Annotated in this window: 50 protein-coding genes and 1 pseudogene (2 of these 51 only partly in view); 31 read left to right on the forward strand and 20 right to left on the reverse strand. The window is 67.2% G+C overall.

From position 1 onward, the window contains the following. Positions 1-455: the 3' end of a LysR family transcriptional regulator gene (locus ACEN9G_RS26140; RefSeq protein ID WP_056124866.1), read on the forward strand. Its footprint begins 478 nt before the window's first position; only the last 455 of its 933 coding nucleotides appear in the window; its start codon lies beyond the left edge, outside the window; the stop codon is at positions 453-455. Between the two features lie 31 nt (positions 456-486). Here the strand turns inward: ACEN9G_RS26140 and ACEN9G_RS26145 are convergent. After that, positions 487-579 (reverse strand): annotated as a pseudogene (locus ACEN9G_RS26145) (PEP-CTERM sorting domain-containing protein); the annotation flags it as partial. Between the two features lie 643 nt (positions 580-1,222). On the opposite strand from ACEN9G_RS26145, the gene ACEN9G_RS26150 reads away from it, so the two are divergent. After that, complete coding sequence (locus ACEN9G_RS26150) at positions 1,223-1,432, forward strand: ParD-like family protein (RefSeq protein ID WP_056124858.1); 210 nt, start codon at positions 1,223-1,225, stop codon at positions 1,430-1,432. Next, on the forward strand, positions 1,429-2,196 hold the full coding sequence (gene map / locus ACEN9G_RS26155; protein WP_413339541.1) for a type I methionyl aminopeptidase: 768 nt from the start codon (positions 1,429-1,431) through the stop codon (positions 2,194-2,196). The genes ACEN9G_RS26150 and map overlap by 4 nt, the downstream gene beginning before the upstream one ends. A 12-nt stretch (positions 2,197-2,208) precedes the next feature. Here the strand turns inward: map and ACEN9G_RS26160 are convergent, their stop codons facing one another. After that, positions 2,209-3,792 (reverse strand): methyl-accepting chemotaxis protein, encoded by a 1,584-nt coding sequence (locus ACEN9G_RS26160; RefSeq protein WP_413339542.1) that lies wholly within the window; start codon positions 3,790-3,792, stop codon positions 2,209-2,211. A gap of 235 nt (positions 3,793-4,027) precedes the next feature. Between ACEN9G_RS26160 and ACEN9G_RS26165 the strand changes: the two genes are divergently transcribed. Then, complete coding sequence (locus tag ACEN9G_RS26165) at positions 4,028-6,073, forward strand: GGDEF domain-containing protein (protein ID WP_483127206.1); 2,046 nt, start codon at positions 4,028-4,030, stop codon at positions 6,071-6,073. Between the two features lie 9 nt (positions 6,074-6,082). Here ACEN9G_RS26165 and ACEN9G_RS26170 read toward each other — a convergent pair whose 3' ends face one another. Next, complete coding sequence (locus ACEN9G_RS26170) at positions 6,083-6,988, reverse strand: LysR family transcriptional regulator (protein WP_483127207.1); 906 nt, start codon at positions 6,986-6,988, stop codon at positions 6,083-6,085. A 124-nt stretch (positions 6,989-7,112) separates the two neighbouring features. On the opposite strand from ACEN9G_RS26170, the gene gcl reads away from it, so the two are divergent. From gcl to ACEN9G_RS26200, 6 genes are all read left to right on the forward strand, one after another. After that, positions 7,113-8,882 carry a glyoxylate carboligase gene (gcl, locus tag ACEN9G_RS26175; protein ID WP_413343563.1) on the forward strand — a complete coding sequence of 590 codons (1,770 nt, stop codon included), beginning with the start codon at positions 7,113-7,115 and terminating at the stop codon, positions 8,880-8,882. Between the two features lie 15 nt (positions 8,883-8,897). After that, complete coding sequence (gene hyi, locus ACEN9G_RS26180) at positions 8,898-9,689, forward strand: hydroxypyruvate isomerase (protein WP_413343565.1); 792 nt, start codon at positions 8,898-8,900, stop codon at positions 9,687-9,689. A 24-nt stretch (positions 9,690-9,713) separates the two neighbouring features. Continuing rightward, complete coding sequence (locus ACEN9G_RS26185) at positions 9,714-10,607, forward strand: 2-hydroxy-3-oxopropionate reductase (RefSeq protein ID WP_413343567.1); 894 nt, start codon at positions 9,714-9,716, stop codon at positions 10,605-10,607. Between the two features lie 27 nt (positions 10,608-10,634). After that, on the forward strand, positions 10,635-11,900 hold the full coding sequence (locus tag ACEN9G_RS26190) for a glycerate kinase type-2 family protein (RefSeq protein ID WP_483127208.1): 1,266 nt from the start codon (positions 10,635-10,637) through the stop codon (positions 11,898-11,900). A gap of 130 nt (positions 11,901-12,030) precedes the next feature. Beyond that, the gene (gene pyk, locus ACEN9G_RS26195) at positions 12,031-13,461 is read left to right on the forward strand and encodes a pyruvate kinase (RefSeq protein ID WP_413344719.1); all 1,431 of its coding nucleotides are present in this window, start codon (positions 12,031-12,033) and stop codon (positions 13,459-13,461) included. 68 nt (positions 13,462-13,529) lie between these two features. Further along, positions 13,530-14,354, forward strand: coding sequence for an isocitrate lyase/PEP mutase family protein (locus tag ACEN9G_RS26200; protein ID WP_483127209.1), 825 nt, complete (start codon positions 13,530-13,532; stop codon positions 14,352-14,354). 138 nt (positions 14,355-14,492) lie between these two features. Here ACEN9G_RS26200 and ACEN9G_RS26205 read toward each other — a convergent pair whose 3' ends face one another. Continuing rightward, the gene (locus tag ACEN9G_RS26205) at positions 14,493-15,122 is read right to left on the reverse strand and encodes a response regulator transcription factor (protein WP_483127210.1); all 630 of its coding nucleotides are present in this window, start codon (positions 15,120-15,122) and stop codon (positions 14,493-14,495) included. Next, on the reverse strand, positions 15,119-16,408 hold the full coding sequence (locus ACEN9G_RS26210) for a sensor histidine kinase (protein WP_440962641.1): 1,290 nt from the start codon (positions 16,406-16,408) through the stop codon (positions 15,119-15,121). Before ACEN9G_RS26210 ends, ACEN9G_RS26205 begins: the two co-directional genes overlap by 4 nt. A gap of 127 nt (positions 16,409-16,535) precedes the next feature. Here ACEN9G_RS26210 and ACEN9G_RS26215 point away from each other — a divergent pair, with 127 nt between their 5' ends. Further along, positions 16,536-18,749, forward strand: coding sequence for a TonB-dependent receptor (locus ACEN9G_RS26215; protein ID WP_413345024.1), 2,214 nt, complete (start codon positions 16,536-16,538; stop codon positions 18,747-18,749). Positions 18,750-18,764: 15 nt separating this feature from the next. Here the strand turns inward: ACEN9G_RS26215 and ACEN9G_RS26220 are convergent, their stop codons facing one another. Further along, positions 18,765-19,688 carry a helix-turn-helix transcriptional regulator gene (locus tag ACEN9G_RS26220; RefSeq protein WP_483127211.1) on the reverse strand — a complete coding sequence of 308 codons (924 nt, stop codon included), beginning with the start codon at positions 19,686-19,688 and terminating at the stop codon, positions 18,765-18,767. A 70-nt stretch (positions 19,689-19,758) separates the two neighbouring features. Beyond that, a complete protein-coding gene (locus ACEN9G_RS26225) occupies positions 19,759-20,982 on the reverse strand; it encodes a YbfB/YjiJ family MFS transporter (RefSeq protein WP_495605476.1) in 1,224 nt (407 codons plus the stop codon). Between the two features lie 79 nt (positions 20,983-21,061). Between ACEN9G_RS26225 and ACEN9G_RS26230 the strand changes: the two genes are divergently transcribed. Then, a complete protein-coding gene (locus tag ACEN9G_RS26230; RefSeq protein WP_483127213.1) occupies positions 21,062-21,649 on the forward strand; it encodes a TetR/AcrR family transcriptional regulator in 588 nt (195 codons plus the stop codon). Here the strand turns inward: ACEN9G_RS26230 and ACEN9G_RS26235 are convergent, their stop codons facing one another. Both ACEN9G_RS26235 and ACEN9G_RS26240 read right to left on the reverse strand, forming a co-directional pair. After that, on the reverse strand, positions 21,650-22,237 hold the full coding sequence (locus tag ACEN9G_RS26235) for a DUF1349 domain-containing protein (RefSeq protein ID WP_413346536.1): 588 nt from the start codon (positions 22,235-22,237) through the stop codon (positions 21,650-21,652). A 24-nt stretch (positions 22,238-22,261) separates the two neighbouring features. After that, positions 22,262-25,210: a sensor histidine kinase gene (locus tag ACEN9G_RS26240; RefSeq protein WP_483127214.1), complete on the reverse strand. Its 2,949-nt coding sequence runs from the start codon at positions 25,208-25,210 to the stop codon at positions 22,262-22,264. Positions 25,211-25,309: 99 nt separating this feature from the next. Here ACEN9G_RS26240 and ACEN9G_RS26245 point away from each other — a divergent pair, with 99 nt between their 5' ends. After that, a complete protein-coding gene (locus ACEN9G_RS26245) occupies positions 25,310-26,737 on the forward strand; it encodes a cytochrome P450 (protein ID WP_483127215.1) in 1,428 nt (475 codons plus the stop codon). Positions 26,738-26,805: 68 nt separating this feature from the next. Here the strand turns inward: ACEN9G_RS26245 and ACEN9G_RS26250 are convergent, their stop codons facing one another. The 4 genes from ACEN9G_RS26250 to ACEN9G_RS26265 are packed head-to-tail and all read right to left on the reverse strand — an operon-like array spanning position 26,806 to position 31,524. Continuing rightward, positions 26,806-28,050, reverse strand: coding sequence for a M20 family metallopeptidase (locus ACEN9G_RS26250; RefSeq protein WP_413345728.1), 1,245 nt, complete (start codon positions 28,048-28,050; stop codon positions 26,806-26,808). A gap of 1 nt (position 28,051) precedes the next feature. Continuing rightward, positions 28,052-29,824 carry a 2-oxo-4-hydroxy-4-carboxy-5-ureidoimidazoline decarboxylase gene (uraD, locus tag ACEN9G_RS26255; protein WP_483127216.1) on the reverse strand — a complete coding sequence of 591 codons (1,773 nt, stop codon included), beginning with the start codon at positions 29,822-29,824 and terminating at the stop codon, positions 28,052-28,054. A gap of 5 nt (positions 29,825-29,829) precedes the next feature. Next, the gene (gene puuE / locus ACEN9G_RS26260; RefSeq protein ID WP_413343521.1) at positions 29,830-30,774 is read right to left on the reverse strand and encodes an allantoinase PuuE; all 945 of its coding nucleotides are present in this window, start codon (positions 30,772-30,774) and stop codon (positions 29,830-29,832) included. Between the two features lie 15 nt (positions 30,775-30,789). After that, positions 30,790-31,524 (reverse strand): GntR family transcriptional regulator, encoded by a 735-nt coding sequence (locus tag ACEN9G_RS26265; protein WP_413343519.1) that lies wholly within the window; start codon positions 31,522-31,524, stop codon positions 30,790-30,792. Between the two features lie 116 nt (positions 31,525-31,640). Between ACEN9G_RS26265 and uraH the strand changes: the two genes are divergently transcribed. The 5 genes from uraH to ACEN9G_RS26290 all read left to right on the forward strand — a co-directional run bounded on the left by uraH (position 31,641) and on the right by ACEN9G_RS26290 (position 36,393). Continuing rightward, positions 31,641-32,000, forward strand: coding sequence for a hydroxyisourate hydrolase (uraH, locus tag ACEN9G_RS26270; protein ID WP_413343517.1), 360 nt, complete (start codon positions 31,641-31,643; stop codon positions 31,998-32,000). A gap of 203 nt (positions 32,001-32,203) precedes the next feature. Then, entirely contained in the window at positions 32,204-33,448 is a 1,245-nt protein-coding gene (locus ACEN9G_RS26275) for a urate hydroxylase PuuD (protein WP_413343515.1), read from the forward strand. A 129-nt stretch (positions 33,449-33,577) separates the two neighbouring features. Then, positions 33,578-35,104 carry a nucleobase:cation symporter-2 family protein gene (locus ACEN9G_RS26280; RefSeq protein ID WP_483127217.1) on the forward strand — a complete coding sequence of 509 codons (1,527 nt, stop codon included), beginning with the start codon at positions 33,578-33,580 and terminating at the stop codon, positions 35,102-35,104. Beyond that, positions 35,101-35,943 (forward strand): outer envelope protein, encoded by an 843-nt coding sequence (locus ACEN9G_RS26285; RefSeq protein ID WP_413341466.1) that lies wholly within the window; start codon positions 35,101-35,103, stop codon positions 35,941-35,943. The genes ACEN9G_RS26280 and ACEN9G_RS26285 overlap by 4 nt, the downstream gene beginning before the upstream one ends. A 105-nt stretch (positions 35,944-36,048) precedes the next feature. After that, complete coding sequence (locus ACEN9G_RS26290; RefSeq protein ID WP_413341468.1) at positions 36,049-36,393, forward strand: site-specific integrase; 345 nt, start codon at positions 36,049-36,051, stop codon at positions 36,391-36,393. 368 nt (positions 36,394-36,761) lie between these two features. Here ACEN9G_RS26290 and ACEN9G_RS26295 read toward each other — a convergent pair whose 3' ends face one another. Beyond that, complete coding sequence (locus tag ACEN9G_RS26295; protein ID WP_413341470.1) at positions 36,762-36,944, reverse strand: hypothetical protein; 183 nt, start codon at positions 36,942-36,944, stop codon at positions 36,762-36,764. Positions 36,945-37,152: 208 nt separating this feature from the next. Here ACEN9G_RS26295 and ACEN9G_RS26300 point away from each other — a divergent pair, with 208 nt between their 5' ends. The 10 genes from ACEN9G_RS26300 (at position 37,153) to ACEN9G_RS26345 (ending at position 47,526) form a co-directional block, all read left to right on the forward strand. Next, entirely contained in the window at positions 37,153-38,634 is a 1,482-nt protein-coding gene (locus ACEN9G_RS26300; protein ID WP_413341472.1) for a SulP family inorganic anion transporter, read from the forward strand. A gap of 12 nt (positions 38,635-38,646) precedes the next feature. Beyond that, entirely contained in the window at positions 38,647-39,507 is an 861-nt protein-coding gene (locus ACEN9G_RS26305; RefSeq protein ID WP_413341474.1) for a universal stress protein, read from the forward strand. Between the two features lie 8 nt (positions 39,508-39,515). Next, positions 39,516-41,192, forward strand: coding sequence for a phosphoethanolamine transferase (locus ACEN9G_RS26310; protein ID WP_413341475.1), 1,677 nt, complete (start codon positions 39,516-39,518; stop codon positions 41,190-41,192). Between the two features lie 14 nt (positions 41,193-41,206). Beyond that, a complete protein-coding gene (locus ACEN9G_RS26315) occupies positions 41,207-41,713 on the forward strand; it encodes an NUDIX domain-containing protein (protein WP_413341476.1) in 507 nt (168 codons plus the stop codon). 396 nt (positions 41,714-42,109) lie between these two features. After that, positions 42,110-42,361, forward strand: a complete 252-nt coding sequence (locus ACEN9G_RS26320; RefSeq protein WP_413341478.1) for an AbrB/MazE/SpoVT family DNA-binding domain-containing protein — start codon at positions 42,110-42,112, stop codon at positions 42,359-42,361. After that, entirely contained in the window at positions 42,355-42,705 is a 351-nt protein-coding gene (locus tag ACEN9G_RS26325; protein ID WP_413341479.1) for a type II toxin-antitoxin system ChpB family toxin, read from the forward strand. The genes ACEN9G_RS26320 and ACEN9G_RS26325 overlap by 7 nt, the downstream gene beginning before the upstream one ends. A 126-nt stretch (positions 42,706-42,831) precedes the next feature. Beyond that, the gene (locus ACEN9G_RS26330; RefSeq protein WP_413341481.1) at positions 42,832-43,197 is read left to right on the forward strand and encodes a hypothetical protein; all 366 of its coding nucleotides are present in this window, start codon (positions 42,832-42,834) and stop codon (positions 43,195-43,197) included. 48 nt (positions 43,198-43,245) lie between these two features. After that, positions 43,246-44,691 (forward strand): FAD-dependent oxidoreductase, encoded by a 1,446-nt coding sequence (locus ACEN9G_RS26335; protein ID WP_483127218.1) that lies wholly within the window; start codon positions 43,246-43,248, stop codon positions 44,689-44,691. A gap of 249 nt (positions 44,692-44,940) precedes the next feature. Beyond that, complete coding sequence (locus ACEN9G_RS26340) at positions 44,941-45,759, forward strand: formate/nitrite transporter family protein (protein WP_371766803.1); 819 nt, start codon at positions 44,941-44,943, stop codon at positions 45,757-45,759. A 33-nt stretch (positions 45,760-45,792) separates the two neighbouring features. After that, the gene (locus tag ACEN9G_RS26345) at positions 45,793-47,526 is read left to right on the forward strand and encodes a bifunctional protein-serine/threonine kinase/phosphatase (protein ID WP_483127219.1); all 1,734 of its coding nucleotides are present in this window, start codon (positions 45,793-45,795) and stop codon (positions 47,524-47,526) included. Here the strand turns inward: ACEN9G_RS26345 and ACEN9G_RS26350 are convergent. Then, the gene (locus tag ACEN9G_RS26350; protein WP_483127220.1) at positions 47,523-48,140 is read right to left on the reverse strand and encodes a M17 family peptidase N-terminal domain-containing protein; all 618 of its coding nucleotides are present in this window, start codon (positions 48,138-48,140) and stop codon (positions 47,523-47,525) included. The genes ACEN9G_RS26345 and ACEN9G_RS26350 overlap by 4 nt on opposite strands. A 99-nt stretch (positions 48,141-48,239) precedes the next feature. Between ACEN9G_RS26350 and ACEN9G_RS26355 the strand changes: the two genes are divergently transcribed. From ACEN9G_RS26355 to ACEN9G_RS26365, 3 genes are all read left to right on the forward strand, one after another. Beyond that, complete coding sequence (locus ACEN9G_RS26355) at positions 48,240-49,169, forward strand: bile acid:sodium symporter family protein (protein WP_413343893.1); 930 nt, start codon at positions 48,240-48,242, stop codon at positions 49,167-49,169. Between the two features lie 78 nt (positions 49,170-49,247). Further along, positions 49,248-50,495 (forward strand): glycoside hydrolase family protein, encoded by a 1,248-nt coding sequence (locus ACEN9G_RS26360; protein WP_413343891.1) that lies wholly within the window; start codon positions 49,248-49,250, stop codon positions 50,493-50,495. A gap of 193 nt (positions 50,496-50,688) precedes the next feature. Further along, complete coding sequence (locus ACEN9G_RS26365) at positions 50,689-51,471, forward strand: SDR family NAD(P)-dependent oxidoreductase (RefSeq protein ID WP_413343889.1); 783 nt, start codon at positions 50,689-50,691, stop codon at positions 51,469-51,471. 104 nt (positions 51,472-51,575) lie between these two features. Here ACEN9G_RS26365 and ACEN9G_RS26370 read toward each other — a convergent pair whose 3' ends face one another. The 5 genes from ACEN9G_RS26370 to ACEN9G_RS26390 all read right to left on the reverse strand — a co-directional run. Beyond that, the gene (locus ACEN9G_RS26370; RefSeq protein WP_413343887.1) at positions 51,576-52,574 is read right to left on the reverse strand and encodes an aldo/keto reductase; all 999 of its coding nucleotides are present in this window, start codon (positions 52,572-52,574) and stop codon (positions 51,576-51,578) included. Then, positions 52,571-53,734 carry a galactokinase gene (gene galK / locus ACEN9G_RS26375; protein ID WP_483127221.1) on the reverse strand — a complete coding sequence of 388 codons (1,164 nt, stop codon included), beginning with the start codon at positions 53,732-53,734 and terminating at the stop codon, positions 52,571-52,573. The genes ACEN9G_RS26370 and galK overlap by 4 nt, the downstream gene beginning before the upstream one ends. Before the next feature lies 1 nt (position 53,735). Next, on the reverse strand, positions 53,736-54,794 hold the full coding sequence (locus ACEN9G_RS26380; protein ID WP_413345140.1) for a UDP-glucose--hexose-1-phosphate uridylyltransferase: 1,059 nt from the start codon (positions 54,792-54,794) through the stop codon (positions 53,736-53,738). A gap of 238 nt (positions 54,795-55,032) precedes the next feature. Further along, positions 55,033-56,043, reverse strand: a complete 1,011-nt coding sequence (locus tag ACEN9G_RS26385; protein WP_440968062.1) for a transporter — start codon at positions 56,041-56,043, stop codon at positions 55,033-55,035. A gap of 184 nt (positions 56,044-56,227) precedes the next feature. Next, positions 56,228-56,526 carry the end of a glycoside hydrolase family 28 protein gene (locus ACEN9G_RS26390; RefSeq protein ID WP_413343652.1) on the reverse strand. Its footprint extends 1,552 nt past the window's final position, so the window shows 299 of its 1,851 coding nt (coding positions 1,553-1,851); its start codon lies off the right edge, out of view; it ends in the stop codon at positions 56,228-56,230.

The raw sequence follows: 56,526 nt of genomic DNA on the forward strand, positions 1-56,526 counted from the left end.
GCCGCTTCGCGCGCCACCCGATGGCGTTCTTCGTCGCGCCCGGCCACCCGCTGCTGGAGAAGGAGAACGTGACGCTGGCCGACATCGCGGCCCACAACCTGCTCGTGCGCGAACGCGGCTCCGGCACGCGCGCGGCGATCGAGCGGCGCTACGAGGAAGAGGGCGTGGCGCTCGCGATCGGGTCCGAGTTGTCGAGCAACGAGGCGATCAAGCAGATGACGGCGGCGGGCCTCGGCGTCGCCTTCCTGTCCGTCCACGCGTGCACGCTGGAAGTGCGCAACCGGCTGCTGGCCGTGCTGCCGGTGCCCGGCGTCGTCGTGCAGGGCGAATGGCACGTGATGCACAAGGCGGCGCGCGCGATTCCGACGGTGGCCGCGTCGTTCCACGAATTCATGGTGGAGCACGGCCAGCAGGTCATTTCGGACGAGCTGGAAAACATCGCGTGGCGAACCTGAATCCTTTGGCCGCCACGCGCGGCGCCGGCGCTCAGCGCGCCGATTTGCGGCGAGCCGCGGCCAGGCCGGCGAGGCCGAGTCCGAGCAGCGTCAGGCTGGCCGGCTCGGGCACCTGGGCGACGTCGAAGTCGACGTTGTCGATGGCGATATAGCCATTCGAGGGCGCGCCGGAGACGGTGACGGACGTGACGTTTTTCAGATTCGCAAACTGGTAGCCCTGGTAAGCATTGCCGAGCGAGATCGTGTCCGTGCCGTTGACCGTCAGGTCGAACGCGTTCACCGACGTGTACCAGCTCAGCCCCGCGTCGAATCCGTTGAGGGTGAAGGTGCCGCCGCCGGTCCTGGTGATGGTCACCGTGGCGTCGAGACCGTAGATCAGGTTGTTGGTGCCGTTGTCGGCCTTGCCGCCGCCGGGCGTCCAGACGTATGCGAAGCCGCCCGAGGACGTGAACGTCAGCCCGCCGGTGGACACCGGCAGTGTCGGCGTACCCGCCTGGTCGTCGAAGGTGATGACGCTTGCCTGCGCCTGGCTTGCGCCGAACGCCAGGAACAGCATTGCACCGATGAGTTTCAGAGAAGTGGTTTTCATGTCAGTCCTTGAGGTTTATAGATATTGACGGACATAAAGCAATATTGATGCCATTTGATAATAATCAATGAGTTATAGAAATTAATGTTGTCGTGTGTAAGTTTTTTCGACAACGCTTGCGGCGTTGCGCGGCCAGAATATATACTCCGTATATGGAACGTATATGAAAGGTAGGGACATGGGCATCGTGAACATCGAAGACGAGCTGCACGACCAGATCCGCAAGGCGAGCACGGTGTCGTGCCGCTCGATCAACGCGCAGGCCGCGTTCTGGGTCCGCATCGGCATGCTGTGCGAGCTGAATCCGACGCAGAGCTTCAACGAGATCATGGCGCGCGAGCTGAGGGCGGCGGGCGTCGTGCCGCAGGCGCTCAAGGTGGCGTCATGACGAAGCGGCCAGAGGAAGTCGCGCTGATGGCGGCGGCCGGCAAGCTGCTGGCGGATGTCTTCGCGCAGCTCGACCGGCTCGATCTCGCCGGCATGTCGACGATGCAGGTGAACGACCTGGTCGACGACTTCATCGTGAACACGCTGGGCGCGCGCCCGGCCAGCAAGGGCCAGTACGGCTATGCGTTCGCGCTGAATGCGTCACGCAACGACGTCGTGTGCCACGGCGTGCCGTCGCCGGCGGACGTCCTGCAAAGCGGCGACATCGTGAACTTCGACATCACGCTGGAAAAGAACGGCTACATCGCCGACTCCAGCAAGACCTACCTGGTCGGCGCCGTGGCGGCGCCGGCGCAGAAGCTCGTGCGGGTGACGTACGAGGCGATGTGGCAGGGCATCCGCGCCGTGCGTCCCGGCGCGCGGCTGGGCGACGTGGGCCATGCCATCGAGCGGCATGCGCGCCGCCACGGCTATGCGGTCGTGCGCGAGTACTGCGGGCACGGCATCGGGCGCGAGATGCACGAGCCGCCGCAGGTGCTGCACTGGGGCCGCCCGCAGACGGGCCTCGTGCTGCGCGAAGGGATGGTGTTCACGATCGAGCCGATGCTCAACGCGGGCCGCTCCGCCGTGCGCACCGAGGACGACGGCTGGACGGTGCGTACGTGCGATGGGGCCTTGTCGGCGCAGTTCGAGCACACCGTCGCCGTGACGCGCAGCGGCGTGCGCGTGTTGACCTTGCGGGCCGGGGAAACGATGCCCGCCTGACGGGGCCCATGATCACACGGCCAGCCGGCGCTGGCGGTCCGGCGCGGCTTCTTCGATCTGGAAGATGTTCACGACCGCGGAGAGCTCGACCGCCTGCGTGCGCAGCGATTCCGCCGCCGCCGCCGCTTCCTCGACCAGCGACGCGTTCCGCATCGTCATCTCGTCCAGGTGCGAGATCGCGCTGTCCACGCGGCCGATGTCGGCCTGCTGCGAGCGGGTCGCGCCGCTGATGCGGTCCATGATCTCGGTGACGCGCTGGACGCCGTCCACGACCTTGCGGATGGTCTCGCCCGCGTGGCCGACGAGCGAGGTGCCGGCGCCGACCTTCGCCACCGAATCCTCGATCAGGGCCTTGATCTCCTTCGCCGCGGCCGCCGAACGGTGCGCGAGGTTGCGCACTTCGCCCGCGACGACGGCGAAGCCGCGTCCCTGTTCGCCGGCGCGCGCCGCTTCCACCGCTGCATTCAGGGCGAGGATGTTGGTCTGGAACGCGATGCCGTCGATGACCGAGATGATGTCGACGATCTTGCGCGACGATTCCTCGATCAGGTGCATCGTGGTGACGACCTGGTCCACCGCCGCGCCGCCTTCCACGGACACCGACGACGCCGTCGTGGCCAGCGCGCTCGCCTGGCGCGCATCCTCCGCGTTCTGGTGGACCGAGGCGACCAGCTGCGCCATCGCGCCGGTGACCTGCTGCAGCGTCGCCGCCTGCGTCTCCGTGCGGCTGGACAGGTCGTTGTTGCCGCTCGCGATCTGGGACGAGGCCGACGCGATCGTCTCCGTGCCCGACCTGACCTTCGCCACGATGTCCGACAGGCCGTGGCGCATCGCGTTCATCGCATGGATCATGCTCGACGGCCCGGCGCGCGAGACGTCGACGCGGCACGTCAGCTGGCCGCTGGCGATGGCATGCGCCACCTCGGTGGCCTGGGCCGGTTCGCCGCCCAGCTGGCCAATGAGGCTGCGTACGATCACGACGCCGACGGCGGCGCACAGCAGCACGGACACGATGCTGAGACTCGTGATCCAGAAGCGCGCGCCTTTCGCCTCGAGGCTCGCGGCGGCGCTCGTGGCCGCGTTGTCGTGCTGGATGCGCTTGAGGAGCAGGTCCATGTCCGTGACGATCTGCCGGCGCAGCGGGCTGCATTCCTGCACGAGGAACTGGCCGTAGCCCTCCATGTTGCCGGCGCTGCGGTAGGCGCGTGGCCGTTCCAGTTCGGTGGCCATCTTGAGCATGCCCGCCTTGACCTTCGCATACTGCGCGTCGTTGCCCAGCACGGCGTCCAGCTTGCGCAGCGCCGCCAGGTAGTCGGCCTTGAACGTGTCGACGAGGGCCAGTTCGCGCGCGGCCGCCGCGTCGTCCTTGAACACGAAGGCATTGCGGGCCGCGATGCCGGTCTGGGCGAGCGCCTCGCGCGCCGCGTACAACGGTTCGAGTTCGCTGTCGCGCACCGCGTTCGCCTTTTGCAGCGCGCCGTCGATGCTGTTGACCCGGGTGACCGAGAGGACGGACACGATGAGCGTGACCGACAGAATGAGGGCAAACGCGACGTACAGCTGGGTCGCAATGCCGATGCGTTTCAGGAAATTCATCACGTCTCCAGCTGTTCTTGTTGCAGACTTGGCGCTGCGTGTTCAGTGTAAACACATTCGTTGCCCGAAATTTCTCGTAGGTACTAAAAATTTCCGTATGTAAGCAACTTGTTGTATTTGTGAGAATTCGCGTATTTTTGGCGGCCGAATGTGCCAATAAGATACGGCGCACGTTGAATTGTGGAATTTAATATTTCCGGATGTTACTATTCGGATCTTGATTCCTGGAGACAACATGTTCGCGCACCGGTTCCTGTTGGGCCTGCTGTTGCTGTGCCGGGCGGCTCTGGCCCACGCCGGCGACCCGCACGGCGACTTCGAGCGCGACCTTGCCGTCGCGCGCGAAGAGGCGTATGTCACGCCGAAGGCCGCGCTGCGCCGGGTCGACGCGTTGAAGTCAGGCCGGGAAGGGCGCGAACTGGGCGAGGCGCTCGTCGTCGCGAGCCGCGCGCACTGGTGGCTGCGCGACAAGGACCGGGCGCTCGACGCCGCGCTCCAGGCGGAACGGATCGGGCGCGAGACGCACGACGACGTGCTGCTGGCCGGGGCGATGCTTAGCCATGCCTATGCGCTCTCGAAGTTCGTGCACGACCAGCAGGCGGCGCGCCGCCTGATCGACAGCGCGGCGCGGCTCGCGGACAACACGCACGACACCTATCTGCGGACCCAGGCCCTGGTCACGCGCGGCCTGCTCGCCGAAGAAGACGGCAACACGGCGGACGGCCAGGAACTCCTGGCGCGCGCCGAGGCGCTGGCTCGGTCGGGCGATGATCCGGATGCATTGTCGATGGCGCTGCGCGAACGCGCCCGCCTGCTGGCCGCGGTGGGCAGCTACAAGGAGGCGCTGGCGCTTACCGACGAGATGATCAAGTTGGCCCGCGCACGCCAGCTCCCGGCCCAGCTGGCAAATGCGCGGCTGGCCGAATACGCGACGGCCGCGCGGGCCGGACAGCCCCGGCGCGCGGAGACCGCGTTGCAGGCCGCGGTGGACCTGCTCGACAAGCTCGAGGCGAAGGAACGCCTGCCGGTGCCGTTGGCGCACCTGGCGGCGATGTACGTCCAGGCGCGCCGCTACGGCGAGGCCGAACGGGCCGCGCGCAAGGCGCTGCGCATCGCGCACGAGGTCGGCGACGAGGACGCGATCCGGCTCGCGTCGTTCCAGGTCGGGATCGTCGACATTTGCTTCCGCAACATCGCCGCCGGCCGCGCCACGGTCGACAAGGCGCTCGCGGGTCTCGCGAGCGACGACCAGTACGTGCCCATGCTGCTGCAGTACGGCCATGCGCTGAACCAGGTGGGCGAGGGCGACGTCGCGATGACCGTGTACGAAAAGGCGGGCGCCGTGTCGCTGGCCGCGTGGCGCAAGGAAAAGCAGCTGGCGTACGAGACGCTGCAGCGTGCGTATGCCGACCAGAAAAAGCAGAACGACCTGGCCGCGCTGCACCACGAAAGCATCCTGAAGGCGGCGGAGCTGCACAACGTGCGGCGCCTGCGCAGCCTGTGGGCGCTGCTCGCCGCGATCACGCTCGCCGCCGCCGCCGTCATCGCCCTGCTGTACCGGCGCGTGGCGAAGGCGAACAAGTCGCTGCAGCAGAAGAACGACCAGCTGTTCCTGCAAAGTACGCGCGATTCGCTGACGGGGCTCTTCAACCGGCACTACTTCTACGAACAGGTCGTGCCCCATCACCATCGCAAGGCGGGCGCCGCGTCCGAACGGCGCGCCGGCGCGGAAGGGCGCACGGGCGGCGTGTTCCTGCTGATGGACATCGACCGCTTCAAGTCCATCAACGACACGCTGGGCCATGGCGCGGGCGACGTCGTGCTGAAGAACGTGGCCGCGCGCCTGGCTGCCACGCTACGTGAACAGGATGTGCTGGTGCGCTGGGGCGGCGAGGAATTCCTCGCCTACCTGCCGGGCATCGGCACGGACGAAGCGCGCCAGGTGTGCGCGCGCGTGCTGGCCGCCGTGGGCGGCTCGCCGGTCGCGCTGGACGACCGCGCGCTGGACGTGACGATCTCCATCGGCTTCTGCCCCAAGTCCCTGATCCCGGGCGACGTCGATCCGGACTGGGAGCAACTGGTCCATCTCGCCGACCTGTGCCTGTACGCGGCCAAGCAGGGCGGGCGTAACCGGGCGGTGGGGATCCTGGACGCCGCCGTGCTGGCGCCGCACGTGATCGCCGCGGCGGATGCGGACCTGAAGCGGGCGGCGGCAGACGGCGTGCTCGCGCTCGCGACCGTCAAGGGGCCGGCCGCGCCGCCGGTCCGGGCGGCCGCCTGACCGTCGGCGTCAGGATTCCCAGTACCCCGCCGTGTTGTACACCGCCTTCAGGTGATCAATGAAGTGCCGGATCTTCGCCGGCAGGTAGCGCTGCTGCGGGAACACGGCCTGGATCGGATAATTCCCGACGGCGTATTCGTCCAGCACCGTCACGAGCTCTCCCCGTTTCAGCTCGGCCTGGATCTCCCACGTGGAGCGCCAGCCGATGCCCAGTCCCTGTTTCACCCAGTCGAACAGCAGCTCGCCGTCGTTGCAGGCGAGGTCGCCGTCCACGCGCACGGCGAACAGCTTGCCGTCGCGCTGGAACGTCCAGCCGCGCTGCTGGCCGCCCTGCAGGTTGAAGGCGAGGCAGTTGTGGCGCGCGAGATCTTCCGGCGCGCGCGGCACGCCGTTGCGCTCGAAGTAGTCGGGCGTGCCGCACACGACGCGCCGGTTGGGGAAGAGCGGAATCGCCACGTAGTTCGGGTCCGTCACCTCGCCGATGCGGATCGACATGTCGTAGCCCTCGCGCACGAGGTCGACGACGCTGTCCGTGAAGTTGAACGACATCTTGAGTTCCGTGTGGATGGCGCGGAAGGCCGGCGCGTGCGGCGCCACGTGCTTGCGCCCGAACGCCGCCGGCGCCGACACGACCAGGTGGCCGCGCACCGTGCTGCGGCCCGCGCTGATGCTGTTTTCCGTGATGTCGAAATCGCGCAGCAGCTGGCGGCACGGTTCGATGAATTGTTCACCCAGCGCCGTCAACGTGAGGCCGCGCGTCGAGCGGTGCATCAGGCGCACGCCGAGGCGTCGTTCCAGGGCGTCCAGGCGCCGGCCCATGACGACGGGCGTCACGCCTTCCGCCAGCGCGGCGCCGGCGAAGCTGCCCTTTTCGGTGATGAGTACGAAGCTGCGTATTTCGGTGTAGCGATCCATGCCTTTTATCCCATTCAATACTTAAAGTATCGACAGAGCCGATAATAGCAGCAATTCAACTTGCCGTGGGTTATGGCTATGCTGGGTCATCAGTCCAAGACTAACCATAGCAACGGAGGAGAACATGGCCCGAATGAGAGCAATCGACGCAGCGGCGGAAGTGCTGCGCAAGGAAGGTGTGAGTACGGTATTCGGCGTGCCCGGCGCCGCGATCAACCCGTTTTACTCGGCGATGAAGAAGAACGGCGGCTTCGAGCACGTGCTCGCCCGCCACGTGGAAGGCGCCTCGCACATGGCCGAGGGCTATACCCGCGCCAAGGCCGGCAACATCGGCGTGTGCATCGGCACGTCGGGTCCGGCCGGCACCGACATGATCACGGGCCTGTACTCCGCCTGGGCCGATTCGATACCTATCCTATGCATTACGGGCCAGGCACCCCGTGCCCGCCTGTACAAGGAAGACTTCCAGGCCGTCGACATCGAGTCGATCGCCAAGCCGGTCACCAAGTGGGCCGTCACCGTGCGCGAGCCGGACCTGCTGCCGCGCGTCGTCCAGCAGGCCTTCCACCTGATGCGCTCCGGCCGCCCAGGCCCCGTGCTGATCGACCTGCCGTTCGACGTGCAGGTGGCCGAGATCGAATTCGACATCGACACCTACGAACCGCTGCCGGTGTATAAACCCGGCGCGACCCGCGCCCAGGCCGAGAAGGCGCTGGCGATGCTGAACGCCGCCGAGCGTCCGCTGATCGTCTGCGGCGGTGGCGTGATCAATGCCGATGCCGCCGCGCGCCTGCAGGAATTCGCGGAGATCGTCGGCGTCCCGGTGATTCCCACCTTGATGGGCTGGGGCGCGATCCCCGACGACCACCCGCTGATGGCGGGCATGGTCGGCCTGCAGACGTCGCACCGCTACGGCAACGCGACGATGCTCGAATCCGACTTTGTGATCGGCATCGGCAACCGCTGGGCGAACCGCCACACGGGTTCCGTCGACGTCTACAAGAAGGGTCGCAAATTCGTCCACATCGACATCGAACCCACGCAGATCGGCCGCGTGTTCGGGCCGGACCTGGGCATCGTCTCCGACGCGGGCGCCGCGCTGGACCTGCTGATCGACGTGGCCCGCGGCATGGCGTCCATCGGCGGCCTGCCGGACAGGAGCGGCTGGGCGGCGCAGTGCCAGGAACGCAAGCGCACGATGCTGCGCAAGACGCACTTCGAGAACAACCCGATCAAGCCACAGCGCGTGTACGAAGAGATGAACCGCGCCTTCGGCAAGGACACGACGTACGTCAGCACGATCGGCCTGTCGCAGATCGCCGCCGCGCAGTTCCTGCACGTGTACAAGGAGCGCAACTGGATCAACTGCGGCCAGGCGGGTCCTCTGGGCTGGACCGTGCCGGCCGCACTGGGCGTCGTCGCGTCCGGCGCCAAGACGGACGTCGTCGCGATCTCGGGCGACTACGACTTCCAGTTCATGATCGAGGAACTGGCCGTCGGCGCGCAATTCAAGCTGCCGTACCTGCACGTCGTCGTGAACAACGCCTACCTCGGCCTGATCCGCCAGGCGCAGCGCGGCTTCGACATGGATTACTGCGTCCAGCTGGCGTTCGAGAACATCAACGCGCCGGACCTCGGCGCCTACGGTGTCGACCACGTGGCCGTGGCCGAAGGCTTGGGCTGCAAGGCGATCCGCGTGCGCCGGGTCGACGACATCCAGCCGGCGTTCGCCGAGGCGCGCCGCCTGATGAACGAGCACCGCGTGCCGGTGATCGTCGAGATCATCCTGGAGCGCGTGACCAACATCGCGATGGGCCTGGAGATCGACGCCATCAACGAATTCGAAGCGCTGGCCGACCATCCGGGCGATGCCCCGACCGCGATTCGCGTCTGAAGCAAGGAGAAAGACATGCCAAGATTTGCTGCCAACCTGACGATGCTGTTCAACGAACTGCCGTTCCTCGACCGCTTCGAGGCGGCGCGCGACGCGGGGTTCAAGGGCGTCGAATACCTGTTCCCGTACGGGTTCGAAAAGGAAGCGCTGGCGGAACGCCTGCAGGAATTCGGCCTGACGCAGGTCCTGCACAACCTGCCGGCCGGCGACTGGGAAAAAGGTGAACGCGGCATCGCCGTGCTGCCGGGCCGCGAGGCCGAGTTCCGCGAAGGCGTCGCCCGCGCCATCGACTACGCGAAAGCGCTGAACTGCCGCCAGGTGAACTGCCTGGTGGGCATCGCGCCGGCCGGCGTCGACGAAGGCACGCTGCGCCGCACCGTCGTCGAGAACCTGCGCTACGCGGCGACGCAGCTGAAGCAGGCCGGTCTCAAGCTGCTGATCGAACCGATCAACACGTACGACATTCCGGGCTTCTACCTGAACACGACGCGGCAGGCGCTCGACCTGATCGACTCGGTGGGCGCGGACAACCTGTTCGTCCAGTACGACGTCTACCACGCCCAGCGCTCGGAAGGAGAGCTGGCGAAGACGGTCGAGAAGCACCTGGCCCGCATCGCGCACATCCAGGTCGCGGACAACCCCGGCCGCAACGAGCCGGGCACGGGCGAGATCAATTACCCGTTCCTGTTCAGGCACCTCGACCGCATCGGCTACGACGGCTGGATCGGCTGCGAGTACAAGCCGGCCGCCGACACCCGCGCGGGCCTGGACTGGATCGCCGCATTGGGCCCGAAATTGGCTGGTTAATCAATTCAAGCAAGGAGACATATCATGGCAAACATCGGATTCATCGGCCTGGGCATCATGGGTGCCCCGATGGCGGGACACCTCATCAACGACGGCCACACGCTGTTCACCAACACCGTCGGCCCGACCCCGTCGGCGCTCGTCGAAGCGGGCGCCCGCGTGTGCCTGAACGGCGCCGAAGTGGCGGCGCAGGCGGACATCATCTTCATCATGGTCCCGGACACCCCGCAGGTGGACGAGGTCCTGTTCGGCAAGGACGGTGTCGCGTCGGCTCTGTCGGCCGGCAAGATCGTCGTCGACATGAGCTCGATCTCCCCGGTCGCCACGAAGGATTTCGCCAGGCGCATCAACGCGCTGGGCTGCGAATACCTGGATGCGCCGGTGTCGGGCGGCGAAGTGGGCGCCAAGGCCGCGAGCCTGACCATCATGGTCGGCGGCAGCGAGGCGGCGTTCGCGAAGGTCAAGCCGCTGTTCGACAAGATGGGCAAGAACATCACGCTCGTCGGCGGCAACGGCGACGGCCAGATCACCAAGGTCGCCAACCAGATCATCGTCGCGCTGACGATCGAAGCGGTCGGCGAGGCGCTGCTGCTGGCCGCCAAGGCCGGTGCCGATCCGGCCCGCGTCCGCGAGGCGCTGATGGGCGGTTTCGCGAACTCGCGCATCCTCGAAGTGCATGGCGAACGGATGGTCAAGCGCACGTTCGCGCCGGGCTTCCGCATCGACCTGCACCGCAAGGACCTGAACCTGGCGTTGACCACCGGCCGCCAGCTGGGCGTGGCGCTGCCGAACACCGCCACCGCGCAGGAACTGTTCAACACCTGCGCCGCGCACGAGGGCGGCAGCTGGGACCACTCCGCGATGGTGCGCGCGCTGGAGATCATGTCGAACTTCGAGATCGGCCAGAAGCAAGCGTAATCGCCCGGAACCGGACAGGAGACTTTGATGACCACGATGACCCCACGCGAACTGCTGGCCAGCATGTTCACCGCCGCCGTCGACGCGGCCCAGCCCGCGCTGTGCATTCCGCGCAACCTGCCGGTGCCGCCGAAAGGCCGCACGGTGGTGATCGGCGCCGGCAAGGCGTCCGCCGCGATGGCGCAGGCGCTGGAGCGCAGCTGGCCCGGTCCGCTGTCGGGCCTCGTCGTCACGCGCTACGGCTATGCCGTGCCGTGCGAACGCATCGAGATCGTCGAAGCCGCCCATCCGGTCCCCGACGCCGCCGGCCGCGAAGCCGCCCAGCGCATGCTGCGCACGGTGCGCGGCCTGTCGGCAGACGACCTCGTGATCTGCCTGATCTCCGGCGGCGGTTCCGCGCTGCTGCCGCTGCCCGGCGAGGGCGTCACGCTGGAAGACAAGCAGGCGATCAACCGCGCGCTGCTCGCTTCCGGCGCCAGCATTACCGAAATGAACTGCGTGCGCCGCCACCTGTCCGCCATCAAGGGCGGCCGGCTGGCCGCGTCCTGCCACCCGGCGCGCGTGGTCAACCTCCTGATTTCCGACGTCCCGGGCGACAACCCGATGGACATCGCCTCCGGTCCCACCGTGGCCGACCCGACGACCTGCGCGGATGCGCTGGAAGTCGTGCGCCGCTACGGCATCGACCTGCCTGCGGGCGCGCGCCGCCTGCTCGAATCCGGCGACGGCGAGACGATCAAGCCGGGCAACCGGCGCCTGGAACACGTCGAAACGCACATCGTCGCGTCGCCGCAGATGGCGCTGGAAGCCGCGGCGGACGTTGCCCGCAAGGCCGGCGTGACGCCGCTGATCCTCGGTGACAGCATCGAGGGCGAGGCGCGCGACGTGGCCAAGGTCATGGCCGGCATCGCCCTGCAGGCGCGCCGCCACGGCCAGCCGGTGGCGGGGCCGTGCGTGCTGCTGTCCGGTGGCGAGACGACGGTCACCCTCCGCGGCAACGGCCGCGGCGGCCGCAACGTCGAATTCCTGCTGGCGCTCGCCGTTGCGCTGGACGGTGCGCCGGACATCCACGCGCTGGCCGGGGACACGGACGGCGTCGACGGCGCGGAGGAAATCGCCGGCGCGTTCGTCACGCCGGACACGCTGGCCCGCGGCTGGGAACGCGGCCTGCCGCCGCGCGCGAGCCTCGAGAACAACGATGCGCACACCTTCTTCCGTGCGCTGGGCGATTCCCTCATCACGGGGCCCACCTTGACCAACGTGAACGATTTCCGCGCGATCTACGTCGCCTGAAAAAAGAAACAGTCTTCCCTTTAACGGGTGCGCCGCGGCGGCGGCGTACCCGTTTTTTTTCCCCTAGTCAGTCGGGGTCGGAGCCCACCCGTGAACACCGGGCTCTGACCCCGAGAGTAAAGGACTCACCATGCTACGCCAACGCCGTGCCCGTATTCTTGCCACCCTCGGCCCCTCCAGTTCCACCCCCGACCAGATCTACGCGCTGGCGCTTGCCGGCGCCGACGTCTTCCGCTTGAACTTCAGCCACGGCAGCCACGACGACCACGCCGCGCGCTACAACATCATCCGCAGCGTCGAACGCGACATCGGCCGTCCCATCGGCGTGCTGATGGACTTGCAGGGACCGAAGCTGCGCGTCGGCCGCATGGCCGGCGGCAAGGCGATGCTCGAAACGGGCAGCCGCTTCCGCCTCGATCTCGACGCGACGGAGGGCGACGCGACCCGTGCCGGCATGCCGCATCCGGAAATCTTCGCCGCGCTGCGCCCCGGCACCGACCTGTTGCTGGACGACGGCAAGCTGCGCCTGCGCGTGGACGCCTGCGGTGCCGACTTCGCCGAGACGACCGTGATGGCGGGCGGCGCGCTGTCCGACCGCAAGGGCGTCAACGTGCCCGGCGTCGTGCTGCCGATCTCCCCGCTGACGACGAAGGACCGCGCCGACCTCGCGTTCGGCCTGGATCTCGGCGTGGACTGGGTCGCGCTGTCGTTCGTGCAGCGCCCGGAGGACATCGTCGAGGCGCGCGCCCTGATCGGCGAGCGCGCCTGGATCATGGCCAAACTGGAAAAGCCGGCCGCCATCGACGCGCTGGACGGCATCGTGCTGCTTTCCGACGGCATCATGGTGGCGCGCGGCGACCTGGGCGTGGAGCTCCCGCCGCAACAGGTGCCCGTGCTGCAGCGCCGGATCGTGCATGCGGCGCGCGCGGCCGGCCGCCCCGTCGTCGTCGCCACGCAGATGCTGGAATCGATGACGACGGCGCCGGTGCCGACGCGCGCCGAGGTGTCGGACGTCGCCACCGCCATCTACGAAGGTGCGGATGCCGTGATGCTGTCGGCCGAATCGGCGTCCGGCCAGTACCCGGTGCAATCGGTGGCCGTGATGGACAACGTGATCCGCGAAGTGGAGCAGGACCCGCGCTGGCGCGAAGGCCTGGACGCGAGCCACAAGCCGGCCGACAAGACGACCGCGGACGCCATCTGCTGCGCGCTGCGCCGCGTGACGAATTTGCTGGCGCCCGCCGCCACCGTCACCTACACCGCGAGCGGCGCGACGTGCCTGCGCGCGAGCCGCGAGCGTCCCACCGCGCCGATCCTCGCGCTCACGCCGAAGATGGCCATCGCGCGCCGCCTCGCGCTCGTGTGGGGCGTGCATCCGGTGCCGTTCGAGGAAGCGGAAGGCTTCGACCGCATGGTGGCGGACGGCGTCGCGGCCGCGCGCTTCCACGGCCTGGCCGACGCGGGCGACGACGTCGTCGTGGTGGCGGGCTTCCCGTCCGGGCGGCCGGGCCGCACGAACCTGCTGCACGTCGTGCGCGTGGGCGAGGAACCGACCGTGTGACTATGTGCGCATCTTCCGCCATGGTGGCTCTGGTAACGTAGCGCTTCCACCACCGACAGGAGAAGCGCATGAAGACCCAGCTGGAAAAAGCGCAGGCGTTCGTCGACCTGCACCGCCGCGGCAACTGCTTCGTCATCCCGAACCCGTGGGATGCGGGATCGGCGAAGCTGCTGCAGCACCTGGGCTACCAGGCGCTGGCGGGCACCAGCGCCGGCTTCGCGTTCTCGAAGGCGAAGACGGATCCGACGATCACCATCGCGGAGATGCTCCCGCACCTGGCCGAACTGGCCGCGGCGACCGACCTGCCGCTGTCCGCCGACCTGCAGTCCGGCTTCGGCGACGCGCCGGAAGACGCGGCCCGTACGATCGTCGAAGCGGCGGCGACGGGCATCGTCGGCGGTTCCATCGAGGACGCGACCGACGATCCGGCACAACCGCTGTACGACATCGGCCTCGCCACCGACCGCATCCGCGCGGCCGTGGAGGCGGCCCGTGGACTCCCCTTCAAATTCATGCTGACGGCGCGCGCGGAAAACTTCCGCGTCGGCCGCCCGGACCTGGCCGACACCATCCGCCGCCTGCAGGCTTACCAGGAAGCGGGTGCCGACGTGCTGTTCGCGCCGGGCATCGCGAAGCCGGAAGACATCGCGGCCGTCGTTCGCGCCGTCGACCGGCCCGTGAACTTCATGGCCGGCGCGCCGGGCCTGGGCCTGACCGTGGCGGAGCTGGCGGCGCTGGGCGTCGCACGCGTGAGCCTGGGCGCGTCGCTTGCGCGGGCCGCGTACGGCGCGCTCGTGCGCGACGCGCGCGAGGTGAGGGAGAAGGGCACGTTCGGGTATGCGGACGATGCGCTGCCGGCGGCTGAGCTGAACCGCGTGTTTACGGCGCCGTGATCCGTCGTTCCCGCGGAAGCGGGAACCCATGCCGAAATACAGAATTCGGTACGCCGGGACCAGCGCGGTGCGTTTCGCCAGGGCGACACCGGTGGCTCAGCATGGATTCCCGCCTGCGCGGGAATGACGTCGGAACCATCACGCCGGCACCGCACCCCCGAACTCCACGATCCCCAGCCGCGCCGCCAGGTGCATCAAACGGAAATCGTTGTCCGCCCCCAGCTTCTGGCGCACGGACGTGAGGGTGTTCAGCACCGTCTTCGGGCTGACCGTGAGCTGGGCCGCGATGGCCTGCACGGATTCGCCGTGCACGAGCAGGCGCAGCATGTCGAATTCGCGCGGCGTCAGACCGTCCAGCGGGGCCGGCGCCACCGCGGCCGCCACTTCGGACGAGAGCGCGCGCGTCCCGTTCATCACGGCGCGGATGCCCGTGATGAGTTCTTCCGGCTCGCTGCGCTTGGTGAGGTAGCCGTGCGCGCCCGCCTTCAACGCCTGGGCGACGTGGCCGGCGCTGTCGTGCATCGACAGCACCAGCACCCGCAGGCCGGGCTGGCGGGCACGCATGCCGGCGATGGCTTCCAGGCCGCTGCTCCCTTTCAGGCTCAGGTCGACGATGGCGACGTCCGGCCGGACCTGCTGGACGAGCGCGTTCGCCTCCGGCGCGCTCGCTGCCTCGCCGACGACATCGAAATCGGGTTCGGCGCACAGGAGGCGGCGGTAGCCGCTGCGGACGACGGCGTGGTCGTCGACGAGGACGATGCGGATCATGCCGGCACCTCCGTGGCCTCGGGCACCGGCAGTGGCAGCGTCGCCAGCAGGCGCAGGCCGCCCGCCGGGGCGGCCACGAGCCGCAGCTGGCCGCCCGCCATGGCGATGCGTTCCGTGATCCCGAGCAGGCCGCCATGCCATGTCGCGCCTTCCTCGGGCAGGCCGCGGCCGTCGTCGCGCACTTCCAGCACGAGGCCGCCGGTGCGCACCGCGAGCCGCACGACGCACAGCGACGCGCCGCTGTGGCGGACCACGTTCGTCACGGCTTCCTGCACGACGCGGTAGACCGTCAGCGACAGCAGCTCGCCCACGTCCGGCAGCTGCATGGGCAGGTCGAGCTCGAAATCGATGTCCGTGTGGCGCGCGCGCCAGCCCAGCACCAGTTCGCGCAGGGTCTGCGCCAGGCCGGCCGCGTGCAGGCCGTGCGGGCGCAACGTCTTCAGCATCGCGCGCAACTGCTCGCCGCACGTGCGGATCTCGCGCCGCAGGTCCGTCGCGCATTCGGCCACCGCGTCGCGCGTCAGCATGTTCGCATGGCGCGCGAGGTGGGTCGCGGTGACGTTCAGCGCCGTCAGCGTCTGGCCCATCTCGTCGTGCAGCTCGCGCGCCAGCACGCGCCGTTCGTCTTCCTGCACCGTGATCAGCTGGCGCGCCAGCGCGTGCTGCGCGCCGCGCGCGTCGGCCAGCGTGCGCGCGAGGTGGGTGATGGCGTCGGCCACGCGGCGGAATTCGCGCAGCGCGAACGCGGGCAGGGCGGGATCGGGTTCGCCCCGCGCCAGGCGGTGCAGGCCCGCCTCCAGCGCGCGCACGGGCGACAGCGCGCGGTCGGCGCACCACCACGTGACGGCCAGGGTTGTACCGGAAAAGAACAACAGGGTGATCCAGATTTGCACAGTGTCGTGCAGGCGCTCGCCGATTTCAGACTCGGGATTCGGCGCGATGTAGAGCAGTTGCCCGCCGATGCGGATCGCCCGCTCGCTGCGGTCCGGCGGGGCGAACCCCAGCCAGGCGGGCAGCGGGTGCGCGGCGCGCTGCGGCGGCGGTTCGTCCGCCGTGCGGATGCTCAGGTGGCGCAGGCCGGCGCCGGCGAGCAGCGCGCGTACGGCGCCCGCGTCGGCGGCGGGGGCACTGCCGGCCGCCACGAGCACGTTCACGAGACGCGTGGACGCGTCCACCTCGGCACGGATGTCGCTCCGGAGTGAATACAGTTGTATCAGCGTGGTCATGGCCAGCAGGCTGCCCAACAGAAGGCAGAGCGAGCCGAGAAGGCGGCGGCGCAGGTCCATGTTCCCCTCGTCATGTGTTGTTTGCCCTTGTGTACGCAACTTCCATACCAGTCGGGAATTTTTCCCTGTCGCCGCCACCGCGGCGCTGGAATAGTTCGTGCAAAAGAAAGCACAAGGAGACATCGATATGACCCGCACCGCACTCGCCGTCGCCGTCGCGGCACTCTGTCACGGCATCGCCGCGGCCGAACCGGCGCCCGCCATCGTGGAAATCGTCGGCACGACGCCGCTGCAGGGCCTCGGCGTCGCGCGCGAACGGATCCCCGCGAACGTCCAGGCGCTGGACGGCGACGACATGAACGACCCGTCCGCCGCGACCTTGCCGGCCGCGTTGAACCGGCGCCTGGGCAGCGTGTTCGTCAACGAGATCCAGGGCAATCCATTCCAGCCGGACGTCAGCTACCGCGGCTTCACCGCGTCGCCGCTGCTCGGCACGCCGCAGGGATTGTCCGTCTACGTGGACGGAGTGCGCATGAACCAGCCGTTCGGCGACGTCGTCAGCTGGGACCTGATCCCGCGCGCGGCCATTTCCACGCTGAGTCTCATGCCGGGCTCGAATCCGCTGTTCGGCCTGAACACGCTGGGCGGCGCGCTCGCGGTCCGCACGAAGGATGGCCTGCACGATGCGGGCAGCGCCGTGCAGGCGCAGGCGGGCGGTTACGGCCACGGCGAGGTCGTGTTCGAGCACGGTGGGCACGACGACCGCGGCCTGCACTGGTACGTCACGGGCATGGCGTTCCGCGACGGCGGCTGGCGCGACGACTCGCCCACGCGCCTCGGCCAGATGTTCGGCAAGGCGGGCTGGCACGACGGCGTCACGGACGTGGCGGCGAGCGTCGCACTGTCCGGCAGCCGCCTGGCCGGCAACGGGCTGCAGGAGCAGCGGATGCTCGACCGGGACTACGCGAGCGTCTACACGAAGCCGGACGTGACGCGCAACCGCGCCGTGCTGCTCAACCTGACCGGCAGCCGCAAGGTGGCGGACGACGTGCTGTTGTCCGGGAACGCGTATTACCGCCACATCCGCACGACGACGTTCAATGGCGACTTGAACGATGACGACGACGGATTATTCGACGCCATCGTCAACCGCACCGCGAGCACGCAGACGAACCATGGGCTGAGCGGACAGGCCGAGTTTTCCGGCCGCCTGACAGTGGGCGCGGCGTACGACGCGAGCCGCGCGGACTTCCGCCAGGATGCGCAATATGGCGACTTGCATGCGGACCGCAGCGTCACGCCGGTGCGCGTGTTCGACGACGACATGGCCATCGACCTCGTCGGCCGCACGCGCACGTGGAGCGTCTTCGCGACGGATACCATCGACCTGCGCGACGACCTGCACGTCACGCTGTCCGGGCGCTACAACCGGACGGCGGTGCACAACCGCGACCGGATCAATCCGGGCGGCGGCAGCGGCTCGCTCGACGGCGACCACCATTTTGGCCGCTTCAATCCGGCGCTCGGCATCACCTGGGCACCGTCGCGCAAGTTCAACGTCCATGCCGGCTACGACGAAGGCAGCCGCACGCCGACGGCCGTGGAACTGGGCTGCGCGGATCCGGAAAATCCCTGCAAGCTGCCGAACGCGATGGCGGGCGATCCGCCGCTGAAGCAGGTCGTCACGCGCACGTGGGAAGCGGGTGTGCGCGGTACCATCGGCCGGATGCACTGGAACGCCAGCGTGTTCCGCGCGACGAACGACGACGACATCCTGTTCGTCGCGGACGATGCGGCGGGCTTCGGCTACTTCCGCAATTTCGGCCGCACGCGGCGCCAGGGCGTCGAGCTGGGCGTCGACGGCCGCGCCGGGCCGGTGACCGTCTCCGCCTACTACACGTACCTGCACGCGACGTTCGCAAGCGGCGAGACGGTGGGCGGCGAGGGCAACAGCAGCGCGGATGCCGACGGCAATATCGCGATCCATCCCGGCGACCGCATCCCCCTGATTCCGCGCCACGTGTTCAAGGCGCGCGCGGCATGGCAGATCCTGCCTGCGTGGTCGGCGGAACTGGGCGTGCTGGCGGTTTCCGGCTCGACGGCGCGCGGCAACGAGAACGGCCTGCACCGCCCGGACGGCGCGGCGTACCTGGGCCGCGGCGCGACGACTGGCCATGCCGTGTTCGACTTCGGCACGGCGTTCCAGGCGACGCCACGCCTGCGCGTGTTCGCCCAGGTCGACAACCTGCTCGACCGGCGCTATGCGACGGCGGCGCAGCTCGGCACGACCGGGTTCGATGCGGACGGCAGCTTCGTCAAGGATGACCGCGTGCACTCGACGTTCTACGCGCCCGGCGCGCCGCGCACGGTTCGAGTGGGGGTGCGCTACACGTTCAACTGAGCTTCGACCGACGGCTCACACCCACAGCCGGTACATCCAGAACGATTCGTCCTCGGCGAAGCGGCGCGCGAACTCCGCCGGGGTGAAGCCGGTGATGCGCCGGACGGCGCGCGTCATGTGGGCCTGGTCGGCAAAACCTGCGTCCAGCGCCATCGTGGCCCAGTCGAACGGCTGGCCGGCGTCGTGACGGTCGCGCGCCGCGAAGAACAGGCCTTCCGTGCGCACGATCGACTGCCATTCGCGCAGCGAGCGGCCGCTGAACGATTTGATGCGGCGCTCCACGTGGCGCGGACTGTGCTCGCGCCGCCATTCGTGCGCCTGCCACGCGAGGCGCTCGACCCAGTTGCGGCCGAGCTGGCGCAGCGACGGCTGGTCCGTGGCGCGGCCGGACAGCGCCTGCCAGCGCCGCGCGAGATGGTGTTCGAACACGCCGACCATGTCCTCGTCGCGGCTCGTCAGCAGTGCATCCCACAGCGGCGTCCACTCGCGGCCCATGACGTCGGCGGCGGGCACGAAGCGGTCCTGCACGCGCGCAAGGTCCAGGCCGAACAGCGCCCGCGCGGCATCCGCCTGGAACAGGGCCATGCAGCCGCGGCCCGTCGTCGGTGCCCACGACGTGGTGGGATGCGCCTGGGTGCCGGCGACCACGCACGCCGTGCCGAACGGCCGCCACACCGGCACGCCGCCCTCCATGCAGACCTGGCCCGCGTCGATGTCGCGGTACCATGACAGCGACACGAGCTGCGACGACGGGAAGTGCGACAGGCGCTGGGCGTCGTTCAAGGTCACGTTGCGGACGTCGCGCCCGACGACGGCGACGAGCGCGCCCTGCAGCGACGCCGGCGGCAAACGGAGCCAGTCGGTCGGCGGGCCGTCGGGCGCGGCCCGCGGCGCGCGCGTCAGCGGATCGGGGTAGGGCAGGTGTTGTGTCGGGATCATGATCGGCGAGTATAACAAGACGTGATGCCATTTTGTTCACGGTGGCATCCGCTTGCACGGGGGCGCCGTCCTAGGCCTCTTGCGGAACGCGGTTCGACGCACCGGCGGCGAGCGCCGCCCACGCCGCGCGCGCCAGCAGCAGGTCCGACACCAGCGCGACGGCGAGGGCGGCGGCACCGATCTCCATGAGCACGCGATGGTCGCCCCCGGTCGCGGCGAAGATCCAGGAATACGCGTAGCCCGCGAGCGCCTGGAACAACGCGAAGATCGTCGTCGCGCGGCTCCACGCGGCGCCCTGCGCGGGCACGTCCTGCGGCAGGGTGTGGCGGATGCGGCCGAGGGTCAGCGGCACGATGCCCGGCGGGTAGGTGCCGATGACGAACGTGGCCGCCAGCAGGCCGGCGAGGCCGTGCGCGAGGACCAGCACGGCCGCGGCGAGGATCTGCAGGACCAGCGCGATGCGCGTCGCGGTGCCGATGCCGAAGCGGTCGCCCAGCGCGCCGTACAGCATCGGACCGCCCGTCGCGCCGAGGCCGTAGACGACCCAGAACAGCGCCGCCGTATGGCTGCCCAGGTGCAGGCCGCGGGCCACGTAATCGACGAGGAACACCATCATGGGCACGAGGCCGACGGCCTTCAGCGCGTACTGCGCATAGATCAGTCTCAGCGCGAAGCCGGCGTGCGCGGGGGCGCGGCCGGCGCTGGCCGCGGGTGCGGCGGCCGCCGCCCGCGGCCACCAGCGCCAGCTGACGGCGGTCAGCAGCAGCGACAGCGCGCCCAGCCCGACCCAGGTGGCGGCGAGGCCTTCGTTCAGCAGCAGCGGCACGACGGTGCCCGAGGCCGCGATACCGAGACCGAGCCCGAGGAAGATCGCGCCGCTGGCCACGCCGCGCCGCTCCGGCGGCACCTGCGGCAGGATGCTCAGCGCGGCCAGCACCATGATGCTGCCGCCCGAAAGACCCGACAGGAAGCGCCAGCCGAAGAACCAGGCGACGGACAGGGGCAGGGCGCAGGCGAAGAATGCGAGCGAGGCGAGCGCCATCATCAGCTGCAGCGTGCGCCGGCTGCCCAGGCGCGCGGCCAGGGGCCGGCCCGCCAGCGCGCCCGCCAGGTAGCCGACGAGGTTGGCCGCGCCGAGGAACACGACGTCCTGCGCGGCGAACCAGTGCGCCTCGATCAGCGGCGGAATCAGGGGCGTGTAGGCGAAGCGTGCGAGGCCGATGCCGACCAGGCTGGCGCACAGGCCGGCGAGGATGGCGCGTGTGGCCGCGGCGCGGTCGAGGGTGGTGTCCATGCTGGATCCTTGTGGGTGGCTCATGTTTGACAGGTTAGTCAAACTTGACAGGGCTGTCAAGGATGCCGATAATCGGGTCATGGCAGGCACAAAACAATTCGATGAAGACGAGGTGCTCGACCGCGCGCTGCTGCTGTTCTGGCGGCGCGGTTTCGGCGCCACGTCCATGCAGGACGTCGCGCAGGCGACCGGTGTCCTGCGCGGTTCGCTGTACCACGCGTACGGCGACAAGCAGGCGCTGTTCCTGCGCGTCTTTGGGCGTTACCGCATGCGCTACCTGGACAGCCTGCGCGAAGCGCTGGCCGCGCCCACGGCCGAGGAAGCGCTGCGGCGCTATCTGCGCCTGGCCATCGATATGGTGACGGCCGTCGACGACGACGAGGTGACGCGCGGCTGCCTGACGACGAAGACCGCGACGGATGAGACGGCGATGGACGATGCGATCCGCGCTGCGCTGCGCGGCCTGCTGGACGACGTGCAGCAGGCATTGGCGGAGCGCCTTGGGCAGCCCGATGCCGCCGGCCGGCTCGCCTTGCCACCCGCCGCGGCCGCGCGCCTCGTCACGACGACGACGCGCGGCATGGTCGTGCTGGAGCGCGTGTACCGCGACGTCGCCCAGCTCGAAGCCGTGGCGGACGATCTGCTGCGGTTGATGTTTCCGGACTAGTCAGCTCAGGTCGTGCAGGTCCTTGCCGAGTGCGGGACCCAGCGTGAATGCGCTGAACGCGACGTCGAGCCCCGCGCGCTGCGGCGTGCAGCACATCGGTCCCACCAGATAGCGCGGCGCGGCCGGGAACGGCGCCAGGCGCAGCATGGGCCACGTCGCGCCGTCCGCCGAGTACTGCACGCGGATGACGCCGGCGCCGACGGTCACCCGCAGCCAGAAGCCGTCGGGCAGCGCCGGAGCCGGCGCCACGGCCCAGTCGGACGTCCCGTTCGTCAGCACGGTGCTGAGCAGTGCCTGGCCGTCCGAGAACTCGACGCCCACCTTGATCCAGCGTTGTCCGTCGATGCGGACCATCAGGCCGGCCTGGTCGTACAGTTCGGCGAACGCCGCGCGTACGTGCACCTGCGCCGTGAATCCGTCGGCGGCGGGCGCGCCGAAGAAGTGGCCGTTGTCGCGGATGAAGCCATAGCTCGTGATGCGCCAGAAATCCGTGCGGTCGCCGGTGACGACATGCAGCGTGCCGTCTTCGATCCGGTGCACCGGCGGTTCGTTGTGCCAGACGCAGTGGGCGAATGGTGCGGTATCCATGTGGCTTCTCCTTTGATCTGGTGTTCAGGCGTACGCGATCGGCGCCGGCACGCGCAGCGTCCACGCCGTGCCGTCGCCGGGCGCCGTCCGGACCGTCAGCGCCGCGCCGAGCGTGCGGGCGCGCTCGCGCAGGCCGAGGATGCCCCAATGGCCGTCGCGCCCGCGTTCCAGGTCGATGTCGTCCGGCAGGCCGACGCCGTTGTCGGCGATCGTGACGACCAGCGCCGACGGAGCATACTGCAGCGTGACGTCGACCGCACGTGCGCGCGCGTGCGTGAACGCATTCCACAGCGCTTCGCGGGCGATGGCGAAAGCTTCGTCGGCGGCGGGTTCGCGCAGCCTGCGCGCGCGGCCGTCCGCATACAGGTGGAAGGCGATACCGGCGTCGCGGGCCAGCGGTTCGGCGAAGCGGCGCAGCGCGCCCGCCAGGTCGGCGTCGGGCACGGCGGACGTGCGCAAGCCGGCCACGCGGTCGCGGCCCTCGGCCACGACGCCGTTGGCGCGCGCCAGGGCGGCTTCCAGCGGCGCGCGGGCGTCCGCCGTCAGCCGGCTGGCCGTGCTCCAGAACAGCAGCATCAGGCCCTGGATCGATTGCAGCAGCGTGTCGTGCAGTTCGCGCGCGATGCGTTCGCGCTCGGCGGTCCGCTCGCCCATGCGGACGGCGAGCCGGCGTGCGGTCCGGCGCATCCAGAACAACTGCAGGCGCCATGCGACGACCACCGCCGCCACGACGCACAGGACGCGGAACCAGGTGGTCTGCGTCAGGCTCGGGGCGATGTCGAACGCGAGCGCGGCGCCCTCCGTGTTCCACACGCCGTCGTCGTTCGACGCGAGCACGCGGAACCGGTAGTGGCCCGGCCCCAGATTGGTGTAGTGGGCGGACCGCTCGCCGCCGTCGCGCCAGTCGTGGTCGACGCCGTCGAGCCGGTAGCGGAAGGCCACGCGCCCGGGTTCGCGGTAGGAGAGCGCGGTGAAGTCCACGTCCAGCGTGTCCGTCCCCGCCGGCAGGCGCGTGCCGTCGCTGGCCGTGAACGCGGTCGCGCCGGACTTCAGTCCCGTGATGACGACGGGCGGCACCAGGGTATTGCGCGGCAGCGCGGCCGGGTCGAAGCCGTACACGCCGCCGATCGTCGTGAACCACAGCGTGCCGTCGTCGCTGCGCACCGCGGACGGCACCGGGATGATCGCCCCGGCCGTACCGCGCAGGCCGTCGCGGTAATCGAGCCGGCCGTAGGCGACGGCATACCCGGGGTCGCGCAGCGCCCGCTGCTGTTCCGCCGGCGCGATGCTGGAAATGCCGCCGGCGCCGTTGAGCCACAGGGTGCCGTCGCGCGCGAACACCATGCCCGTGATGCCGGCGAACGGCTCGCCGTTGCGGCCCGCGACGGGCGTGAAGCGGGTGCCGTCGAAATGCATGAGCCCATTCCCGCCGCCGATCCAGGCGCCGGCGCCGGCCGGCAGGATCTGGACGACGGTGCCGACCGTGAGGCCGTCCGCGCGGCCGTAATGCCGTATCCGGCCGCCGTCGAGGAGGACGAGGTCGTCGCCGACGGAGCCGAACCAGACCCGCCCGCGCCGGTCCGCCGCGACGGTCGCCGCCGCGTAGGTCTCGAGTGCCGCGATGCCGCCCCCGGCGATCCACCGTCCCTCGCGCCAGGCCGCGACGCCGCGCCGGCCCAGCGCCATCCACAACGTGCCGGCGCTGTCCTGCGCCATCGCGTAGGTGGTGGCCGGGCCATCGATGCCGGGATGCAGGCGGCGCCATCCCGAGCCGTCCGGCCGCACGGTCCACAGCCCGCCGAAGCCGGCGGCCCAGACGTCGCCTGCCGGGCCCCGGTACAACGCGGTGATCGTGTCGTTCACGCCGGGCGGCGCGTGGCCGTAGTCGCGTGCGGGCGCGCCGGGGGCGGCCAGCCACGCATGGCCGGCCCACACGCCGGCGCCCGCGCCGCCCGCGAGCGGCAGCGCGTCCGACGCGGCATCGCCCGACAGCGCCTCGGCCCGCACGCGCGGCGCGCGGAAGCGGTCGAGGCCACTTTCGGTCCCGACCCAGACGTTGCGTTCGCGGTCCTCGAACACGGCCTGCACCTTGCGTCCGGAGAGCCCGTGCTCGGCCCACATGCGCCCGAGCCGGCCGTCCGCTGCGCCGCGCACGATGCCCGAGCCGTCGGCCACCCAGGCATGGCCGTCGCGGTCGAAGGCGAACAGGGTCGCGCCGTTCGGCACATCCCACGCGGACGGCGTTCCGCGCGCCGGGCCGGCCAGCATGCGCAGGGTGGCGTGCGCCTCGTCCGTCGCCCAGATGCTGCCGTCCGGGTGGGCGACCAGCGGCAGCAAGGTCGACAGGGGTGTGAGCAATTCGAAGCGGGTGGCTCCCTTCGGCAGCACGAACACGCCGGCGGTGCCGCCGGCCCACAGCGTGCCGTCGCGGTCCGCCAGCAGGGAGGCGAACCCGCTGTCGGGCACCCCGAGCGCGGGGTCGCATGGCTGCCAGCGGCCATCGGCGCCGAGGACGAGCAGGCCGCGGCCGGTGGCGAGCCACAGGCGGCCGGCAGCGTCGCGCGCGGCGGCAAAGACCGAGCCGGCCGGTCCGCCCTCCTTGCCGCCGGGGTAGTGGCGCATGCGGCCGTCCACCATCAGGCTCACGCCGCCGTACTTGTAGCCGACCCACATCCGGCCATCGGGCAGCACGCCGATGCCGGCCACGTTCGACGACAGCGGCGCCTCGCTAGCGGCCGCGCGCAGGAAGCGCACGCCATCGAATTTGTACAGGCCGGACGTGCTGCCGATCCAGATCCAGCCGTCCGGGGTCTGCGCGATGCCGGTGATGTTGGCGGGCGCGCCTTCGCGGGCCGTCCAGCTGGCGTGCGGCAGGCCGAGCACGGGGGCCTTGTCCACGGGCGCCGCGTGGACCGGGGGGATGCACACGATGGCTGCCAGCAGCGCCGCGACGGGTCGAAAGATTGACGTCATTCCCGACAGTATAAAAGCTGTCGGTTCGGCGTGCCAACTGATTGTCGATGTCGTTTTCGTTCAATACCGGGTTCGCGCACCGGGCCGAGAATGCCAGGCATGAAAACGACCACGCCCCCCTCCTGCCCCTTCCACGCCGGCACCGCGAGCAGCGCGCCGGCATCCCATCCACCCGGCGCCTGGCCCCCCGGACCCCCGTCCGGCCTGACGGGCTGGCGCTTCCTGCGCGCGATGTCGCGCGACCTGCTCGGCGCATTGTCCGCGTGGCGCGACGAGTACGGCGGCATGGTGCACCTGCGGATCTGGCCCGAGCACCAGATCCTCGTCACCGACCCCGACCGGGTGCGCGAACTGCTCGTCGACCATCACGACGCGCTGGTGCGCTGGGAGCGCGCCATCGAGGTGTTCGCCCAGGTGCATGGCATCAGTACGCTCACGTCGGAAGGCGCCGCATGGCGCACCAAGCGGCACGCGTTGCAGCCCGCGTTCACGCCGAAGGCCGTGCAGGCCTTCGTGCCCGCGATGGCGCTTGCCGCCGACGCCGCATTCGCGCAGTGGCCGCAGGCCGACGGCGCGTGGACGATCGAGAGCGCCTTCACGTCGCTGGGCATGGACGTGATCATGCGGATGACGTTTTCCAGCGGAGTGACGGCCGACACGCGCGATGCCGAATGGGCCGTGCACCAGTTGAGCGTCGAGGGAGCTGCCGAGATGTACTGGCCCAGGAGCTGGCCCGACTGGATGCCGTGGAAGGCGAAGAAGCGCCGCGCGCTCGCGACGCTCGACCGGCTGATCGACGGCCACGTGCGGGCGCGCATGGCGATGCCGCAGGCCGACTGGCCGCAGGACCTGCTCACGCGCCTGCTGGCGTTGCACGTCGAGGACCCCGCCACGTGGCCGCTGAAAGCCGTGCGCGACGAGTGCATGTCGGCGTTCCTGGCGGGCCACGAGACGACCGCCGCGACCCTGACGTGGTGGTCATGGTGCATGGCCGCGAATCCGTCCGCGCAGGCGGCCGCACGCGCGGAAGTGGACGCCGTCCTGCAGGGCAGGCTGCCCACGGCCGCCGACCTCCCCGCGCTGGACTACCTGGGCCGCACCTTGCAGGAGACCCTGCGCCTCTATCCCGCCGCGCCCATACTTATCACGCGCCGGGCGGTGCGGCCGATCACGCTGGGCGGCTGGCAGCTGCCGGCCCGGACGATGTTCGGCATACCGCTGCACCTGATGCACCACGATGCCCGCTGGTTCCCGGAACCGGATGCGTTCCGCCCCGAGCGTTTCGCGCCCGGCGCGCCCCCGATCCCGCGCGGCGCCTTCATGCCGTTCGGGACGGGCCCGCGCGTGTGCCTGGGCCAGCATCTCGCGCTGGCGGAGACGACCCTGCTCGCCGCGATGTTCCTGCAGCGGTACACGGTCGAGGCGCCGGCCGGGATGGCGGCGCCGAAGCCCGTCTTCAACATCACGCTGAGGCCGGAGACGCCGCTGACGCTGCGGCTGACGGCGCGTTCCTCGCCGTATTCGTAACCGCTAACGCGTAATGCCGCCGCATAGCCGGCGTCCGCGTGGGCACGGGGTGCCCACCCAACGGTGGCTCAGTCGAGCAGGTCGAACAGCGTACGCGCGACGACCTTGGTCGCGCGGCGCAGGTCTTCCAGGTCGATGTGCTCGTCGGCGCGCTTGGCGTTGCTCTCGCCGACCGTGCGCGGGCCGCAGCCGTACAGCACGGCCGGGACGCCCGCTTCGCCGAACAGGCGCGCGTCCGTGTACAGCGGCGTGCCGGCCGCGCCGATCTCTTCGCCAAACACGCTGGTGGCATGACGCGACAGCGCGTCGACCAGCGGCCGGTTGCCGTCCAGCGGCTGCAGCGCGTTCGCCAGCAGCATGCGCTTGATCTCGATGGTGATGCCGGCGCTGTCGGCGACGGCGTCCTGGATCACCTTGCGGATCGTCGCTTCCACTTCCGCCGGGTTCTCTTCCGGGATCATCCGGCGGTCGAGCTTCAGCACGACCTTGCCCGGCACGACGTTCGTGTTGGTGCCGCCTTCGATCAGGCCCACGTTCAGGTACGGGTGGTTGATGCCCTTCACCTGGCTCTTCACTTTCTTGTACTGCGTGTTCTGGTCGTACAGCGCGACGAGGATGCGGGTCGCGGCCTGCAGCGCGTCGACGCCCGTTTCCGGCACGGCCGCGTGGCCCATCTTGCCGTTGACCGTCACTTCCATCTGCAGGCAGCCGTTGTGCGCGGTGACGACCTGGTAGCTGAAGCCCGCGGCGATCAAGAGGTCCGGCTTGACGAGGCCCTGCTGCAGCAGCCAGCCCGGGCCCAGTTCGCCGCCGAATTCCTCGTCGTACGTGAAGTACAGCTCGACGCCGCCCTTCAGCGGGGCGCCCAGCGCTTCCAGGGCGCGCGTCGCGAACGTGAAGGTGGCGAAATCGCATTTGCTGACGGCGGACGCGCGGCCGAACAGCTGGCCGTCCACCACTTCGCCGCCGTACGGATCATGCGTCCAGCCTTCGCCCGGCGGCACCACGTCGCCGTGCGCGTTCATCGCGACGGTGCGGCCGGCGCCGTACTTGCGGCGCACGATCAGGTTCGTGATCGTCTCCAGGCCGGCGGCCTTGGCAGTCGGCGCCGGGACCGAATGCTTCTCGGCCTCGAAGCCGAATGCCTTCAGCAGGTCGGCGGCGCGCTCGGCGTGCGGCGCATTGTTGCCCGGCGGGGTGTCGGTCGGCACGCGCACGAGCTCCTGCAGGAAGCGTACCTCCTCGTCGAAGTGGGCGTCGATCCAGGCATCGAGGGCCTCGTAGGGGGCGGCGGTTTTATCGGTCGTGGTCATGTCAGGATTCCGTGGCGAGTTGGTCGAGAAGGGTTTGGAAAGCTCGGACGCACAGTTCGGCGTCGTCGTTGGTGATGGATTCGAGCGGGTTGTGGCTGATGCCGGCGTTCAGCCCGCGCAGGAACAGCATGGCCTGCGGCAGGATGTCGTGGATCTTCATCGCATCGTGGCCGGCGCCGCTGGGCATGCGGAACACGGGCAGGCCGAGCGTCTCGACGGCACGTTCCCAGCGCTGGCGCCATTCGGTCGCGCAGGGCGCGGCGGCTGCGCGCATCGTCTCTTCGAGCGAGAACTGCAGGCCGCGGCGGGCGCAGATCGCGGCCAGTTCGGCCCGGATGTCGCTGGCGGCGGCATCGCGCACTTCGTCGGTCGTGGCGCGCACGTCCAGCGAGAAGCGGCAGCGTCCCGGCACGACGTTGATCGAGCCGTTCGGCACCTCCAGCATGCCGACGGTGGCGACGAGGTCCGGCACGGCGCCGCCGCGCTTCTCGGCGAACAGCACCAGCTCGGCCGCGGCGGCTGCCGCGTCGCGGCGCATCGTCATCGGCGTGGTGCCCGCGTGGCTGGCGACGCCGACGATCTCGCCGACGAATCGCACGCTGCCGTTGATCGAGGTGACGACGCCCAGGGGCAGGTCGAGGTCATTCAGCACCGGGCCCTGCTCGATGTGCGTCTCGACGAAGCCGAGATACGTCGAGGGATCGCGCTTCAACGCCGCGATGTCGTCGGCGTTCAGGCCTGCATGTGCGATGGCGTCGCGCATCGTGACGCCGTCCGCATCCTTCTGATCGAGCCAGTTCGTGTCGAAACCGCCGCACAGCGCGCCCGACCCGAGGAACACGGCTTTGTAGCGCTGGCCTTCCTCTTCCGCGAAGCCGACGACTTCGATGCCGTACGACAGGCGCTTGCCCTGGCGGTGCAGTTCGCGCACGCACGCCATCGGCACGAGGATGCCCAGGCGGCCGTCGTACTTGCCGCCGTTGCGCACGGTGTCGTAGTGCGAACCGGTCAGCAGGCGCTGCGCGGAAGGATCGGCGCCATGATAGATGCCGACCACATTGCCGACGGCGTCGATCGTGACGTCGTCGAAGCCGCAATCCTCGCGCATCCATGCCGCCAGCTGGGCGGCGGCCGCGCGGTGCGCGTCCGTCAGGTACGTCACGCACAACTCTCCGCGCTCGGCGTAACCGGGTTCGCTGTGGGCGGCCAGCTGTTCATGCCAGTCCCACACGAGGTTGCCGAGGGTCGGGTGCTGGTCGAACTTGTCGTCCAGGCGGATCTCGGCGATGCGGTGGATGTTGCGCAGCGCTTCGGCGAATTCGAAGTCCGGGCCATTGGCCAGGCGGCGCGCGAACGTGGCGATGATCTCCGCCTTTGGCAGGCCCAGGCCGCGCGGGCCGCGCACGGCCAGGATGAATGGGAAGCCGAATTTGGCGTTGTAGTCGGCGTTGAGCTTCTGGATCGTCGCGAATTCCTCCGGCGTGCAATTCGTCAGGCCGGCCTTGTTCTGTTCATTCGTCGATTCGGCCGTCAGCGTCTTGCTGACCATCGCCTTGCCGGCGAGCTCCGGGTGGGCGCGGATCAGGCCCAGTTGTTCTTCACGCGACGCGTCGCGCACGGCTTCGACGAGGCCGCGCTTCAGCTGCGCCAGCGTGGCGAACGGGCGCTTGGCCCAGGCGCGGGCGGCGATCCAGGGCGAGTGTTCGTAGACGCCGTCCAGCAGGGCAGTGAAGCCCGCTTCATCGGCGGCGTTGAGTGTCTCCAGCGTTAACATTGTGATTACTCCCACGCGAATGCGGTGTCGGGGTTGTAGGGATGCACGCTCTTCCAGTGGCGCGCGATGTCGATGCGGCGCGTGACCCACACGCGGTCGTGCTGTTCGATGTAGTCCAGGAAGCGTTGCAGCGCGCGGAAGCGTCCCGGGCGGCCCAGCAGGCGGCAGTGCATGCCGATGTTGAGAATTGAGGGGCGCTCGCCGCCTTCCTGGTAGTGCACGTCGAACGCGTCGCGCAGGTACGAGAGGAACGGGTCGCCGTGCGAAAAACCTTGCGGCAGGGCGAAGCGCATGTCGTTCGTGTCCAGCGTGTACGGCACGACCAGTTGCGGCGCCTGCGTGCCGTCGGTCTTGCGGACCTTCAGCCAGAACGGCAGGTCGTCGCCGTAATAGTCGCTGTCGTATTCGAAGCCGCCGTAGTCGGCGACGAGGCGGCGCGTATTCGGGCTGTCGCGGCCCGTGTACCAGCCGAGCGCGCGTTCGCCCGTCAGGCGTTCGATGGCTTCCATGCCGCGCGCCATGTCCGCGCGTTCGGTCGCTTCGTCGACGTTCTGGTAGCTGATCCAGCGGTGGCCGTGGCACGCGATCTCGTGGCCCAGTTCCTTGAACGCGGCCGTCACGTCGGGCGAGCGTTCCAGCGCCATGCCGACGCCGAAGATCGTCAGGGGGAGGCCGCGCTTCTCGAATTCGCGCAGGATGCGCCAGACGCCCACGCGCGAGCCGTATTCGTAGATGCTTTCCATCGACAGGTGACGGGCCGGGAACGACGCCGGGTTGAACATCTCGGACAGGAATTGCTCGCTGCCGGCGTCGCCGTGCAGCACGCTGTTCTCGCCGCCTTCCTCATAGTTCAGGACGAACTGCACGGCGACGCGGGCGCGGCCCGGCCAGTCGGCGTACGGTTGCTCGCGGCCGTAGCCGGCGAGGTCACGTGGATAGTGCTGGGTCATGATGGTGTCTTTGATTCAATGGTGGAGGATGTCGGCCAGGTCCACGCGCTGCGGATCGAGGTGCAGGTTGTGCTGGACGTTGGCCAGGTGCTTGGAGACGAGGCGCACCGCCGCCTTGACGTCGCGCTTTTCGAACGCGTCGACGATGGCCACGTGCTCATCGAGGGATTCTTCCGCCGATTGCGACGACTGGCGCATCAGCGCGATCAGCGAGGAACGCGTCAGGAGTTCGGAGAGCATCTGCACGAGCACCTGGTTGCCGAGCATTTGCGCCAGCACGAGGTGGAAATCGCCCAGCAGGCGCGTGCGGCCCGGGACTTCCGCATTGTTGACGGCCGCGCGTTCCAGCTCCAGGTGTTCGCGCAGCTGTTTGACCTGGGCGTCGGTGATCGTCGCGCACAGCTGCTTCGTGACCGCCGTCTCGAGGATCGCGCGCACTTCGAACACGTCGTTCGCTTCCTCGGCCGTCGGGGTGGCGACGAACGCGCCGCGGGCCGGCTCCAGCACGACGAGGCGGTCGCGCGACAACTGGTTGAACGCCTGGCGCACGACGGTGCGCGACACCTTGAAGATGTCGCCGATCTTCTGTTCGGACAGCTTCGTGCCCGGCATCAGCCGGCGCTCGGCGATCGCCGTGGTGATGGAGTCCACGATGCGCTGCGTGGCGCCGCCGGACGGCGCGTTCGCGGGCGTATCATGGATATCGCTGGTCAGCGGGACTATCTTCAGGGGTTGGCGGGCTCGGTTCATGGTCGCTCGGGACAATAAGTGATTGACATCGTGTCTGAAGTGTATACACTTTTCGAAAAAAAGAAAACACAAAGTGTATGCAATTTTTTACGTCAATCAACAAGAAAGGAAATCAGATGGGACACCTCAGCACCCACGTGCTCGATACGATGAACGGTTGCCCGGCCGCCGGCATGCGCGTCACCCTCGAAGCGCTCGACCATGACGGCGGCGCGCGCACGATCAAGACGCTCACCCTCAATAGCGACGGCCGCAACGACGGCGGTCCGCTGCTGAATGCGGAGACGATGGCGGTCGGCCGCTACCGCCTCACGTTCGGTGTGGCGGCGTATTTCCGCGAGAAGGGCGTGAACCTGCCCGAGCCGGCCTTCCTCGACGTGGTGCCGCTCGAATTCGGCATCGCCGACGCGGCCGGCCACTACCACGTGCCGCTGCTCGTCAGTCCGTGGTCGTATTCCACTTACCGTGGCTCGTAAGCACGGAGCGTTGTTTTTCTCATAAAGTCGTACCCTTTTTCAAAAAGATCGTATACAGTTGTTGTGTCGCCGCGGAGCGCATCGGCAGCAGGGCCCAGCCCTCGCCGGTGGTTGCGATGATTTGCCCCTCACAGAGCCCGCTGTGGTGATGGGACAGCCTGGTGTGTTGGTTGCGCCATGCTTCCTTTGTTTTTGAGGCTCTCATGGAATCCTATTTGCTCGACTGGGTGAATCTGCTATTGCGCTGGACCCACGTCATTACCGCGATCGCCTGGATCGGCGCATCGTTCTACTTCGTCTTCCTCGATAACTCGCTCACCAGGCCGACGTCGCCCGACCTCGTCGAAAAAGGCGTCGACGGCGAACTGTGGGCCGTGCACGGCGGTGGCTTCTACCATCCGCAGAAATACCTCGTGGCCCCGAAATCCATGCCCGAAGGCCTGCACTGGTTCTATTGGGAGAGCTACGCCACGTGGCTGTCCGGTTTCGGCCTGTTCACCGTCCTGTACCTGTTCAATGCCGGGACCTTCATGGTCGACAAGCAGGTGCACGACTGGACGGCCGGCGCCGCCGTTGGTACCGCGCTGGGCTTCCTCGTCGCGTTCTGGCTCGTGTACGACACCATCTGCCGCACGTTCGGCCGCAAGAAGAACGGCGACGCGATCGTCGGCGCGATCATCTTCGCGTTCGTCGTGTTCGCCGCCTGGCTCGCGTGCCAGCTGTACGCCGGCCGTGCCGCCTTCCTGCTGGTCGGCGCCATGCTGGCCACGTCGATGAGCGCCAACGTGTTCTTCTGGATCATTCCGGGCCAGCGCAAGGTGGTCGCGCAGCTGAAGGCCGGCCAGCCGGTCGACCCGATCTACGGCTGGCGCGCGAAGCAGCGCAGCGTCCACAACACGTATTTCACGCTGCCGGTGCTGTTCGCGATGCTGTCCAACCACTATGGCTGGCTGTACTCGGGTGAACACAACTGGGTCGTGCTGGTCCTCATGATGCTGACCGGCGCCCTGATCCGCCAGAGCTTCGTCGCCCGCCACAAGGCGCTCGTACACGGCAAGCGCGTGCCCTGGGAATTCGCGGGCTTCGGCGTGGCCGCCATGCTGGGTCTCGTCGTCTACCTGACCCCGAAACCCGAGGCCGACGTGCCGGCCATCGCGTCCGCCGCACCCGTAAACAGTGCCGCCGCTGCCGGCGCCACCGCGCAGAACGTGAGTTTCGACCAGGTGAAAGGCGTCGTCGCCCAGCGCTGCGCGATGTGCCACTCGGCCGCCATGCCGAGCAAGGGCATCTCGTTCGATTCGCCCGACTCGATCAAGCGTCACGCCCAGCAGATGTACCAGCAGGCCGTCGTGACGAAGCAGATGCCGCTGAATAACGCCACCCAGATCACGCCGGATGAGCGCAATCTCATCAAGCGCTGGTACGAAGAGGGCGCCCCGACCAACTAACCCCGTTGTACCCTGTCCGGCGGCCCTCCACAGCGGGCCGGCGGACACGCTCGCGCGCCCGGCCCAGATGGCCGGCGCGTGGCGGGCGGCATGCTGTTTGTTGTTCATAAAAACATTTAGGAGACAAGCATGACCCAGCCGTCCCGCCATCCGGTGGACGAACGGCTGCCGCTCGCGCGCCTCGGTGCGCTCGGGTTGCAGCACGTCCTCGTCATGTACGCCGGTGCCATTGCCGTCCCCCTCATCGTGGGACGTGCACTCAAACTTCCGCCCGAACAGGTCAGCATGCTGATCTCGGCCGACCTGTTCTGCTGCGGAATCGTGACACTCATCCAATCCCTTGGCCTGACATCGTGGTTCGGCATTCGCCTGCCCGTGATGATGGGCGTGACCTTCGCGGCCGTTGGTCCGATGGTCGCCATCGCGAACGCGGTACCCGGCGTCGACGGGGCGCGCGCGATCTTCGGTGCCGGCATCGGCGCCGGTGCCGTGGCGCTGCTGCTCGCGCCCCTGATGAGCCGGTTGCTACGGTTCTTCCCGCCCGTCGTCACGGGCACCATCATCCTGATCATCGGCGTGACCCTGATGCGCGTCGGCGTGGGCTGGGCGATGGGCGGTCCGGAAAGCACGGCGCAAAGCGTCGATACCGTGAAACTGGCGGCGATGGTCGATGCGGCGCGCGCCGGTGCCGCGCAGGCCGCGGCCGCGCTGCCGCCGGGTGCCGAAGCGCCGGCGCTGAAGCTCGCCGGCCCCGTGCCGATGACGCCGAACCCGAACTACGGCGCGCTGGACCACCTGGGCATCGCCGCGTTCGTGCTGGCCGTCGTGCTGTGCCTCGTCCGGTTCTGCCGCGGCTTCCTGGCCAATATCTCCGTCCTGCTGGGCATCGTGGCCGGCTGCGTCGTCACGTTCGCGCTGGGCGAGATGAACTTCGACAAGGTGGGCAAGGCCGCCTGGTTCCAGCTCGTGACGCCGCTGGCGTTCGGCACGCCCACGTTCGACCTGGTCATGATCGTCACGTTCGCCGTCGTCATGATCGTCGTGATGATCGAGTCGGCCGGCATGTTCCTCGCGCTGTCCGAACTGACGGGCAAGGACCTGGACCGCAAACAGCTCGCCGCCGGCCTGCGCACGGACGGCCTGGGTACGCTGATCGGCGGCCTGCTGAACACCTTCCCGCACACGAGCTTTTCGCAGAACGTGGGCCTCGTCGCCGTCACGGGCGTCAAGAGCCGCTGGGTGTGCGTGGCCGGCGGTATCATCATGATCGTGCTGGGCATGCTGCCGAAGATGGCGGCGCTCGTCGAAGCAATTCCCCAGTTCGTGCTGGGCGGCGCGGGTCTCGTCATGTTCGGCATGGTGGCCGCGGCGGGCATCCGCATCCTGACGCGCGTGGACTTCCGGAACAACCGCTACAACCTGTATATTGTCGCCCTGTCGATCGGCTTCGGCCTGATCCCGCTGGTGGCACCCCGCTGGGCCCAACAAATGGCCCACAGCCTGCATCCGTTGCTGGAGTCGGGCATCCTCCTGACCGCCGTCGCCGCGGTCGCGCTGAACCTCTTCTTCAACGGTACCCGCGACATCCCGGCAGAAAGCCACGGAGACGCGGGCGCCGCCAACACCCATCCAATCGTCCAAGGGAGCAAAGCATGAAAAAAACCGTCCTGACCATGGCGCTGTGCGCGTGCGCGGCAACGTCCGTCCAGGCCGCCGAATGGAGCGACACGTCGATCGGCTACCGCACCGGCGGCCGTTTCCGCGAGCCGTTCAACGCCAGTGAAATCCACAAGGACATCATCGACATCAACCACGTGAGCGGTTATGCCTACGGCACGAACTTCTTCAACCTGGATGTCCTGTTGTCGAACAAGACCGATCCGTCGGCTCCGGGCGCGAAGTCGGGCGCGCAAGAGTTCTACCTCGTGTACCGCAACACGATCTCGCTGGGCAAGGTGAGCGGCAAGGAATTCGCCTACGGCCCCGTGAGCGACGTGGGCCTGACGCTGGGCTTCGACGCCAACACGAAGGACGACGCCGGCTACAACTCCAAGAAGCGCATGCTGGTCGTCGGCCCGACGCTGGCCTTCAAGGTCCCGGGGCTGCTGAACGTGGGTATCTACGGCCTGTGGGAGAGCAACGCGCCGAACAACGAGTTCACGCAGACCAGCGTCGCGCGCTACCGCTACGACACGCACCCGATGCTGGGCGCCGTGTGGGCGTTCCCGATCGGGGCGTCGGGCTGGTCGTGGGAAGGCTTCGCGAACTGGATCGCCTCGAAGGGCAAGGACGAATTCGGCAACCAGACTGCGCCGGAAACGAACATCGACATGCAGTTGCTGTACGACCTGGGCCCGCTGCTGGGCGCCAAGCCGAAGACCTTCCGCGCCGGCTTCGCCTATCAATACTGGCATAACAAGTTCGGCAACGACAGCAAGCGCGTGCCGGGCGCCTCGGCGAGCACGCCGATGGTCAAGGCGGAGTACCACTTCTGATTTCCGGGTAGGACGGGGCGGCACGGCGGTGCCGGCCCTGTTGTAGCCACCGGCGCGCTTGCCTTCGGGCGGTGCGCCGTTTTTTATTGCAGGTCAGAAGTTCACATGGCCCAAGCCACCACGCTCCAGCCGGGCCAAATCCGTCACCTTCTCCGCGTGACGGCGGCCGCCAGCAGGCATCCCGAGCGGGACTCCCTGATTCTTCTGCTGGGCCTAACGGCCGGCATGCGCGTGACCGAAATCGCGCAAATCGAAGTGCAGGACGTGCTGTTCCAACAGGCGCGTTGCGCACCGAAATCAGCCTACGCGCGGCGATCACGAAAGGTTGCCGGCAGCGTTGCATCGACGTTAGCCACGCCAAGGCCATCGAGGCGCTTGACCCGTGCCTGGTCTATCGGACGGCTCGGCGCCTGCGTACGACGGACGATCGGGGCCGCTATCGGGGCCTGAGGCGGCGGTTCCTCGCCCAATGGCCGACGCACAATGGCGTCGCGGCTGATTCAGCAAGGAGAGGAAGCCGAGACCGTCCAGCTGCTGCTCGGGCACGCCGAGTCATATGCTAGTGATTACAATATAATATTTGTCAGTGAATTCAACAAATCCGGGCCCGTAGCCCGGCTTTTTATTCAGCCATCGAACGTTATGCAGGTGTATATGTAATATCGGCACATTTGGGCTCGAGTACGCTCTGCCAAAAAAATGGTCCGCCGATCCGGTGCCTCGATGTAAGAGCAACATCCCGAGTACACCGTGTAGCTCTGAATGGCCGGGTTCGGCCACAACAGACATATCAAACGGTAGCGGTCGGCCAACTATGTTCACGTCAGTAGCATCAACAACCAACCCAAACGCTTGCCCCTCAAAAGCTTTAGCTTGACGAGTACGCATGCTGCATTGCAAAATAGAGCGATGACCGCATTCATTTTCATCTTCAATCTCAACGCCTGTGCAACGCGCAGCGTTGAGTGCGCGCGTTCCGCGTCGAAGATCATGGAAGCCATGAGCTACCCGGGCTCGGAACTGCCTCGCGGCTATTTCTGCTCTGTCACTCCTCCGTAATTCCTTTCCGCACTCGATTTGAAGCAAACCGATCTCGTGTCCGCGACGTCGGCTGATCATTTCGCTCTCGTTCGTCGTGTTCCTGCGCCTGGAGCACGGTGCTCATCTATTCGATGTTTGCTCGGTCAAGTGGACCGGGAAGGTAAATCTATGTCTATACAAACCATTCGTCAGGATTGGTTCTCCTATATCCGCAATGATCTCCTCGCGGGCGTGGTTGTCGCGCTCGCACTTATTCCGGAGGCCATTGCCTTTTCAATTATCGCTGGCGTCGATCCCAAGGTCGGCCTTTATGCCTCGTTCTCAATGGCGGTCGTTATTGCATTCGCAGGCGGACGCCCAGGCATGATCTCCGCCGCTACCGGTGCCATGGCCCTTCTGATGGTCACCCTGGTAAAGGAGCACGGCTTGCAGTACCTGCTGGCCACCACGATCTTGACCGGCGTCCTGCAAATGCTGGCTGGCTGGCTCAGACTCGGAGCACTGATGCGCTTCGTTTCGCGTTCGGTCATTACAGGCTTCGTCAACGCGCTTGCCATCCTCATCTTCATGGCCCAATTGCCGGAGCTGACCAACGTCAGTTGGCACGTCTACGCGCTAACGGCCGCGGGTCTCGCCATCATTTACTTGTTTCCTTATGTCACCAAAGCGATACCATCGCCGCTGGTGACGATCGTGGCCATCACCGCTGTCTCCATCTATCTTGGCCTGGACGTACGCACTGTGGGCGACATGGGCAAGTTGCCCGACAGCTTACCGATCTTCCTGCTTCCTGACGTCCCACTCAATTTGCATACGCTAGCGATCATCTTGCCGGTTTCTGCCACGCTGGCGGTGGTTGGGCTGCTGGAGTCTATGATGACTGCCTCGATCGTGGACGATTTCACCGACACGAACAGCGACAAGAACCGCGAATGCGTTGGCCAAGGCATCGCCAACATCGCTACCGGTTTCCTGGGCGGCATGGCTGGCTGCGCCATGATTGGGCAGTCGGTTATTAACGTGAAGTCAGGAGGCCGCGGAAGGCTATCTACTCTCGCAGCGGGCGTGTTCCTGCTGCTCATGGTGGTGTTTATCGGCGACTGGGTGGCGCGCATCCCCATGGCGGCCTTGGTGGCTGTGATGATTATGGTTTCGATTGGGACGTTCAGCTGGACCTCCTTGCGGAACTTGCGTGAGCACCCGAAGAGCTCGAGTACCGTGATGCTCGCGACGGTCATCGTGGTGGTCGCGACGCACGACTTGGCCAAGGGCGTGCTTGTCGGCGTACTTCTGTCAGGCTTCTTCTTTGCAAGTAAGGTCGGGCGGATTCTGCACGTCAGCTCGATGGCCGCAGACGATGGCCGCACCCGTACTTATGTGGTGACTGGCCAGGTGTTCTTTGCTTCAGCAGAAAACTTCGTCAAAGCTTTTGATTACAAGGAGGTTATCGACAACGTGCGTATCGACGTGAGCCGTTCACACTTCTGGGACATCACAGCGGTTAGTGCGCTGGACAAAGTTGTATTGAAATTCCGACGAGAAGCAACCTCGGTCGAGATCATCGGCCTGAACGAAGCCAGCGCGACGATGGTGGACAAGTTCGCCGTGCACGACAAGGACGGCGCCGCAGACATGCTGATGGGCCACTAAAAGGGGAAGAAAATGGAAAGTGATAAAAAGATCCTGGCTTGCGTCGATCAGTCCGCTTTTGCGGTCCATGTCGCGGACTATGCCGCATGGGCTGCGCGGTGCGTTGGCGCCTCCTTAGAATTGCTCCATGCGATTGACCATCATCCGGAACGAGGGCCGAATGACGACCTCAGCGGAACCATCGGGCTTGGCACACAGGAACAACTACTGGACAAACTGGCGGCTTACGAAGCTGTGCGCATCGCTGCTGAGAGAGACCAATGCAGGGAGTTCCTGAACGGCTTGCGCGAGCGTGCCGCTAGTGTCGGGGCTAGCCTTGTGGAGGTCCGCCAACGCCATGGCCGGTTGGAGGAAGTACTAGCTGAACTAGCATGCGACCCGCGGCTTATGGTTATGGGCCGCGGCGGAGGTGACAACGGTACGGCAACTGGCCGGCTGGGCACCAATGTCAAGGATGTGCTGATAGCGGTACATGTTCCGGTATTGATCGTTTCAGATGCGTTCAAGGAGCCGCAACGGGTAATGATTGCGTTCGATGGCCGTCCGGCAGCGAAGCGTGCCGTAGATATGGTGGCGGCGAGCCCGCTGTTCGAGGGCATTGCGGTGCATCTGTTCATGTGCGGCGAAGGACAGGATGCTTCAAACAAGTTGGCATGGGCCGAAGGCATCCTTCGGGCAGCCGGGCGGAATACGCGTGCCGTGCTCAAACCAGGCGATGTCGCCAGCAACGTCGTTGAAGCGGTAAAGGAGCAGTCGATCGAGATGCTCGTCATGGGTGCATTCGGACATTCTGCACTTCGCAGTCTGGTCTTCGGCAGCAAGACGACGGAAATCATACGTGCTCTCGGCATTCCGACATTACTGCTGCGCTAGGAAGAGCTTTGATTAATAGTAAAACCATCGGCGCCTTATGGGCGCTGCAGCAGGCGGCCGCGCGCACCGCCGCGACATTGATAGCGCTCGGCATTTACTGGCAGCTTGGCATGCAAGACGTCCACAGCCTTACCAAGGCCGCGGCATTCATTGTCATCGCGAATGCCGGCATGGCCGGTCTTTTGCTGCTCGGGTGTAAACGCACGCTGGCTGCAGGTGCTGCTCTTACACTCAACAGTCTGGTCGTCGTAAACGCAGCTGTCGAAGGATTCCTGTTCTGGCTGTACGGACTGGAGCCAAAGCATATTGTGGTCGCGGACGCCATTCTTGGCAGCAATGCAAACGAAGTGCACGAGTTCGTAGTTACCTACTGGCCACATCTCGCATTGGTATCACTACTGACGGTGGCGATTGTCGGCTTGTTTCTTTGGGTGGAGCGTAGGTTGAAGGCGATGCCAGCCAGTATGCCGGCGGCGGGAAGATGGCGCGAGCGCTTGATCGGAACCGGCATGCTTATCTCGTTCGCGGCACTCCACTTCAACACTACGATGGCAGAAGAAAATCCCTTTGTCTACTGGCCGGCTTACCTCGCGGACTATCGAGAGCAACGGGCATTCATGACAGAGGTGAAGGGTAAAGTTGCTGCCGACCTGGTAAATGCGCAACGGTACCCCACTACCTATGTCGGTCCGCCAAAACAAACCGTGGTTGTGGTGCTGGGCGAAAGCGTAAACCGGAGTAACTGGTCTCTGTACGGTTATGCTCGAAACACCACGCCTGAATTAATGGCAAAGCGTGATGAGCTGATCGCATTCAATAACGTGCTGTCGTCGGACGCCGCCACTGTCCAGTCCCTGCTTAAAATGCTTAGCCCTGCCACGTTGCAGCGCCCCGATGCGTGGTTGACAGAGCCGAACGTCCTGGCTCTAGCGCGCGTGGCCGGCTATCACGTGGTCTGGTTGTCGAACCAGGAACAAGGGGATGGTCCCATCCAGATCCTCGCCGAGCACGCGAACGAACAAATTTTCGTTAACAACGGCCATGGCCGCGGTACGCGCAGCCTCGACGAACGCCTCTTGCCCAAACTGAAACATGTCCTTGCAGGCAAAGCACCGCGCAAGCTGATCGTCGTTCATATGCAGGGCGCGCACCTTCGCTACGACCTGCGTTACCCACCCGCCTTCGACAAGTTTTCCGGCACCAACGATGCGGTGGCGAGCTCCCTATACGCTGCAGGTCGGCCCTACTGGATTCGGAAATCACGGGACGAATACGATAACGCCATGCTTTATACTGACCACGTTCTGTCGTCGATGCTTCAGACGGTCGCGCAGGCCTCACCGGGAGGTTCACTCTCGCTACTCTACGTTTCTGATCACGGTCAAGAGGTTGGACACAACCGCAATTTTGCCGGGCATTCCTCAACCGACATGAGCGGTTACCAAGTGCCTCTCCTGCTGTGGCAACACGATAGGAAGCGAGCCGCGAGCGACTATCGCATTGCACTCGAAGCCCGGCCATACCGTACTGACAGTCTCGATCATACCTTGCTTGGACTCCTTGGCATTCAGACTCCTTTCTATCAGGCAGAGCACGATATCCTCAGTGACAGGTTCAGCAGCCCGACACTCATCTCTCGTCACGACAAGTGCCCTGATTCAACAGCGCCTGTCCCTTGCATATGACTCTTCTCTATACGATGACTGATCCCAGCGTTACCGAAAAGGCCGGACAAGTCATCCTTGAACGGCAGGCCGTACGCGCCGTCGTCCTGCACGGGAGCGAAGTGCTCCTGTTATACACGCAGCGTTACGATGACTTCAGTTTTCCTGGAGGAGGATTGGATGCCGGGGAGGCAGCCGAGGAAGGGCTCATTCGTGAAGTCAGGGAAGAGACCGGAGCTACCGGCTTTAGTATCGGCCCCTACCTCGGGTATGGCGATGAGTACCGCCCCGCTCGGAGACCCGGACATGACAAGCTATTCATGCGCTCGCATTTTTATCTCTGTCAGTCGGACTACATACTTGGCAAGGCTGCACCGGAGTCCTATGAGCTAGCGAATGGGATGGTGCCGAAATGGGTTGATATCGACGAGGCGATCGCGCACAACGAATCAGTCTTGCGCAGCCAGCCCTCAAGTATGGGCATATCCATCCACCGGGAGACGTTCATGTTGCGATATGTCGCTGCACACTTGGTAGGCTGACGCGTCAGTAGTCACACCCGTCGACGCCGTATTTGGATTGGTGTCCGCTATTGACAGTACACCTCGGAAGCCAATAGCCGGGTGAAGACAGATGCTGGCGAGGTTGTCTACTCAGTCGGCTACCTTACGGCAATTCAGAAGGTGCTCGAGCACCGAACCCCAATCTCGACTCTGTTCAAATGTGATAGTCATAAGCCGGCAAGGCTTGTCGGGCGGTGCTTATGATATGAGGCACTCACAAGATCGGAGCTGGACCACGTTCGTCCTTATCTCCAAGTGTCGCAAAAGAGGCTCGAAGCGATGTTCGAGGCAGTTCTTTGATGTGTATCTACATTGTAGGATTTGCTTGCGGCGCCGCATTGTGGGTAATACAATGTATCTACATTGGAGGTAACTATGGAACTCTCGATTCAAAAGTGGGGCAACAGTGCGGCAGTCCGACTGCCGTCTGCTTTGCTGAGTCAACTAGGCGTTGCACTTGGCGACAAACTGAGCGCGGACATGCGACCGGAAGGACTGGTATTGCGGCCTGCTCGCAAAACCTACTCTCTTGCAGATCTGATGGCGCAATGTGATCTGAAGGCGGCGCCTCCTGTAGACGCGGAGGCCTGGGAAGGCAGCAAACCGGTAGGCCAGGAAGTATGGTGAGGCGTACCACGTTCAACCGTGGAGATATCGTTCGCGTGAACCTTAACCCAACAGTAGGGCGAGAGCAGCAAGGCGATTTTCGTCCTGCCCTCGTACTCTCCCCGGCCGCGTTCAATCTCATGGGGGTGGCTTTAGTGGCACCAATTACTCAAGGCGGCGATTTCGCTCGCTATGCGGGCTTCGCAGTGCCGTTGAGTGGATCGGGCACTGAAACCCAAGGTGTCGCGCTGGTGAATATGATTCGCACAATGGATTTGGCCGCTCGCGGGGCGAAGAAAATCGAAACAGCGCCTGAGTTCGTGGTCGAGGACGCGCTTGCCCGGTTACGGGCTATTCTCGACTAAGGAAAAATACGGCGCCGACGACAGCAGCAGCGGCCGAAGTGATCACGTGGCGGCATCGGGTCTGGAAGAACGTCGGCGACACGCCAGGACCGTGCTCGGCAAGTCAAGGAAAACACCAGGACAACAATGGAAAATGAATCGAATTCGAGACGGAGCCTCCTGCATCGACTCCCCCCTTTTCATCACATCCTTCTCATCGCTTTATTCGTCGGCCTCGGCACGTGGTACGCGTTTAAATCCCTGGATGAAGTTCATCAAGAAGCGGCGCAGCGTCAAGCGAGCAATGAACTGGACAATGAGCTGGAGAATCGGCGCATCGCCGAAATCGAAGCGATCAAGGCCAGGCTGCGGCGAGCCGACCCCAAGCACGAGCAGACCTGTGCACACGCCGCGAGCTTTCGCTATCCCGAAGAGAACAACGAAAGCGAGTTGACCCACATGCGCCGAATCGAAAACTGTGTGGATCAGATAGCAAAGCGGGCAGCGCATTGAAGAGGAAGAGAGCGCATTAACGGTCTCCATCGAAATACAGGTGAACCAATGCAGGCAAGCGACCACGACATCATCATCGTCGGCGGCGGCCCCACGGGCCTGATGCTGGCCGCCGAACTGGCATTGGCCGGCGTGGACGTCGCCATCGTCGAACGCAAGGCGGCGCAGGCCCGCGTGGGCGGCCGCGCCGGCGGGCTGCACGCGCGCACGCTCGAACTGCTCGACCAGCGCGGCATCGTCGACCGCTTCCTGGCCGCGGGCAAGACGCACCCGCGCGTCAGTTTCCACGCCGCCCTCGACATCAGCGATTTCCCGACGCGCCACAACTACCTGCTCGCGCTGGCGCAGGAACAGACCGAACGGCTGCTCGCCGCGTGGGCCGACGAACTGGACGTGCGGATCTACCGCGACCGGGACGTGGACGGTATCGCATGCGACGACGAAGGCGTCGACGTCACGACGGCGCAGGGCACGCGCCTGCGTGCGCGCTGGCTGGTCGGCTGCGACGGCGGCCGCAGCCGCATCCGCAAGCTGGCCGGCATCGGCTTCCCGGGCTGGGATGCGTCGACGAGCTGGATCATCGCCGAAGTGAAAATGCGCGAAAAGCCGGTACTCGGCTTCCACGAGGACGCATCCAGCCGCCATGCGATGTCCATGCTCGACGATGGCGAGACGGTCGGCGTCGTGCTGGCCGGACGCGATCCGCAGGCGGCCGGCGAGCCGACGCTCGACGAACTCGCCGCGGGCCTGAAAGTCATCTATGGGACCGATTTCGGCATCCATTCTTCCACGTGGCTGTCCCGCTTCAGCGACGCCGTGCGCCAGGCGGACGCCTATCGCAAGGACCGCATCCTGCTCGCGGGCGACGCCGCGCACATCCATCCGCCGCTGGGCGGGCAGGGCCTCAATCTCGGCGTGCAGGATGCCGTCAACCTCGGGTGGAAGCTGGCGCAGGTCGTGAAGGGTGTATCGCCGGCGGCGCTGCTCGATACCTATCAGGCCGAACGCCATCCCGCCGCAGCGCGCGTGCTGCGCAACACGATCGCGCAAGGTGTGCTGCGGCGCCCGGACGACCGCACGCCCGTGCTGGGCGAATTCGTCGCGGAGATGCTCGCGATGGACGAGCCGCGCAGGCGTTTCGGCGCGATGATCGCCGGCCTGGACATCCGCTACGACCTGGGCGCCGGCCACCCGCTGCTCGGGCGGCGCATGCCGGACCTGGACATCGTTACGGCGGCGGGGCCGACCCGCGTCTACGCGCTGCTGCATGACGGGCGGCCGGTGCTGCTCGACGTGGGACTGGGCGCGATGGTCGACGGCGGCCGCGTGAAACGGATCGAGGCGACGTTCGATGGCGTGTGCGAATTGCCCGTCGTCGGCGCGGTGCCGCTGCCGGCCGCGATGCTGATCCGGCCCGATGGGTATGTGGCGTGGGCCGGCGATGGCGGCGCGGACGGCCTGCGCGCCGCGCGCGCGGCCTGGTTCGGCGCCTGACCGGGGCCAGGACGCGCATCGCGCCACACGGCCTGCATCGTTCGTGTGCACGCACGTGGGCGTCCTCTCCAACAATGGTGCGCCACCGCACCAGCAGGCAGCACCGGCACGGTCGCGGTGCGCAGGTCCGTGAGAATCGCCCCGGTCTGATGCGGGCCCGCTTCTTGCATAACTCCCCATGACGGCGCAATCGACGCCGGATTACCGATCAACATTGCCGCGTCATCGCGGTTCCCTGGGGAGTATTTCATGGCGTACCTGGTGCCTTCAGAATTCGTGACCAAGATGGTCGACGCGGGCGAATCCAAGATCTATATGTCGACGCGCGATGCGCTGATCCGCGCCTACATGGCCGGCGCCATCCTTGCCCTGTCGGCGGTGTTCGCCGTCAGCTGCTCGGTGGCGACCGGCGTGCCGCTGATCGGCGCGCTGCTGTTCCCGGTGGGTTTCTGCATGCTGTACCTGCTCGGCTTCGACCTGCTGACCGGCGTGTTCGTCCTGACGCCGCTGGCGCTGATCGACCGGCGGCCCGGCGTCACGCTGCCGCGCGTGATCAAGCACTGGGGCATCGTCTTCGCCGGTAACTTCCTCGGCGCGTTCACGGTGGCCTTCCTGATGGCGTATATCTTCACGTTCGGCTTCCACACGGACGGCGGCGTGCTGGCCAAGACGATCGGCACCATCGGCGAAAAGCGCACGCTGGGCTATGCGGAATACGGCTTCGCCGGCATGGTCACCCTGTTCATCCGCGGCATGCTGTGCAACTGGATGGTGTCGACGGGCGTCGTGGGCGCCATGATCTCGACGACGGTCGGCGGCAAGGTCATCGCCATGTGGATGCCCGTGATGCTGTTCTTCGCGATGGCGTTCGAACACTCGGTCGTGAACATGTTCCTGTTCCCGTTCGGGATCCTGACGGGCGCGCACTTCACCTTCCTCGACTACCTGGTCTGGAACGAGATCCCGACCGTGCTGGGCAACCTCGTCGGCGGCCTCGCGTTCACCGGACTGACGCTGTACTCGACGCACGTGAAGACGGCGCCGAAGCGCTCGTTCAACAAAGTCTGACGACGCGCGCGCCGGCGTCCCGCTTTGCAGCCCATGATGCAGCCTTTGACGCTCTCCGTCGGCCAGCACAGTGACCGGGGCCGCAAGGCCGTCAACCAGGACTGCCACGGCGTGGTGATCCCGCGCGCGCCGCTCGCCTCGACGAAGGGGGCGGCGCTCGCGCTGGCGGACGGCATCAGCAGCAGCGCCGTGAGCCACGTCGCCAGCGCCACCGCCGTCGCGGCGTTCCTCGACGATTACTACGCGACGGCGGACGCCTGGTCGGTCCGGACGTCGGCCGAGAAGGTGCTCGCTGCCGTGAATGCGTGGCTGTATGCCCATACGCGGCAGGGCCAGGACCGCGCCGACCAGGACTGCGGCCATGTCTGCACGTTTTCCGCGCTCGTCATCAAGTCGAACACCGCCCACCTGTTCCACGTGGGCGACGCGCGCATCTACCGCGTCCACGCGGGCGCGCAGGGCGCCAGCCTGGAACAGCTGACGACCGACCATCGCGTGTGGGTGTCGCCCGAGCGCAGCTACCTGAGCCGCGCGCTGGGCGTGCAGGACCGTATCGAGATCGACTACCGCGCCGTGGCGCTGGAAGCCGGCGACCTGTTCATGCTGGCGACGGACGGCGTGTACGAGCACGTGTCGGGCGCCGACGTCCACGCCGCGTTGCAGGACGCGCCGGACCTGGACGCGGCCGCGAGCCGTCTCGTGCAGCGCGCGTTCGCCAACGGCAGCGCGGACAATCTCACCGTGCAGCTGGTGCGCATCGAATCTCTGCAGGCGCGCGAAGCCTCCGAACTGCTGCGCCAGATGGCGGACCTGCCGCTGCCGCCGCTGCTGGCCCCGCGCGCGGAACTCGACGGCTACCGCATCGTGCGCGAGGTGCACGGCAGCAGCCGCAGCCACGTCTACCTGGCCGAGGATCCGGACAGCGGCGCGCACGTCATCCTCAAGATGCCCTCCATCGATCTCGCCGGCGACCGCGCCTACATGGAGCGGTTCGTGATGGAAGAGTGGATCATGGGGCGCGTGCGCAGCCCGCACGTCGTCAAGCCGGCGCCGGCGCGGCGCCGCAGCCATGTCTACGTCGCCGCCGAATACATCGAAGGCGTCACGCTGGCGCAGTGGCTGCGCAGCCAGCCGCGCCCCGGCCTGGACGCCGTGCGCCGCATCGTCGACCAGGTGGCGAAAGGCTTGCGCGCGTTCCACCGGCTCGAGATGCTGCACCAGGACGTCCGGCCGGAAAACGTCATGATCGACGCCGCCGGCAACGCGCGCATCATCGATTTCGGGTCGGTGAGCGTGGCCGGCGTCGTCGAGATGGCCTCCCATGACGAGGACTGGACGCTGCAGGGCGCCGCGCTGTACGCCGCACCGGAGTACTTCCTCGGCGAACGCGGCACCGTGCGTTCGGACGTGTTCGCGCTCGGCGTGCTCACGTACTTCATGCTGACGGGAGAGCTGCCGTACGGCGTCGGGATCCCGCGCGCGGCGGGGCGCGCGGCGCAGCGCCGGCTCGCGTACACGCTCGCGCGCGAGCACGATCCGTCGATTCCGGCCTGGGTCGACGCGGCGCTGCACAAGGCGCTGCAGATCGATCCGCGCCGGCGCTACGAGGACGTCGCCGAATTCGTGTACGACCTGCACCATCCGAACAGCGCGTTTGCCGAGCGGCGGCGCACCCCGCTGATCGAACGGAGTCCGCTGTTGTTCTGGAAGGCGGTGTCGTTCGGGCTGGGGGTGGCGCTGGTGGCGGACCTGGCGTTGCGGGGCTAGTCGCGGGCCAGACGCGCGAACGCCTCCGCGAATGCCCGCCCCGCCGCCTCGGCACGCGGCGCCCCGACGTCGAACGTGCAATGCCGCAGAGACGGTGCCGCCGCGAGGCCGGCCTGCGCCAGCATGTGCTCGGCCCGCAGCGCGCCCAGCATCCCGTCGAGCATGACGTTCTGCATGTCGAGCCTCGCATTGTCCGTGTGTCCGGCATCGAGCACGCTGGGCGCGAACGCCATCGACACGGCGCCGTAGCGGATCGCCTCGCGCATCGCGACGCGGCAGGCGCGCCGCAGCATCTCGCCGTCCAGCCGCCCCGGATCGCCCATCCCGATCACCAGCACCGCGCGCGCCGCCACGGCGGGCGGCGGCGACGTGATGAGCAGCGTCTCCAGCGGCTGCGCGCGGAATGCGCCCGTTGCGCGCAGGCGCGACAACTGGCCGCCGAGCGCCTGGTCCAGCGCGAGCAGGCCGCCGGCCATGCCGCCGCCGAGTTCATGCTCGAACATGCAGGCGACGCTGAAGTCGACGTCGGCGTGGGATGGGCCCCAGGCGACGACGTCGAACTGGACGCCGTCGGCGGTGCCGATCGGCAGGCGGGTGGGTGAGGTGTCGGTCATGATGGGGCCATGCTAACGCGGTTCGCGCCGCCATGCACCGGCCAATGGTCAGGGTGGCGGACATATAATGGCGGACCCATCAGATCAGGAGACCCCAGCGTGAACGCCATCGAAAAAGCCAGCGCCTTCGTCGGCAAGACCTTCTCGTTGTGGGTGCTGCTGTTCGCCGCCCTCGGATTCTTCGCGCCCCAGCTGTTCGTCGGTTATAAAGGCTGGATCGCGCCGCTGCTGGGCATTGTCATGTTCGGCATGGGGCTCACGTTGTCCACGGAAGACTTCCGCGAGGTGTTCCGGCGGCCGAAGGACGTCGCGATCGGCGTCGTCGGCCACTACCTCATCATGCCCGGCATCGCGTACGTGCTGGCCATCGCGCTGCGCCTGCCGCCGGACATCGCGGTCGGCGTGATCCTCGTCGGCTGCTGCCCCAGCGGCACCGCGTCCAACGTGATGACGTTCCTGTCGCGCGGCGACGTGGCGCTGGGCGTATCGATCGGCGCGGTGTCCACGCTGATCGCGCCGTTCGCCACGCCGGCGCTCGTGTCGCTGCTGGCAGGTGCGTGGATGCAGATTAATACGACGTCGCTGTTCATGGACATCGTGCAGGTCGTGATCCTGCCGATCGCGCTGGGCATCGTCGCCAAGACGCTGTTCCGCCGGCAGGCCGCGGCCAGCGTGAAGGCGCTGCCGCTCGTGTCCACGGTGGCGATCGTGCTGATCATCGCGATCATCGTCGCCCTGAACCAAAGCAAGCTGCTGACGAACGGCCTCTTGATGTTCGCGGCCGTCATCCTGCACAACCTGCTCGGATTCGCGCTTGGCTATCTGTTCGCGCGGCTGTTCGGCATGGACCTCGCCAAGCGCAAGGCGGTGATGTTCGAGACCGGCATGCAGAACTCCGGCCTCGGCGCGGCGCTGGCGGCGGCGCATTTCAGCCCGCTGGCGGCCGTGCCGAGTGCCTTGTTCAGCGTGTGGCACAACCTGTCGGGGTCCGCGCTGGCGACGTGGTTTGCCGGTAAGGACGACAAGTAGTCCTGCGGCAAGCGTGCACGGCCGGTTTTCGAGTCCGGGCTATACTCGGCTCCGCCCGAGAATCGAAAGGAGAGCCGCGTGGCACAGCGTCCCGGAATCTTTCCCACTTTTTTCCTGTCCGGTTTCGAATGCTCCACCTTCCTGTGGGGAAAAGACCGCGTCCGCCGCAACCTGGTGGCGGAAACGGGGCATGACCGCCATGCCGGCGAAGACTACGCGCGGCTTGCCCGCCTCGGCATCGCCGTCGCCCGCGAGGGCATCCCGTGGCCCATGGTGGACAAGGGCGGCCGCTACGATTTTTCCGGGCTGGACTCGTACATCGCCGCGATGAACGCGGCCAAGGTCATCCCGGTCTGGGACCTGTGCCACTACGGCTATCCGGACGATCTCGATCCATTCGACGATGCGTTCGTGGACCGTTTCGCAAGTTACTGCCGCGCGGCCGCCGCATACGTGGTGCCGAAGGTCCGCGGCCCACACTTTTTCACGCCGATCAACGAGATCACCTTCTTTTCGTTCTGCGCCGGCGAGTGGGGCTGGGCCGCGCCGTACCGTTGTTCGCGCGATGACCGCATGCAGTTGCGTCTGGCGCTGTGCCGCGCCGCGATCGCGGGCGTGAAGGCGATCCGCGAAGTCGATCCGGAGGCGCGCATGGTGCACGTGGATCCGCTGGTGCGCGTCGTCGCGCCGCGCGACCGTCCGGACCAGGTGGAGGCGGCACGCCATGAAACGGAAGTCGACACCTTCCTCGCGTGGGACATCCTGTACGGCCGCGAGCACCCCGAGTTCGGCGGATCGCCCGAGGTGCTGGACATCGTCGGCGCGAACTCGTATTCGTTCGGGCAGATGGAGTACCGCGAGCACGGCCCGCACGCGCCGCTGGCCCCGGACGACGACCGCATCGCGCCGCTGTGCGACATGCTGGAGACGGTCTGGCAACGCTATCGCAGGCCGATGATCATCGGCGAGACGAGCGGCCTCGGTCGCGGGCGCGCCAGCTGGCTGCACGATGTGATGTGCGAATCGCTGGCGGCCGTGCGGCGCGGGATGGACCTGCAGGGCATCTGCCTGTTCCCGGGTATCGACATGCCGGACTGGCATACCGGCGAGTGGGTGCACAACGGAATCCACGACCTCGTCGACAAGGGCGGCGACCTGGAACGGGTGCCCGACCAGGCCTACGTCGACGAGTTGCGGCGCTGGCAGAAGGAGCTGAACCGCGTCACCGCGCTGGACGAAGACCCGTTCAGCGACCCGGTGGAACTGCAGGACGTGATCGACGCGGCGCACCGCCTCGACATGAAGCCCGATAAGAATTGGTGCTGAGGATCGGGTGCTGAGGCGTCCGCCGCGACACCTGTCGGCCGCGATACGGATGGTGCTGCGACACCTGTCGCACGCGCGGCCCGCCATTCTCCGTTTTCCCCCTGATTTCCCGTCCGTGCCGCCACTGGCACGCTAGTTGCGTTCAGTCCGGCGGCAACATCGTTCGGGACCAACCAACAATGAGGAGACGGATATGTCGAATTTACTGCCGCTGGCCGGCCGCTCGGCCATCGTGACGGGCGGTGCGCGCGGTATCGGCAAGGGCATCGTGCTGGAACTCGCGCGCGCCGGGGCCGACGTGCTGATTGCCGACCTGCTGGAGGATACCATGCAGGCGACGGCGGACGAAGTCAGGGCGCTGGGCCGGCGCGCGCTCACCCGGCGCGTGGACGTGACCGACGCCGCGCAGGTGCAGGCCATGGTCGACGAGGCCGTCGCGGCGTTCGGCGCGCTGGGCATCCTCGTCAACTGCGCGGGCGTCATCAACATCCGCCCGGTCGCGGACCTGACGGAGAAGGACTGGGACGTCGTCATGGACGTCAACGCCAAGGGTACGTTCCTGGGATGCCGTGCCGCGCTGGCGCCGATGCGCGGGCAGGGGTGGGGCCGCATCATCAACGTCGCGTCGATCGCGGGCAAGGAAGGCTTTCCCAATCTCGCTCACTACAGCGCGTCGAAGTTCGCGGTGGTCGGGTTCACGAACGCGCTGGCCAAGGAAGTGGCACAGGAGGGCATCACGGTGAACGCCATCTGTCCCGGCGTCGTGCGCACCTATATGTGGGACCGTCTCGCCGACGAATGGAAGCAGGAGGGGGAGTCGGTCGAGGATTCCTGGGCGCGCCACCAGCTCACGCTCATCCCGCAGGGCCGCGCCCAGACACCCGAGGACATGGGCCGCATGGCGGTCTTTCTCGCGACGATGGAGAACGTGACCGGCCAGTCCGTCAACGTGGACGGCGGCTTCACCTTCCACTAGCCGCCTCGCACCGCTTTCAGGAAGCCGGGACGGTACGGCGGTGCCGTCCTGTCGTTGCCGCCGGCACGCCGTCGTCCCTGTGGCGGCGTGCCGTTTTTTTTCGGCTACTGCGAGGCCAGGATCGCCTCGATCGCCGCGATCTCGTCGCCCGCCAGCGGCGCCATCTCCACCGCGCGCACGGCATCCAGCACCTGCTGCGGCCTGCTCGCGCCGATCAGCACGGAGGCAATCGAAGGCTGGCGTCTTACCCAGCCCAGCGCGAGCTGCGCGAGCGTGCGCCCGCCCGCCTGCGCGACCTGGTTCAGCGCCTCGATGATGCGCAGGCGCTCCGGCGTGATGTGCTCCGGCTTCAGGAAACCGACCTTGCCCGCCGCGCGCGAATCGGCCGGCAGCGTGCCGCCGAGGTAGCGGTCCGTCAGCAGGCCCTGGGCCAGCGGCGAGAACGCGATGCCGCCGATGCCTTCGCGCTCCAGCACGGGAAGCAGGTCCGCCTCCGGCTGGCGCACCAGCATGTTGTAGCGCATCTGGTGGATCACGAACGGCGTGCCCAGGCGGCGCAGTTCCGCCGCCGCGGCGGCCGTGCGCTCGCCGTTGTAGTTCGAGATGCCCGCATACAGCGCGCGGCCGCTGCGCACGATGTAGTCGAGTGCCGCCATCGTCTCTTCCAGCGGCGTGGCGGGATCGGGACGGTGGTGATAGAAGATGTCGACGTAGTCCAGGCCCATGCGCCTGAGGCTCTGGTCCAGGCTCGCGACGAGGTATTTGCGGCTGCCCCAGTCGCCATACGGTCCAGGCCACATCGTGTAGCCGGCTTTCGTGCACACGACCATTTCGTCGCGGTACGGCTTCAAGTCCCGCGCGAGCAGGCGGCCGAAGTTTTCCTCGGCCGACCCGGGCGGCGGGCCATAGTTGTTGGCGAGGTCGAAGCACGTGACGCCGTTGTCGAACGCCGCGCGCACGATCCAGCGCTGGCGATCGAAATCGTCATTGCCGCCGAAGTTGTGCCACAACCCCAGCGACACGGCGGACAGCCGCAGGCCGCTGCGGCCGCAATGCGGGTAGGGCATCGAGCCATAGCGTCCGGCCGCCGCCTCGTACATCATGGATTGACTTTGCCCGCGCCGGCGGCCGGCTTGCAGACGTAGATCGTGGCCGGCTTGCCGTCCGGCGAGCGGTATTCGCGCTCGACGGCGGCACGGGCCGCGTCGACCAGCGCGTGCGGCACGACGGCCACCACGCAGCCGCCGAACCCGCCGCCCGTCATGCGCACGCCGCCCTGGGTGCCGATGACGTTCTTGACGATGTCGACGAGGTTGTCGATGGCGGGCACGGTGATCTCGAAATCGTCGCGCATCGATGCGTGCGATGCCGCCATCAGTTCGCCCAGGCGTACCAGGTCGCCGGCCTGCAGCGCGTCGGCGGCGGCCAGCACGCGGTCGTCTTCCGTCACCACGTGGCGCGCGCGGCGCACCACGACCGGGTCCAGTTCGCCCGCGCGGGCTTCCAGCGTGGCGAGGTCGAGGTCGCGCAGGGCCGGGATGCCGAAGTGGCGGGCGGCCGCTTCGCACTGCTCGCGGCGCACGTTGTAGGCGCTGTCCACGAGGCCGCGCGTCACGTTCGAATTGAAGATCATGATGGCGGCGTTGTCCGGCACCGGCACGGGCTTCACCTCCAGCGAGCGGCAGTCGATCATCAGCGCGTGGCCTTCGACGCCGCACGCGGAACTGATCTGGTCCATGTTGCCGCACTTGGTGCCGACGAAGTCGTTTTCCGATGCCTGCGCGATCAGCGCGATGTCGATCGGCGACAGCGCCTCGAAGCCGGGCAAGGTCGCGAACAGGCGGCCCACGGCGACCGACAGCGATGCCGACGACGACAGGCCAGCGCCCTGCGGCACGTCGCCCGCGATGGCCATGTCCATGCCCTGCATCGGCAGGCCGCGCTTCACGAACTGCTCGACGACGCCGCGCACGTAGTTGGCCCACATCGGCTGGTCCACGCGGCCGATCGGGGCGTCGAGGTCGTATTCGTCGAGCGCGTCGCCGTAGTCGGCCGCCACGACGCGCACCTTGCGGTCGCCGCGCGGTTTGGCGGCGATGGCGGTGCGGTAGTCGATGGCGCAGGGGAGCACGAGGCCGTCGTTGTAATCGGTGTGCTCGCCGATCAGGTTGACGCGGCCCGGAGCCTGGACGAATAGCGTGGGGGCGGTGCCGAATGCGGTTTCGAAGGCGGCGGCGGTGCGGGAGAGACGGGTATCTTGCATGTCAGGTCGTTTGGTTGGATTCGGTGTCGAGGTAGTGCACTTCGGATTGCGCGCGCAGGCGTTCGGCCGCCTGTTCCGGGGTCAGGTCGCGCTGGGCTTCGGCCAGCATCTCGAAGCCGACCATGAACTTGCGCACTGACGCGGAGCGGAGCAGCGGCGGGTAGAAGTGGGCGTGCAGCTGCCAGCCTTCCGCCTCTTCGTCCGGAATACCGTACGGGGCGCCGTGCCAGCCCATCGAGTACGGGAACGAGGTCTGGAACAGGTTGTCGTAGCGGGTGGTCAGGCGCTTCAGCAGCACGGCCAGGTCGGCGCGCTGGGCCGGCTGCAGCTCTTCCAGGCGGCGCACGGCGAAGCGGGGCAGGACCAGCGTCTCGAACGGCCACGCGGCCCAATATGGGACGATGGCGACCCAGTGCTCGGTCTGGACGACCACGCGTTCCTGTGCGGCGATCTCGCGCTCGGCCACGTCCAGCAGCAGGCGGCGGCCCTGTTCGGCGTGGTAGGCCTTCTGCTGGCGGTCTTCGGCGGCCGGCAGGTTGGGCACGTAGCTGGTCGCCCAGATCTGGCCGTGCGGGTGCGGGTTCGAGCAGCCCATCACGGCGCCCTTGTTCTCGAACACCTGGACCCAGCGGTATTTGGCGCCCAGCTCGGCGGCCTGTTCGCACCACGTGTCGATGACGCCTTCCAGCGCCAGCAGCGATAGTTGCGGCAGCGACTTCGCATGGTCGGGCGAGAAGCAGATCACGCGGCTCCTGCCGCGCGCGCTCATCGTCTGGAACAGCGGGTCCGTGCCCTCCGCGGCTTCCGGGGTGTCCGGCATCAGCGCGGCGAAGTCGTTCTCGAACACATAGGTGCCTGTGTAGTCGGGGTTCTTTTCGCCGTTGACGCGGGTATTGCCCGGGCACAGGTAGCAGGTCGGGTCGTGCGACGGCTTGGCCGAGCGGTCGACGGCTTCCTGTTGCCCCTGCCACGGACGCTTGGCGCGGTGCGGGGACACGAGGACCCAGTCGCCTTGCAGCGGGTTGTAACGGCGGTGCGGATGGTCGGATGGATTGAACATGGTCTTCTTCTGCGATTCGGAAATAGGATGCTCGAAAAGCCACGACCGGGCGGCGCGGCGCGCGTACCGGTGGAAGCAGAGGCTGGCGCCGGTGTCTGGGGCCATTCTACCGTCGGTCGCGCCGCGCACGGCTGCACAGGCGTGTGGGCTTTTCCTGAGGCAAGAAGCTTAACGTGATGCCGGGAAAGGAGTTATACCCAATGCAAGGGTAAATATCCTGTTTTTATATGGCAAAGGATCAATGCGGCCGTTGCAATCGAAGCAACAGCCACGCAATGGCCCCGGTGACGAGCGCGGTAAAGCCCAGCACGAGCCAGAACCCGTGCGGATGCTGGGACAGCGGCACGCCGCCCACGTTCATGCCCAGCAGGCCTGCGATCAGGTTGATCGGGAGGGCCATCACCGTCACGATGGTCAGCAGGAACAGGCTGCGGTTATTGTCCTCGTTGACCCGGGCCGCGATCTCTTCCTGCAGCAGTTTGATCCGTTCGTGCAGTGCGGCGAGGTCGGACAGCACGACCGTGAATTCCTCGGTCGACTGGCGCAGCTCCTGGCGGTCTTCCGGCGCCACCCAGGCCGGAGGGCGCTGCAGCAGGCGGAAGAGGGCGGCCGGTTCCGGCGCCAGCAGCCGCTGCAGCCGGACGAGCACCCGCCGCAGCGCGCCCAGGTCTTCGCGCCGGCGCGTGAGGCGGCCGGCCAGCAGCTGGTCCTCGGCGGTGTCGACCCGCGCCACGGCATCGCGCACGATGTTGACGAGGACGTCGGCCTGGTCGCGCAGCAAATGCACCAGCAGCTCGACGCTCGACCGCAGCGGCGCCCCGTTCAGCACATCCTGGCGCAGGCGCTCGATGGATTCCAGCGGCTTGCGCCGGGCCGTGATCACGCCGTGCGGCGTCACGTGGACCCACAGCGTGGAGATCTCGGCCGTATCGACCGAAAAATTATGCAGGACGTCGTTGACGACGGCGATCAGGGCGCCGTCCGCCATTTCGATGCGGGTGGAGCGCGAGCCCTGGTGCAGCGTCTCGTAGAATTCCTCGGGCAGGCCGGCGTGGGCGCGCAGCCAGCGCTCGCTGGCCGCATTCGACAGGTTGAAGTGCAGCCAGACGAACTGCCCGGGGACGGGGGCGTGCAACCAGGTCTCGGCGTCCTTCGCGTCGACGGACACCGCTTGCGCGGCGTCCTGCAACAGGAAGCCCCAGACCAGCCCCGTCACGTCGGAGCCGTAGTTGAACGCCGGTGTCGCCATCATCCATCCCATGCAAGCCAGAGGTGACGGCATTGTAGAGCATCCCGCACCGTCGTTCCCGCGAAGGCGGGAACCCATGCTGATTCATCGAATTCGGATGCTGTGCGCCAGAAGCATTGTTATGGAAATCTGATGGTCAGTATGGATTCCCGCGTGCGCGGGAATGACGGTTCATCTGCGACGGTCAAGCGGACAAGGTCGTGTCGTACCGCTTCCCGCCGATCATGACGTTCGCCAGCTTCAGCCCCCGCACGTTATATGTGTACCACGGATGCGCCGCGTTGACGGGCGTGCCGAAGTCGCAGTCCGTGATCGTCACGTCGCGCACCGGCAGCACGGCCGGCGCCGGCGCCGGCCCGTTGTAGTCGGACGCCACCGGACCGAGGATGACGAACGCCTGGAAGCACGACGCGAGCGACCCGTCCTTCGTCTTCACGTTGCCCACCCTGACCTTCGAGATGTGCACGTTGCGCACCTCGGGCG

It is taken from the genome of Massilia sp. Masssp94, assembly GCF_059491305.1.

Excerpts from the sequence above, each read along its gene's own strand:
- ACEN9G_RS26150 (WP_056124858.1), top strand. The coding sequence starts at position 1,223 with ATGGGCATCGTGAACATCGAAGACGAGCTGCACGACCAGATCCGCAAG.
- map (WP_413339541.1), top strand. The coding sequence starts at position 1,429 with ATGACGAAGCGGCCAGAGGAAGTCGCGCTGATGGCGGCGGCCGGCAAG.
- ACEN9G_RS26160 (WP_413339542.1), bottom strand. The coding sequence starts at position 3,792 with ATGAATTTCCTGAAACGCATCGGCATTGCGACCCAGCTGTACGTCGCG.
- ACEN9G_RS26165 (WP_483127206.1), top strand. The coding sequence starts at position 4,028 with ATGTTCGCGCACCGGTTCCTGTTGGGCCTGCTGTTGCTGTGCCGGGCG.
- ACEN9G_RS26170 (WP_483127207.1), bottom strand. The coding sequence starts at position 6,988 with ATGGATCGCTACACCGAAATACGCAGCTTCGTACTCATCACCGAAAAG.
- gcl (WP_413343563.1), top strand. The coding sequence starts at position 7,113 with ATGGCCCGAATGAGAGCAATCGACGCAGCGGCGGAAGTGCTGCGCAAG.
- hyi (WP_413343565.1), top strand. The coding sequence starts at position 8,898 with ATGCCAAGATTTGCTGCCAACCTGACGATGCTGTTCAACGAACTGCCG.
- ACEN9G_RS26185 (WP_413343567.1), top strand. The coding sequence starts at position 9,714 with ATGGCAAACATCGGATTCATCGGCCTGGGCATCATGGGTGCCCCGATG.
- ACEN9G_RS26190 (WP_483127208.1), top strand. The coding sequence starts at position 10,635 with ATGACCACGATGACCCCACGCGAACTGCTGGCCAGCATGTTCACCGCC.
- pyk (WP_413344719.1), top strand. The coding sequence starts at position 12,031 with ATGCTACGCCAACGCCGTGCCCGTATTCTTGCCACCCTCGGCCCCTCC.
- ACEN9G_RS26200 (WP_483127209.1), top strand. The coding sequence starts at position 13,530 with ATGAAGACCCAGCTGGAAAAAGCGCAGGCGTTCGTCGACCTGCACCGC.
- ACEN9G_RS26205 (WP_483127210.1), bottom strand. The coding sequence starts at position 15,122 with ATGATCCGCATCGTCCTCGTCGACGACCACGCCGTCGTCCGCAGCGGC.
- ACEN9G_RS26210 (WP_440962641.1), bottom strand. The coding sequence starts at position 16,408 with ATGGACCTGCGCCGCCGCCTTCTCGGCTCGCTCTGCCTTCTGTTGGGC.
- ACEN9G_RS26215 (WP_413345024.1), top strand. The coding sequence starts at position 16,536 with ATGACCCGCACCGCACTCGCCGTCGCCGTCGCGGCACTCTGTCACGGC.
- ACEN9G_RS26220 (WP_483127211.1), bottom strand. The coding sequence starts at position 19,688 with ATGATCCCGACACAACACCTGCCCTACCCCGATCCGCTGACGCGCGCG.
- ACEN9G_RS26225 (WP_495605476.1), bottom strand. The coding sequence starts at position 20,982 with ATGGACACCACCCTCGACCGCGCCGCGGCCACACGCGCCATCCTCGCC.
- ACEN9G_RS26230 (WP_483127213.1), top strand. The coding sequence starts at position 21,062 with ATGGCAGGCACAAAACAATTCGATGAAGACGAGGTGCTCGACCGCGCG.
- ACEN9G_RS26235 (WP_413346536.1), bottom strand. The coding sequence starts at position 22,237 with ATGGATACCGCACCATTCGCCCACTGCGTCTGGCACAACGAACCGCCG.
- ACEN9G_RS26240 (WP_483127214.1), bottom strand. The coding sequence starts at position 25,210 with ATGACGTCAATCTTTCGACCCGTCGCGGCGCTGCTGGCAGCCATCGTG.
- ACEN9G_RS26245 (WP_483127215.1), top strand. The coding sequence starts at position 25,310 with ATGAAAACGACCACGCCCCCCTCCTGCCCCTTCCACGCCGGCACCGCG.
- ACEN9G_RS26250 (WP_413345728.1), bottom strand. The coding sequence starts at position 28,050 with ATGACCACGACCGATAAAACCGCCGCCCCCTACGAGGCCCTCGATGCC.
- uraD (WP_483127216.1), bottom strand. The coding sequence starts at position 29,824 with ATGTTAACGCTGGAGACACTCAACGCCGCCGATGAAGCGGGCTTCACT.
- puuE (WP_413343521.1), bottom strand. The coding sequence starts at position 30,774 with ATGACCCAGCACTATCCACGTGACCTCGCCGGCTACGGCCGCGAGCAA.
- ACEN9G_RS26265 (WP_413343519.1), bottom strand. The coding sequence starts at position 31,524 with ATGAACCGAGCCCGCCAACCCCTGAAGATAGTCCCGCTGACCAGCGAT.
- uraH (WP_413343517.1), top strand. The coding sequence starts at position 31,641 with ATGGGACACCTCAGCACCCACGTGCTCGATACGATGAACGGTTGCCCG.
- ACEN9G_RS26275 (WP_413343515.1), top strand. The coding sequence starts at position 32,204 with ATGGAATCCTATTTGCTCGACTGGGTGAATCTGCTATTGCGCTGGACC.
- ACEN9G_RS26280 (WP_483127217.1), top strand. The coding sequence starts at position 33,578 with ATGACCCAGCCGTCCCGCCATCCGGTGGACGAACGGCTGCCGCTCGCG.
- ACEN9G_RS26285 (WP_413341466.1), top strand. The coding sequence starts at position 35,101 with ATGAAAAAAACCGTCCTGACCATGGCGCTGTGCGCGTGCGCGGCAACG.
- ACEN9G_RS26290 (WP_413341468.1), top strand. The coding sequence starts at position 36,049 with ATGGCCCAAGCCACCACGCTCCAGCCGGGCCAAATCCGTCACCTTCTC.
- ACEN9G_RS26295 (WP_413341470.1), bottom strand. The coding sequence starts at position 36,944 with ATGGCTTCCATGATCTTCGACGCGGAACGCGCGCACTCAACGCTGCGC.
- ACEN9G_RS26300 (WP_413341472.1), top strand. The coding sequence starts at position 37,153 with ATGTCTATACAAACCATTCGTCAGGATTGGTTCTCCTATATCCGCAAT.
- ACEN9G_RS26305 (WP_413341474.1), top strand. The coding sequence starts at position 38,647 with ATGGAAAGTGATAAAAAGATCCTGGCTTGCGTCGATCAGTCCGCTTTT.
- ACEN9G_RS26315 (WP_413341476.1), top strand. The coding sequence starts at position 41,207 with ATGACTGATCCCAGCGTTACCGAAAAGGCCGGACAAGTCATCCTTGAA.
- ACEN9G_RS26320 (WP_413341478.1), top strand. The coding sequence starts at position 42,110 with ATGGAACTCTCGATTCAAAAGTGGGGCAACAGTGCGGCAGTCCGACTG.
- ACEN9G_RS26325 (WP_413341479.1), top strand. The coding sequence starts at position 42,355 with ATGGTGAGGCGTACCACGTTCAACCGTGGAGATATCGTTCGCGTGAAC.
- ACEN9G_RS26330 (WP_413341481.1), top strand. The coding sequence starts at position 42,832 with ATGGAAAATGAATCGAATTCGAGACGGAGCCTCCTGCATCGACTCCCC.
- ACEN9G_RS26335 (WP_483127218.1), top strand. The coding sequence starts at position 43,246 with ATGCAGGCAAGCGACCACGACATCATCATCGTCGGCGGCGGCCCCACG.
- ACEN9G_RS26340 (WP_371766803.1), top strand. The coding sequence starts at position 44,941 with ATGGCGTACCTGGTGCCTTCAGAATTCGTGACCAAGATGGTCGACGCG.
- ACEN9G_RS26345 (WP_483127219.1), top strand. The coding sequence starts at position 45,793 with ATGATGCAGCCTTTGACGCTCTCCGTCGGCCAGCACAGTGACCGGGGC.
- ACEN9G_RS26350 (WP_483127220.1), bottom strand. The coding sequence starts at position 48,140 with ATGACCGACACCTCACCCACCCGCCTGCCGATCGGCACCGCCGACGGC.
- ACEN9G_RS26365 (WP_413343889.1), top strand. The coding sequence starts at position 50,689 with ATGTCGAATTTACTGCCGCTGGCCGGCCGCTCGGCCATCGTGACGGGC.
- ACEN9G_RS26370 (WP_413343887.1), bottom strand. The coding sequence starts at position 52,574 with ATGATGTACGAGGCGGCGGCCGGACGCTATGGCTCGATGCCCTACCCG.
- galK (WP_483127221.1), bottom strand. The coding sequence starts at position 53,734 with ATGCAAGATACCCGTCTCTCCCGCACCGCCGCCGCCTTCGAAACCGCA.
- ACEN9G_RS26380 (WP_413345140.1), bottom strand. The coding sequence starts at position 54,794 with ATGTTCAATCCATCCGACCATCCGCACCGCCGTTACAACCCGCTGCAA.
- ACEN9G_RS26385 (WP_440968062.1), bottom strand. The coding sequence starts at position 56,043 with ATGGCGACACCGGCGTTCAACTACGGCTCCGACGTGACGGGGCTGGTC.